This window comes from Actinoallomurus vinaceus (genome assembly GCF_039542055.1).
In the GTDB taxonomy this organism is placed as follows: Bacteria; Actinomycetota; Actinomycetes; order Streptosporangiales; family Streptosporangiaceae; genus Actinoallomurus; species Actinoallomurus vinaceus.
The window spans coordinates 566,834-621,953 of record NZ_BAABHK010000001.1; the positions used below are offsets into that span (position 1 = coordinate 566,834).

The window sequence follows — 55,120 nt, forward strand, 5'->3', positions numbered from 1 at the left end:
TCGGGGACATAGCATTTCTGCGCTACCTCCCCAAGGAGAAGGTCACGTAGTTGCGCCTCGTACCATCTAGCCGCTCGGAAGACTACGGATGGCTCTCCTGCGCCGTCGACCTGGCCAAGCAGTGCCCACCCAGTGACACCGCGTTCTCGGTCGGATGCGTGATCGTCGATGGGCGGGGAAGCGAGATCTCCCAGGGTTTCTCGCGGGAGCGACCGCACTTGCACGCCGAAGAGTCCGCCCTGAGCAAGGTCGCGCCCGACGACGAGCGCCTGCGCGGTGCCACGCTCTACAGTTCCCTCGAACCCTGCACTCGGCGCAGGTCCAGGCCCCGTACGTGCGCCGAGCTGATCATCGCCTCCGGGATCGGACGCGTGGTCATCGCGTGGCGCGAACCACCGGTCTTCGTCGCCGACGCCCACGGGATCAGAGCCTTGCGGGCCGCCGGGATCACCGTCGTCGAGGTGCCCGAGCTCGCCGACGCGGCAGCGGCGATGAACGCCCACATCCTCGACCCGGACGCCAACGCTCGATCGTTAGAAGGACTTGAGTACTACTGCTCATGCCGGCAGGCTCGGCCGAGCCGACGATGTGGGCATGAGCACAACGGTCAAATCAAGCACCACGGCCGCGTTCTTCGTTCAGGCGGCCGTCTCGTTCGGGGTGTCATTGGCGGCCTGCGGGATCGGCATCGCCTATCTGCCGGTCGGCGGCTGGATCAGGGCGTTCCTCGGGCTCGCGCTGCTGTACGCGGTGACCTCTACGTTCACGCTGGCCAAGTGCGTGCGGGACCATCAGGAGACGGCCACGATCGTCGGACGGGTGGACCAGGCACGGCTGGACAAGCTGCTGGCCGAACATGATCCTTTCAAGGTCGAAGCCTGAACCGACGGATATATCGACGACACCAGCCCTAAGCGGTTGCGGCTGTCGAACGAGGCGGGAGTTGACCTTCCTCGGTTGCGGCGCGGGTTCTGGTGCCGTTGATGATGAGGTCGGCGGCGGACTTCACCCACCGGTCGCGGGCGGCGGCGGAGTCGTCGGCGCGGAAGGCCGCCAGCGCGCCGGCGATGATCATGCCGTTGATGGCGCGCGCGGTGACCGGGACGTCCAGGTCAGCGCGGAGGAAGCCCTTCTCCACGCCGTTACGCAGGTACGGTTCGGTCAGTGAGCCGAACAGCTCCGTCGTCTCCAGCATGCGTTCGGTGAGTTCCTGGTCGACGCCGCCGGACTCGAAGAAGAAGATGCGGGCGAGCTGCGGGTCATCGATGAACAGGTCGTACAGTCCTCGCCCGATCCGCTGAAGCTGCGCGTGGTACTCCTCGGCGGTGTCGGCGAGGTCCGGGCTTTCGGCGCCGACGGCTGCGACGATGCGCTGGATCGCGACCTCGATGACGTGGGTGACGATGTCGCGTTTGTTGGCGAAGTAGCGGTAGAAGGTGCCGTGCCCGAAGCCGAGTTCGCGGGCGATGTCGGCGATGCCGGTCGCGTGGTAGCCGCGTTCGGCGAACACCTTGAACGCGGCGGCGGTGATCTCCTGCCGGCGCCGCTCGGTCAGATCGCCGTCCGGCATGGCTCTCCCCTCGAGACGACCGGTATCCACTGATCAGCAGGATACGGCCCCGATCAGTTGAACTCGCCATCCAATAGGGCTTGTCGCTCGCGCGGCACAGGAGCAGAATGACACATCATTCCGCGACCGCCGGGAGGCGAGCGAGACGATGGTCCAGGTCGATGTCTTCTGGTCCTACGGGATCGGCGCGAGCTTCGCGCTCGCGGCAGCCCATCAGCTCAGAGCGCGGGCCGAGACCGGCGCTGAGCGGCGGCCGCTGCCCGAGTCCGGGGAGCCGGGCGGCGTGGTGACCGACCCCTTTCTCACCGGGGCGATGCTGTACTGCGCCGCGTTGTTCGCGCCGAGCGGCGCCTGGCTGCTGTGGGGCTTTCCGAACTGGGAGACCATGCAGGTGGGGAGCCACTCGATGCCCGCCTGGCTGGTCGCGGCGTTCGCGATGACCAACACCACCCAGGGCGTGGCCGGATACCTCCTCACGCGGAAGCTGATCACCGCCGGCCGGATCCGCTGGGCGGTGCTGCAGGCGGTGGCCGGTTACTTCAGCATGTTCTTCATCCTTGTCCACGGCTGGGACGGCAACGGCTACAAGCGGTTCTTCTCCGTGGACAAGGCCGACTACCGGGACTGGGCGGCCAGGTCCGCGCTCTCGAACGTGGCCCAGTGGGCCACCTCGAGCGTCGCCCTGACGCTTTACGGGATGGGCGTCGTATTGGTCCCGCTGATGCTCGCGATGATGCACCGGTACCACCGGCAGGGACTGCGGGCGGCGGGCGTACGAGGCCCGGGCGGCCGTACCGCGCTCGCCATCACCCTCGGAACCATCTTCGTCGGCGCGCTCGGCGCCGCCATCGCCACCAGCCTCCTCATCCATCTGTTCACCGCGGTAACCGGCAGCATCGCGCCGGGCTGGGCGTTGGGAGCGATCGTCGCCGTCCCGTTGCTGTGGTCCACAATGATTCGCCGCAACGGGCTTGCCTCCGCAGTGGCCCGCTGGCTGGCACTGCCGGCCGAGGAACAGCCCGCCTCTTCGGCCGCGCCCCTACCGGCTGCGCCGTGACGGCTCCTCGCCCCGCGTCGGCGCTGCCGCGCAGGCACTCCTCGCCGGCCTGGCGCCAGGATGCGATCGCTCGGCCGTGACCATCGATCGGCCTCACCCAGCTGAGTCAGGCGCTGAGAAATCCCTCCACCGTCTCGGCGAACTCCTTCGGGGCGGTGACCCAGGGGAAGTGGGCTCCGGGCACGGAGGCGGTTCGCGCGTCGGGGAAGAGCGCGGCGTACGCGGCGGCCTGGTCGGCGGTGGGGGCCAGGTCGTCCTTCCCGGAGATGATCAGGACGGGCGCCGGCAGGTCCTTGATGGCCGTACGGGTGGCGTCCGGGTCGAGCGTGGCCTCGCCGTAGAACCCCTGGGCGGCGGCCCGTACGGGCGGGAAGGACCGGTCGTGCGCCTCGGCGACGTCGTTCCAGGGGCTGTAGTAGAAGGGGCGGGTGGCCCGGCGGGTCTCGTCCCGCTCGTCGCCGGCGTCCCAGGCGTCGAGTGCCGCGCGGGCGGTCGCGTACCACGGCTCCGCGGAGCGGCGTTCGACCGCGGCGAACCATTCCTCGTCAGTCGGTTCGGGGCCGAGGGCGCGCGGGCTCGGTGTCACGAGGACGAGCCGGCGGATCCGGTGCGGATGGCGTGCCGTGTAGAGGACGGCCGGATCGGCGCCCGCGGAATGGCCGAGCAGGTCCATCGTCTCGAGCCCGAGGTGCTCCCGGAGCGCCTCGACGTCGGCGACGAGCCTGTCGGCCCCGTACGTGCCCGGGTCCTCGGGCGCCGCCGAGTCACCGGTCCCACGGTTGTCCAGGAGGATCAACCGCCGGGTCGCCGCGAGGCCGCCGAGGTCGCCCAGGTATCCCGACGGCCGGCCCGGACCTCCCGGAACGCATACGAGCGGCTCGCCCCGGCCCGCGAGGTGAAAGGCCAGGAGCGTCCCGTCGTACGAAGAGAAGGTCTGCATGGGCTCAAGGCGACCACAGGGATGGTGACGGCGGCAATTCGGTGTCCCCGGCCGCGGTGACACGGTGGCCCTGGCGAGCGCGGTCTCGTCCGCCACCCGCCAGGCTCGATTACCAGCCGGGGAATTCGCTCCGCTGTGGATCAGGGGCCGGGTCGTTCGCGGCCGGGGGGACGAGGAGGGTGACCGAGTCGGAGCTGCGCATCCAGGCACCCGTAACGCGACGGCCGCCGTCGGGGCGCCAGCCGGGCGGCGGGACGTAGTCGTTTCCCGAGCCGTCCTTCTTGAACTCCCCGATGAGGTAGACGGCCGTCATCTTCCGCTCGCGCAGCCGGGCCAGGGCGTCGTTCACGGTACGCCCGGTCAGGTGCAGGCTCGCCGGGTTGTCGCCCGCGCCGGAGTGCTGGTCGTGGTAGACCTCGCCGGGGCGGGCGGCCCGGCCGATCAGGATCTTCGTCTCGCCGTCGTGCGCCCCTGCGCCGCGTAGTTCGACGGTCAGCGGACACGCGGTGCGCTTCCCGGACGGGCAGTCCAGCACGGTTCCGATCTGGTCGGCGGTCGACTGGAAGCCGATGATCTGGCGGTCGGATCGCGAGCTGACCGGCACGATCGACAGCGTCACGTTCAGGCCGAGCTTCGCGAACGCCTCATGGAACTCGCGCTGGTCCGCGTAGATGTTCTTGATGTGCACCCGGTAGGTGTCGTGCGTGCGCTGGATGTCCATGGCCGCGTTGGCGTAGCTGCGCAGCGGCGTGGGGCCGCGGGAGCCCAGCGCGACGACGGCGACGGCGGCCGCCGCGGTGGCCGCCACCACGCCGATCGCGAGCCGTCCGTGGCGACGGCGCGTGCGGGTGGTGGTCCGGCTCTCCGCCGTGACGGCGGTCAGCAGGGCCTGAGCGCCCGGCGTGGACGGTCCGGGGACCTCGTCGTCGCGGACGCCGGCCAGTCCGGTCACCAGCTCATCGATCCTCGAGGTGGTCACGGTCGGCTCCCTTGAAACGTGGGGTTGGCGGCGTGGACGGCCTGCGTCTGGTCGACGCCAGCGGCTCGCAGGGCGTGGGCGAAGCGCTTCCGGGCGCGGTGCAGGCGGATGCTCACGGCGTTGCGCGAGCAGCCGAGGACCTTGGCGATCTCGGCGTTGCCCAGGCCCTCCCAGGCGACCAGGGCGAGCAGCTCCCGGTCGCGGTCCGGCAGGTCCCGGAACACCTGGGCGACGGGCGTGCCGTCCGGCGCCTCGGATGACGCGGTCGGCTCCGTGGCCAGTTCGTCGCGGAGCATCGCCGTCTTGATCGCGTGTCTTCGCTCGCCGCGGCGATGGTTGGCGAGCACCCGGCGCGCCACCCCGTACAGCCAGAGGCGGGCCTCGTCACCGGGCGGCAGGTCGTCCGCCCGGCGCCACGCGGTGGCGAACGTCTCGGCCACCACGTCGGCGGCGTCGTCGGGGGAATGACAGCGCCGCAGGGCGTAGCCGAGCAGGGATCGGTAGTTCCGCTCGTAGACGGCGGCGAACTCGTCTTTGTCCAATGGGGGCTCGTCCTCCTCGGACGGTGTCGGTCGGCACCCCCACATGTCCGACCCCGCCGGAGTTCTTTCACCTGCCGCCGACGATGTCACACCCGGCGGCTCCCGGGCCCCTCCGTCTCGGTGAGGCGGCGGGTCAGGTAGCGCCGCTCCGCCTCGGTCGCCGCCAGGGCGAGCGCGTCGCGGTAGGCGCCGGCTGCCTCGTCGAGGCGGCCGAGGCGGCGGAGCAGATCGGCGCGAGTCGCGGGCAGCAGGCGGTAGCCGGTCGCGTCGCCCGACGCCTCCAGGGACTCCACGATCGCCAGCCCTGTCGCCGGGCCGTCGGCCATCGCCACCGCGACCGCCTGGTTCAGGCGTACGACCACGGACGGCACGATCCGTACCAGCTTCCCGTACAGCGCGGCGATCTGCGCCCAGTCGGTGCCGGCCGCGTCGGCCGCCGTGGCGTGGCAGGCCGCGATGGCGGCCTGGATCTGGAACGGCCCGGGCCGGCCCCGCCGCAGGGCACTCTCCAGGATGGCGGCCGCCTCGTCGATCGCGCCGCGATCCCAGCGCGTACGGTCCTGGTCCTCCAGGGTCACCAGCGCGCCGGTGTCGTCGACCCGGGCGGCGCGGCGGGCGTGGTGGAGGAGCATGAGCGCGAGCAGGCCGAGGGCCTCGGGTTCGTCCGGCATCAGCCGTACGAGGAGGCGGCCGAGCCGGATGGCCTCGGCGCACAGGTCGTGCCGCACGAGGTCCGCGCCCGCGCTCGCCGCGTACCCCTCGTTGAACAGCAGGTAGAGGACGGCGAGGACCCCGCCCGTTCGCTCCGGCAGCAGGTGGGCCGGCGGCACGCGGTAGGGGATGCCGGCGTTCCGGATCTTCTGCTTCGCCCGGACCAGACGCTTGGCCATCGTCGCCTCGGGGACCAGGAACGCCCGGGCGATCTCGGCGGTGGTCAGACCGGCCAGCGTCCGCAAGGTGAGGGCCACCCTCGCCTCGAGGGCCAAGGCGGGGTGGCAGCAGGTGAAGATCAGCCGCAGCCGGTCGTCCCGCACGCCGCTCTCGTCGGCGCCGTCATCACCGGGCTGAACCGCCGCCGCGACCTCCCGGAGCTTGGCGGCCTCGGTCGATCGCCGGCGGAGCCGGTCCACGGCGCGGTTGCGCGCCGCGGTGGTGAGCCAGGCGCCGGGACGACGCGGGAGGCCGTCGCGCGGCCAGCGTTCCAGCGCGAGCGCGAAGGCCTCCTGCGTGCATTCCTCGGCGAGGTCCCAGTCACCGGTCGCCCGGATCAGGGTGGCGATGACGCTCGCCCGCTCCTCACGGAATGCGGCGGCGATCGCCGCCTCGACCTCGGGTGTCACTCCTCCCACAGCGGCCTGAGCTCGATCGAGCCGAATTTGGCGACCGGATGCTTGGACGCGATCTCTATGGCCTCGTCGAGGTCCGCGCACTCGATGATGTCGAAGCCGCCCACCTGCTCCTTCGTCTCGGCGAACGGCCCGTCGGACAGCAGCACCTCATCGCCGTGGGCCCGAACGGTCGTGGCGTCGCTCACCGGTCGCAGCCGCGATCCCTGCAGGCGGACGCCGCGGCGCTCCATCTCCGTGACCCACGCCGTGGGGTCGGCGTCCTCCGGGCTCACCTCGACGTTCTCGTCACCGCAGATCAACATCATGTACCGCATCATGCCTCCCGGTCGGTCGGTGTGGTCCTGCGCCGGACGAGCACCCCGATGATGGAGATCCTGCCGCGCCGCCTCATTGAGGCGACGGGCGCGTCCGGCAGGGCGCACCGCACAGATCGGGCGGCGAACGCCTGCATGACGAGCACGCTGAGCGGATCGGCCATGGCGGTCCTCCTGTCCCGCGCCCCGGGCGGGGCGCTTCCGGATTCGTCCGACGCCACCACGACGAACGGGAGGACCCCGGGATGGACAGTGAACGCGAACTCTTTCCGCGCCGGGCGGCTCGCGGCAGTCAGGGGAGGCGCTTGACCCAGCGGCTCCATTCCGGCTGGGGATGGTAGCCCGCGGCGGTCCAGGCGGGGGCGGCCAGGTGGTTGTCGTCCAGCACCATCGCGTCGACCCGGAAGGCGCCGAACTCCCGCATCCGCTGCTCGGCGAAGCCGATCAGCGCGCGGGCGATGCCCTTGCGGCGGTGGTCCGGGTGCACGGCGAGGCGGTAGAGGTGCGCCCGCCAGCCGTCCCAGCCGGCGATGAGGGTGCCGACGAGTTCGCCGTCGAGCTCCGCGAGCAGCACGGCCTCCGGGTCGCGCGCGACCAGCGCGTGATACGCCGCGACCGAATCGTGCCGGTCGGTCCCCTCGGCGGCCGCCTTCCAGAAGGCCAGGACCGTCTCCGCCTCGTCGGCCCGCCCGTACCGGATCTTGACGTCGTTCACGCCTCGAACGTATCGGCACCCGGAGACCCGGAGACGTCCGGCCATCCCGCACCGGCCGCCGACGACGTCCGGCCATCCCGCACGGGTCGCCGATGGCGCGCCGCCGTTCCGCCGGAGGAGCGCCCTCCGGCGGAACGGCGACGGCTGCCAGGGTCAGCCGACGACCGTGCAGGTGGTGGTCGCCTTCTTGGCCGGGTCGCTCTCGGAGGTCGCGGTCAGTCTGACCTGACCGGCGTGGGATCCGTCCGCGGCGCGCTTGGCGTACACCTGCACCGCCGTGCCCTGTCCCGCCTTCGCCGTGGCGAGGGCGTTGGGGAGCCAGGCCGTCCAGCCCTTGCCCACCGCGGTCGCGGACAGGCGGTAGACGTCGGAGTCGCCGTACGGGGCGGTTCCGGCGGTGCCGGTGTTGCGCAGCGGCAGCGTGCAGCGGGCCCATCCGCGCTGCGGGGCGGCGACGCCGGCGCCCGGCGACAGCCGTACGCCCCGGCGCTGCGATCCGGCGCCGTCCAGCGACCGGATCGCGACCGTGTACGACAGGATGCCGGTCTTGTCGCGCTTGATGTTGAGCACGTAGAAGTGCAGCCGGTTGGCCTGGTCGACGTACTCGTACTCGCTGCCCGAGTCGGTGCCCGCGTGGAACAGGGCGTCCGACAACTGGCGGTAGTCGCCGATCGTCATCTTCTGCGGGGTGCCGTTGGGCAGGACGAAGTCGACCTTGTCGATGTTCTGCGGGTGGGCGTCGATGGTCCAGATGAACGGGGCGTTGTCCTGGTTCTTGGTCTTGGCGAGCAGGACGCCGCTGTCCGGGGTGAACGAGTCGAAGCCCATGCGGTCGACGACCTCGACCGTGTAGTTGTCGTAGCCGCCGCCGTCACAGAGCGGGTCGGTCGAGACGTTGCAGGCCGGGTCGTGGTCGCCGCCGTTCATTGCCAGGTTGATCCCGGAGAGCTCGCCGGACGCGGGCTGCGCCTCGCGGGCCTTCACCTTCGCCACCACGACGCCCGACCCGGCGATGCCGTCGCGGGACAGGTTCAGGACGTTCTTCGAGTCGACGATGCCGAGCTTCATCTTGTTGCGCAGCATGTGCTGGGCACCCATCGAGCTGCCGGCGGTGCCGGGGACCAGCCAGCGGCTGTGCGGGCCGCCGGGGCCGTTGAACGTCCCCCGGCTCAGCATCTCCCACGGCCCGGAGTAGTCGCGGCGCGGCGGGATCGAGTACGGGTTGTTGTAGTTGTCGCCGATCCCCAGGATGTGGCTGAACTCGTGGGCGTAGGTGCTCATGCCGGAGCTCTCGGCCTGGATGGAGCTTCCGTCGGCGGCGTTCGGCCAGATGTTGGCGGAGGCCTGCCAGGACGTCCAGTCGACGTAGCGGGTCTTGTTCCAGTTCGGCAGCGCGGGGTCCGGCGGCCCCCAGTCGTCGGTGACGTCCTCGCGGGTGTTGAACTTCATCTGCCCGAACTCCTGCCAGGTGGACGACTCGTCCTGCCCGGCGCTGAGGAAGAACACGAAGTCGTACTGCGACGCGACCTGCTCGCCGACGTCCGCGATCCACGCCGCACGCGCGTCCTTGCGGAAGTCGCGACCGCAGGTGTCACCCGCCGGGCAGCCCTGGCCGCCCTGCATGCTCGACTCGACGCCGTACTCGTGGCTCTTGGCGGGCATCCGGTACGGCCCGAACCCCTTCAGGTCGATGCCGTACCGGCCGCCGGAGTCCTCCATCCAGTACTCGTGGATGGTGTGGCCGCGGTTGAGCGTCCCGGGCTTGTTGAGGAAGTCCTGGTAGAACTGCGGGACCTGGTCCCGCGGCACGTCGCTGACCGACGTGGGGTTGCCGTAGATGGTGGAGTTCTTCGGCTGGGAGACGATGAACGACTGGTTCGGGTAGTCGACCAGGACGAGCGCGCCCTTGAAGTTCTTGATCGAGCCCTCACGGGCCGGGTCGTTCCAGTGGGTGTTCGGGATCGCCTTGTAGTCGTCCCAGGTCATCGTGTCCGGCAGCTCGTAGTTCTGCGGGTCGATCGGCCGGGGAGTGTTCTGGGCGTACGCTCGCAGCGGCTGCGACCGCTGCCAGGGCTGGGTCTGCGGCCAGTGCCGCATCTGCCAGGGATTCGGGGTCGGCTTCGGCGGTTTCGCGACCGCGGCGGTGGCGGGCGTGCCGGACAGCAGCAGCACCGCTGTCGAGAGCAGCGCGCACGCGGCGAACAATCTCCGAGGCCGCTTCGTACGCACGCCGGCGAACCGGGCGGGATCACCCATGACCTGTCCTCTTTCAGGGGAGGGAGCCACGTCACCGTCCGCTCCCGGGGTCGGGGCATCGGATGTCAGGAACGGATCGGAAGATTGATCATCTCCCGTGACTTCGGCCCGCGCCAGCGACGGGCCGAAGGGCACGGTGGCTGGGTCCGGCCATGCCTGACGCTTGATCCGTGCGGGGATGACGTCGTCGATCCAGGCGAACGGGCGTCCGGCGGCGTGCCGGAGGCCGTCGCCGTTCGCGGTGGGGTTCAGCACACCGTCGATGTCCACGTACAGCAGCGGCCTGGTCGCCGGTCGGCTACCAGGCCGCTGCACCCCGCCGATGCCCCACGCCACACGATCATGATCCACCTTGTACGGGCCCAACGCTTTCCCCACGTCCGGGACTCAGCGGCGGTCGGCCGAAGGGATCCGCCGGCGCGGAGTGGTGGGGCGCGATCAGTTCAGGTGGTCGACCTGGCCCTTCAGCGTCTGGATGTCGTGGTCGAAGTAGGCGCTGTACGACCGGCCGCCGGGCGGCCCACCGCGCTGGTAGCCGCCGATCACACCGATGACGTCACCACGCTTGGTGGTCCCGTTGTAGTGCGTGAGCCAGGGACTGCCGCTCGTGCCGTTCCCGAAGCCACTTCCCCGCAGATTTCCGCTGTCGTGATAGGTGCAGTCGAAGTAGCTCTGGAACGTCGAGCGCTTGTGCGTGTGCGTGTAGCAGTAGACGGGGCTGTCGTTGTAGGACTCCGTCTTCACTGGATGGCCGGCGATCATAACCGGGACGCCGCTGTGCGCCTGGTTGATGAGCAGCCGGTTGGCGCCGACGACGTTCTCGATCCACCGCCCCCGCGAATTGGCGGGATTGCTGGAGCCCCCCTTGTTGGTGGAGGCGAACCCGAAGTCGAGGTCGGGGTCCTCCTTCGACTTCCAGCGGCTGTCCACGACGATGTGGCGGAAGGTGAACATGCCGTACGGCCGCAGCTTGTTGTGGTACTTGGGGACGAACACGACATTCCGCGCCTGCCCGGTGCTCTTGTGGTAGAGGCAGTGCGCCGCCGTGAGGATCACGTTCCGCTTTGAGCCGGAGGTCTCTTCCGCTCATGGTCGAGGCCATGGGCCGACGGCACCGGGCGTGAACTCGAGCACCGTGGTGACGACACCGCCGCGAAGGAATACTCCCCTCCTGGTCCCTGATGGTAAAGCGCGGCTGCCGACCCGGCCAGAATCCAGCCTCAACGAGGACGGCACATTTCCGTGCCTCCGGTTGCCGATGGCGTGCAAAATGCTCAGCGAACGGCAGATTTTCCGATTGTTTTCAGTGCTTTGTCTGGTTTCTTGAGGCGATTGCCCGAGCATTCGGCGCGGCTTCAGTGGTGGCCATCCGGAGGGATCCCCTGGGCGAGGCGGCGTCGGCGGCCGCGTCGCGCTGGTCGGCGGGGGTGTGGAAGGCCGGGAGTGCGTCGTGGTCCATGCCTTGGAGACGGGTCTCAGACGCCGCCGGGCACCGGCGAGAGCGCCGCGGTCAGCCGGCGAGCAGTTTCCGGTAGACCGTGGCCGACTTGACGTAGTCCTCGTCGCCGTAGACGCCCTTCTCGGTCCACTGCCAGATCGTGTACGAGCTCCACGCCGACGGGACCGGGACCTTACGGGCGGTGGCCTTGTGGTCGTTGACCCACAGCCGGTCCGTGGCGGAGAACGCCTTCGCGTTGCCGGTGCAGTCGATCCACCAGTCCTTGAAGGTGTTGATGACCGCGCGGCGGCCCGTACGGGCGTGGTACTCCTTCAGGAAGGCGCTGATCCACGCGACCATCTTCGCGTGGCTCAGGCCATAGCACTTGTCCTTGCCGTAGGGGTTCTTCTCGATGTCGAGGACCCCGGGCAGGGTGTGGCCGTCGGCCTTGCCCGCGCCGCCGTGCGCGAGGAAGTAGTCGGCCTGGCGCTTGCCGCTCGCGGTGTTCGGGGTGGCGAAGTGGTACGCGCCGTGGGCCAGCCCGACCGTACGGGCGCCCGCGTACTGCGCCGCGAAGGTGGAGCTGACGTATCGCACCCCCTCGGTCGCCTTGACGTAGGCGAACCGGTTGCCCCGTGCCTTGACGGACGACCAGTTGATCTTCTTCTGGTAGGCGCTGACGTCGACGCCGGGGATGAGGCCCTTCGGCCGGGACGCCGGGCGTACGGTGCTGTCCTGCGGCTGGACCGCCGGACCGGCGGTGCTCTGGCTCGCGTCGGCCGCCCGAGGCGTCGGTGAGGAGCAGCCGGTCAGCGCCAGGCTCGTGGCCGCGGCGACGGTCAGGGAGACGAGAGCGGTCTTCCGCACGGATGAGGCTCCTTGGACAGTGATCTTGGCCCGAGGGACCCTATCGTCCGTTTCCAGGTAGAAGGTCGTCTTTGCCGAAGCTTGACCTCTACGCACGCCCGTCACCACGAAAAAGGGGCCCTCGGATCGAGGGCCCCTTTCCGTACGGCGTGTTACTTGACGACCTCGCTCTTGGCCGAGGTGGCCTTGGCGGTGGAGGCCGGCGGGGTCGGGTCACCGAGCTGCGAGACGTGCACGGTGTCCTGCTTCGGCAGCGTGCCGTTCAGGAAGTAGGCGTCGAAGTAGGAGTCGACGCCGCCCGGACGCAGGTCGCCGCGGTGCACGATGCAGTGCGTACGGTCGCCGTCCTGCACGACCAGGTGCGAGCCCTTGAGGGTCTTGTGCAGCTCAAGCGCGCCCGCGTACGGGGTGGCCGCGTCCTCGGTGGCCTGGAACATCAGGATGTTCTTCGGCAGGTCCTTGGTCTGGCCGACCTTGACGGGCGTGCCCGCCTTGGCGTTCCAGTACAGGCAGGGCGCGTTGAACCAGACGTTGCCCCAGGTCTCGAACGGCGCCGTCTTGTTGACCTTGACCGCGTCGGCGTGCCACTTGTTCCAGCTCAGCGGCCACTGGGTGTCGGTGCACTGGACGGCGTTGTACACGGCGAACTCGTTGTCGTCGCTGCCACCCGTGGTCTGGACGCCGAACGTGCCGACGAACTTCTCGACGTTGTTCGTCTTGTAGGCGGCGAGCGCGGCGGCGTAGCTGTTCCACACGGCCTGGCTGCGCCGGTACCCCGCGGTCTGGATGCCGTCGACGAGCTCGTCGGGGCCGACCGCGGAGACCGCGCCGCTGGAGTCCGTGAAGGTCGCGGCCTTCTTGGCCAGCGAGGCCTGGAGCCCGTAGAAGAACTTGTGGACCTTCGCCTGGGTGTTCCCCAGGTGGTACACGTTGTCGTACTTGGCGATCCAGCCGAAGTAGTACTCGATGTTCTTGTCGAACGCGTAGTCCTGGTCGAGCTGGGCCTCGTACCAGACGTGCTTGGGGCCGACGTTCCCGTCCAGGACCATGCGGCCGACGCGCTTCGGGAAGACCGTCGCGTACACCTGACCGAGGTAGGTGCCGTACGAGGCGCCGTAGTAGTCGAGCTTCTTGTGCCCGAGCGCCTTACGGATCGTGTTCATGTCACGAACCGAGTCGATGGTCTTGATGTGGTCGAGCAGGTCCAGCTTGGAACCCCGGCCGAACTTCTGGTAGCACGCCTGCGCGTAGGCCTTGGACTTCTTCAGCCAGGCCGCGTCGTCCGCCTTGCCGCCGGTGCCGTACTCCGGCCGTGGGGCGTTGCTGTAGTTCTCGTCGCAGGTGAGCTTCGGCGTGCTGAACCCGATGCCGCGCGGGTCGAAGCCGATGACGTTGTACGCCTTCTGCATCGCTGCGGAGTTCTGGGCGTACACGCGAGGGCCGAACAGCGCGCCTTCGCCGCCCGGGCCGCCCGGGTTGACCAGGATGTCGCCCTTGGCGGCGCCCGTGCCCTGGTGCGGCGTGCGGGTCAGCTCAAGAGTGATCTTCTGGCCGTTCGGGTGGGCGTAGTCCAGCGGCACCTGGAGTTCGGCGCACTGGATGATCTTGGAGACCTGGACCGGGCCCAGGCCGTCGTATGCCTTGGCTCCGGCGACGATGTCCGCCGAGCAGGCGTGCCAGCTGAGGCTCGCCGGGCGGAACGCGTCGGACGTGTCCGTGGCCGCGGACGCGCTTGTGGCGCCGGCAAGGCCCAGTCCGGTCATGCCGAGACCGGCCGTCGCGGCAACGACGACAAGCTTCTTCACGAGACCCCTTTCGGGCCGGGCGTCGACAGGCCCGGCCGGTGGTGAACAAGGGGAGATTGTCGTTCCGGACAATCCGCGACATAAGACCAGATGTAAGAAGTTTGCCAAAATGTGACGCATAACGGTAGATGTACACAGCGTATGCAGCCGATGGCACATCGAGATGGTCGGCGGCGCCTCGGAGGTGTCTACGTGAGTGGGGCAGGGACCGTCTTGTCGGTCGTCGTCGGCGCGTTGTTCGTCGTGACGGGCGGGGTGAAGGTGATCGGTCTTCGCCAGAGCCTGGCCGTGCGTGACCACTTCGGCATGGCATCCGGGGTCTGGCGTGCGATCGGACTGCTGGAATCCGCCGGCGGCGTCGGTGTGCTTCTCGGAGCCGAGGTGGACCTCCTCGGCCTCCTCGCATCGAGCGGCCTGGCCCTGTTGATGCTCGGCGCCGTCGCATCCCGGCTCAGGGTGCGCGACCCTGCCCGCATGCTTCTCGTCGACCTGGCCGTACTGGCGCTCGTCGTCGCGACAGCGGCCGCTCACCTCGCGGAATAGACCGCGGGATCCGCGCTATGCGCGGTTCATTCGATTTCGGGGGTCGATCGCCGGGCGGGCGGTTGATCGATCGCGGTCTTCCTTCCCGTGATCCGAGAAGGAAGACCGCGAAGTGGCGGTGTCCCGGGCGGTGGAATGGCGCCCGGTTCCCGTGGTCACCAGGTGATCAGTGGGAGTCGCTCGGTGGCGATGAACAGCCACGTGACCACAACCACCAGGGTGACTAGACGGAAGGTGTGGCCCCACGTGCGCAGTGCGAGCCGCACCGTCCTCCCTACTTCCTGGGCGGTGGTTGACTTCATGGGGTCCTCCCTAAAAAGTAGAAAAGACGCCCATTCGGGCGTCCCATGACCAGCCTGAAAATGGCAGTTTACGGTGGTGTTCTCGTGTATCTCCGCTACTGCCTCCCGGTGACAGATCTGGTCTCTGTACTGTCGGTGATCTTGCCGGAAGGTGTCAAGCCGCGCTTGGTAAAGAATCGGCCCGTTGAGGGTGGCCGTACAGAATGCCCTTTTCGGGATAGTTGCCGAAATGGGGAATAGTGCATTTTCCCCCGATGGTCGGGCGGCGCCGGGCTCGGATGCCTTAGATGCTCGATGATCGGGTCGGGCTTTCACCGGCACCGCAGGCGAGCCCGTCGAAGATGATCCTGAGCGCACGGGTGCGGACCGGCTCGCTGAGGTGGAGGTGGGCGCCGGCACGGGAGATGCCGACGAGGAGCGCGTAGACCTCGTCGAGGCGGACGTCCGCGCGGACCGCTCCGGCTTCCTGGGCGCGCCTGAGCAGGACACCGACGGCCGCACGCAGGTCGCGCGGCCCCTGGGCCGCCTTGCCGTCGGCGTCGCCGCCGGCGTCGGTGAACGCCTCAATGATGGCGAGCTTGCCTGCGGCGTCGCCCACGAGGTGGCCGAAGAAATCGAAGAACGCCCGGCCCGGATCGGACGATTCGACGAGGCTTCGCGCTCGCCGGCACAGGCGGTCGAAATGTTTCACCAGTACCGCCTCCACCAGTGCCCGCTTGGTGGGGAAGTGGCGAAAGACGGTGGCGATGCCGACCCCGGCGAGCCGTGCGACCTCCTCGGTGGAGGCCGCTGAGCCGCCCTTGCCGAAGACCTCCTCCGCCACCTCCAGGATCCGGGCTCGGTTATCGCGGGCATCGGCGCGCGTGGGTTCCGTTGACATCCGAAGTCTCCACTCCGTATATTCGGAGTCATCACTTCGGATATATTACCGTGTCATCAGGAGGCATCATGGCGCCCACTCCTCGCGAGGTGTTCCTCAAACTCGTGTGGGGCGTCTCGGAAGGCCGCTGGGACGAGCTGCCCGAGCTGTACGCGGACCAGACCCACGTCGAGCATCCGTTCTCACCGTTCGGCGACGAACCACTGCGCACCCGTGAGGACCTGCGCGAGCACTTTTCGGCCGGCAAGCGCATGCCGCTTCTTCCCCAGGAGCCGGCCAACATCACCGTGCATGAGACCGCGGACCCGGAGGTGATCGTCGCCGAGTTCGAATACCGAGGGACGACCGAGAGCGGTGAACCGTTCCGGGTCCCCTGCATCTTCGTACTCCGCGTACGGGACGGGAAGATCGTCGCCTCTCGTGACTACATCGATCACATTTCCTCGGCCCGCCGCCGCGGCCTCCTCGACGACCTCATCGGCACCATCCGACCGTGATCGACCCTCGCCAGGCCGGCGTGGCCGGCACCCGGACTGCGGCGGAAAACGCCTCCGTAGCTGCCTAGATCAGGTCCCAGGGCACCGACTCGTACGCCTCGGTGAGCGTCTTGACGAGTCCGGGGTCGACGGGGAGCGTCAGGTCATCGACCCGGCCGACCGGCGCGACGCCGCCGGAATTGCCGACGAACGCCGTGTCGAACGAGGCCAGGTCGCCCACCCGGACCGTACGCCGCCGCGAGGGGAGGCCACGCTCGGCCAGCGTCCGCTCCAGCAGCTGCATCGTGATCCCCTCCAGCAGAGGGGCGTCCGGCCAGACGACCGACGCGCCGTCGAAGAATCCGATGTTGGCGATCGACGTCTCGGAGATGACGCCGTCGGGCCCGGTCAGCAGCGCGTCGTCGAAGCCCGCACGCCCGGCCGCCCGCCCGAAGTGGATCTGCCCGAACGCCCCGACGTGCTTGATGTGCGCGACCGGCCGCTGATAGCCCACCGTCCGCAGGGTCTGCGGGGCGGCGGGCATGCCGCCCGGCGGGCGGACGATCACCAGGACCGAGACGTCGTCCGCGTCCCACGGCTGGAACACCACGAGCCTGATGGTCGCGTCCTCGATGTCGTCGCCGAGCGCGTGGCGGATGCGCTCGCGGACCAGCTCCCCGTCCAGGCCGGTGCCGAACAGCTCGCGATTGGCCGCGTCCAGCCGCGCGACGTGGAGTTCCAGGCCCCGGGTGCGCCGGCTGCGGACCTGCATGACCGTGAGGTGGCCGTAGTTCACCAGCGCGAGGTGGCGCAGCCCGTCGGCGGTCGCCGGGCCGCCGTCGATCTCGAGGCGGAGGGGAGCCGGAGGTGCCATGATCACAACATAGCGAGCCCGGCCGCGCCCTCCTCGTCCAGCCCGATGCCGAAGACGCGGGCGGCGGCGCGCTGACGGAGAGGGCTGAGCGACGCGGCGTCGCGGGACGCTGAGAGAATCGCGTCCGATGTATCGACTCGTGTTCTCGCTGATTCTGCGCCGCCTTCCGGCGGAGACCGTTCACCGGATGAGCTTCGCGGGGCTGCGCCTGTTCGGCGCGGTTCCCGGGGCGCTGCCGTTGCTGCGCCGTGCCCTCGGCCCCCGCGACCCGGCGCTGCGGGTCCGCGCCCTCGGCCTGGAGTTCCCCGGGCCGCTCGGGCTCGCCGCCGGGTTCGACAAGGACGCCGAGGCGTACGACGCGCTGGGCGCGTTCGGCTTCGGGTTCGTCGAGATCGGTACGGTCACGGCCCGCCCGCAGCCCGGCAACCCGAAGCCGCGGCTGTTCCGCCTCGTACGCGACCGGGCGATCGTCAACCGGATGGGCTTCAACAACCACGGCGCGCGGGCGGCCGCCACCCGCCTCCGCCGCCACCGGAACGTCATCGTCGGGGTCAACATCGGCAAGACCAAGGTGGTCCCGGAGGCCGAGGCCGTCGCGGACTACGTCGAGAGCGCCGAGGCGCTCGCCGCGCTCGCCGACTACCTCGTCGTCAACGTCAGCTCCCCGAACACCCCCGGCCTGCGGAACCTCCAGGCCGTCGAGCACCTGCGGCCGCTCCTCACCGCCGTACGGGAGGCCGCCGACCGGGTGTCCGACCGCAGGGTGCCGCTGCTCGTGAAGATCGCCCCGGACCTCGCCGACGCCGACGTCGACGCGGTCGCGGACCTGGCGCTCGAACTGGGACTCGACGGCATCATCGCGACCAACACCACGATCTCCCGCGACGGGCTGGCCACCGACCCGGCCGAGGTCGAGGCGGCGGGCGCGGGCGGCCTGTCCGGGGCGCCGCTCAAGCGGCGGTCGCTCGAGGTGCTCGAGCGGCTCCGGGACCGGACCGGCGACCGCCTCGTGCTGATCTCCGTCGGCGGCATCGAGACCGCCGACGACGCCTGGCAGCGGCTCCGCGCCGGGGCTACGCTCGTCCAGGCGTACACGGGCCTGATCTACGGCGGCCCGCTGTGGCCCCGCGCGATCAACCGCCGCCTCGCGCGCCGCCTCCGCGGCACGGCGGCGACCGGCCGCTGACCAGGCCGACGCCGGTCGACGTCGCGGACACGTCAAGATTCGCGTCGACGCGTGGATCCCGGTTGGTCTCGGCGCCACGGCGGCAGATGATGTCACCAGGCGCGGCGAGAGGAGCCACTGCTGATGTCCAGGGCCGCACAACCGGACTCCGAAGAGGTGGTTCGCGTCCTGAGGGCGGTACCACCGAGTGTCGAGGGCGCGAAGACCTCGGCGGAATTAGCCGAACTCGCGGGACTGGGCCCTGACGGCGCCGGACGCGTCGACGCCGTGCTGGCCGTGCTGAAGGCCTTCGGCGTCCTGGCCGTCCGGCCCGGTCCGGACGGCGGGGCCCGCTTCAAGGCGGCGACCCCCCTCGCGACCAGCTTCATCAGGAGCGTCGCCGAGTACCTCGCCAACGATTCGAGCATTCTGCGCAACTGGGGCCGGACCGGAGTCAGCGATGCGCCGTATTCGGACTCACTGGTCCTGTCCGGACCGCAGTTCCTCTTCGCGATGGAGCAGAACCGTCTGTCCGGAAGAGGGGACTCCGCCGTCCCTCTGGACCGGGTGGAGATCGCGCAGGCCGTCATCAAGGCGGCATCGGGCCCTGGCCGCGACGCCCGCTATCTGGTCCAGTACGACGGCCGGGCACGTCAGTACCAGCTGATCGGCGGACACCGCCGCCACGACGACCTCACGATCGAGCACACGGTGATCCGAGAACTCGAGGAGGAGCTCACCGACTTCACGTTCGATCACCGCACCGACAGCCTCGTCGAACTCCAGCGAATCGCCAGCAAGCGGGTCTCTCGCACGTACGCCGTGCTCACCCACTACGACATCACGATCTATCTGCTGCGCGGCCGCCGCGAACGTCTCACGCTCGGTCCGATGGACCGCTGGGTCACCGAGCGAGAGCTGCTGGACGGGCGGACCACGGACGGGACGCCCATCATCTTCGGGCTCGTCGGCCTGCCCGACGGTCTGTCCGGACTCGAACCCACCCTGCCGGCCGTCCGGCGCGCCACCACTCTGGACGTGATCCGCCGGCATCCCTGGGAGGCGGCAGGAATCGTCCTGGCCGTCCTGGGACTGATCGCCTCGATCATCCCGCTGTTCTGAGCGGGCCAGGTCGTCACCGCTCAGTAGTCGACCGCCGCACGCGCGTTTTTCAGGTCATCGGTCGCGATCACGACCTTCACCCCGCCGAAGGTGGTGTAGACGAGATCCACGTTGACGTTCGCGTCGGCGAGGCGTCTGGCCAGCTCACCGAGCGCGCCGGGCCGGTCCTCGATGTCGACGACGAGGACCTCGCGCTCGTCGGCGACCGCGATGGTGGCGGCTTCGAGAGCCTCACCGCACCTGGCCGCGTCGTCATCGTCGACGAGCACATGAATGACGCCCTTACCTTCACCTGTGAACGCGGCGAGACCGTGAATGTTCACTCCGGCCTCGCCGGTGATCTCTCCCAGCCGGGCCAACTCGCCCGGCCGATCTTCGAGGATGACCGTCAGATCCCTGGGCATGGCAGACACCTTTCCCACCAGAGACCGAACAATCCCCATTGCCGACGACGCTGAGGACGATGTCGGCATCGACCGGCATGCGCCGCTCAACGTGGGCGTCGGTGCGCCCGGCGGCCCCGGAGGTTCGCGAGCCCGAGGGCTGAGCGGCGGTCCGCCGAGGATTCTCGGGATCCTGACCCCGAGAATCCTCGGCGGACCTGGCGGTCCTGGCGGTCCTGGCGGACCCGGTGGTCCCGGTGGTTCCGGCGGTTCCGGTTCCGGCGGTCCCGGGCGGCTCAGCGGGGGCGGCGGTGCCAGAAGGGCCTGCGGTCCTTCTCGCCCTCCTCCTCGTACGAGGCGAGCTCGCGGAGCGTACGGTCCCACAGCTCGTCCAGGTCCCGGCCGCGGGGACCCGCCGGGTCGTCACAGCTCCGGAGCGCGGCGACGAGGTCGGTGAGCGCGCCCGGGACGAGGACCTCGAGGCGGCTGCCCAGGTCGGCGAGGATCTGTCGGCGTTCGAGCTCCGAGGCCGGCCGGGCCGCGCGCAGCCGCCGCAGCTCCTCGGCGACCTGAGCGCGGGCGTCCACGGCGGCCGCCGTCGGGGAGCTCTGCCGGGGCATGCGCGTTCGGGCCGGGGCGAAGCCCCGCGTGGGCCCGCCCGGTGCGGCGCCGGGGACGGGGCCGCCCGGCGGTTGCGGGGCGGCGGCGGGCACGGGCGCGCCACCGTACGCGCCTGGTGCGGCCGGTACGCCGTACCCGGCTGGGGCCGGTGGGGCTCCGTAGCCGCCCGGCGCGGACCGGACGCTGCGGGTGCTCGCCGTGGAGAGGGCGTCGGCGGGTGTCGCCTCCCAGCCGGACGGCGGCTCGACGGGCTGAATCACCTTGTGCGCCGGTGCCCCGTCGGCCGCGACGCGGGTGTCGACGGCGACGAACGCGGTGAACCGGCACAGCACGCCGTATCGCAGGGACGCGTCGACGATCCGCTCGGTCTCGCGCTGCGGGTCGCCGTCGCCCGCGAGATAGCGATCCTCCAGCTCCCGCAGGTGGGCGCGGGCCCAGATGGCGGTGGCCGCCGGGTCGTCGGTCGTCACGGGCTCCAGACGCTGCTCCCACGGGGAACCGTCGGCGGCGACACCGCGCAGCGTGACGGGCCCGGGCCCGGTGCACCGGCCGCGGACGACCAGAGGCACGCCTGGGAACAGGTCGCCCGGCCGCGCCGGCGCGAGCGTGCCCGGGACCGCCGAGGGCATGTCGAGGGACACACCGGTCACCGCGGGCGAGGCGATGCGCCGGTGGACGTGGTCCATGACCTCGTCCAGCCGGTCCTCCGACTCGACCAGCTCGCACCGGCCGGCGCCCGCGGCGGCCAGGCGGCCCAGGAAGCCGGCGTTGACCGCCCGGTCGATGCCGATCGTGTGCACGCGGAGGCCGTCCAGGGACAGCCGCCCGAGAATCTGGTCCTCGTTGCCGACCTGGCCATCGGTGACCAGGACGATGATCCGGTCGCGTTCGGCGCTGCCGGACAGCAACGCCACCGCCTCTTCCAGCGGTCGCAGGAGCTCCGTGCCGCCGCGTGCGTCGAGCCGGGCCAGGTGCTCGACGGTGCGGTACCGGTTGCGGTCCGTCGCGGCGGAAAGGCCGCCGGGGAGCGCCCGCTCGATCGCGTGGTCGAAGGACAGCACGGCGAACCGGTCTCCGCCGTTCTGCCCGCTGCGCAGAGTGTCGACGATGCGGGCGGCGGCGCGGCGCGCGGCCACCATCTTCCAGCCCATCATGCTGCCGGAGCGGTCGAGCAGGATGACGACGTCGCGGGGACGCGGCGCGGCCGGACCGGGCGGCGGCAGCACGGTCACGGTGAACGTCTCACCGGCCACCGCGCACGAGGCCCCCGCGTCGTACCGCAGCCGCAGGACGAAGTCCCGGTCGAGCCGCTCGCCCGGCTCCAGCCGGAAGGTGCGGCCGTCCGTGGTCACGGTGTGCAGGCTCGACCGTACGCCGTCGAGGGGCAGCCCGGCCGGGTCGACGTCGACCGACAGGGTGAGCCGCACCGGGTTCGGGAAGCCGGGCAGCAACACGGGCGGGCTGATGCGGGACGCGTCGGGCACGGCGTCGGTGTCGGCTCCGGTGCCCGCGCCGACGGACGGGCCGTCCAGCGGCGTGCCGGGGATGTAGCGCGGCGCGACGACGAGGGGGAACCGCAGCGTCGCCTCATCGTCCTCGTACGGCAGGGGCTGGCTCAAGGTGAGGCGTACGGTCACACGCTCGCCGGGCAGGATGTTGCCGACGCTCATGGTGAACACGTCGGGCCGGTCCTCCTCGGCCAGCGCCGCCCGCTGCCCGGCCGCCAGCGCGGCCTCGTAGTCCTCGCGGGCCTGCCCGCGCTCCTTCAACACGCCCTCGACGACGCGGTCGGCGGCCTCCATGCGCATCCCGGTGACGGCGGCGCGGTCGGGCAGCGGGAAGACGTACGTCGCCTCCAGCGGGACGTCGAACGGGTTCTGGAACCCCTGCGTCATCGTGATGCGGGCGGACAGGCCGGTGACCGCCGCCTGGACATCGACCGAGTCGAGGGGCAGGTTGCCGCGCTCGGTACGCAGAGCACCCAGCCCGGCCTCCGGGACGGATGCCACCTCGCCGGTCAGCGTTTCGATCTTCATAGGAGTCCCCTTTCGGTGAGGAGGTCGAGCAGGGGAGCCGCGGCGGCCACGATGGCCGCGGCATCGTCGGGCGACGGGGACGAGTCGAGGAGCAGCGTCACGCCTGGGGCCAGCCGGACCCCCCGGACCAGGGCGCCGGCAGCTGGCGCGCTGATCGTGCCGAATGCGTCGTCGGTGCCGTTCGCCGTGGCATCACGGGTACCGGCGGTGGCGGGCGTGTCCGGGGCGGGCTCGGCTCCGCGCGGTGTCGTTCCTCGCGCTGGCGGGGGCGCTGGGCGGTCGGCCCAGAACCGGCGGGCGACGCGCGCCGACGCGGGCCCGTCGGTGAACCTCTCCGGCCCGCTTTCACCGATGACCCGTTCCGGCCTGGTTGCGTCGGCGGCGGACTCCGGCGCGGCTTCACCAGGGGGCGGCGCACCGGGTGCGGGGGAGTCTCCGGCGGGGTGCGGAGCCGGTGGGCGGGCCGGGGCGGCGGTCGTCTCGCCCGGACCTGCTGCCGGGAGGTCGAGAGGGTCGAGTCCGGCGATCCGCTGGAGTGTGGCGTCCGTGGCGCCGGTGAGCTCGGCCTGGATGTCGGCGAGGGAGCGGCCTTCGGCCTGGCGGCGCTTGACGGCCACGAGCTGCAGCAGGTGGCGCGGACCGTACACGGCGATCCGGCCGCGTCGGCTCAGTGGGGGATCGACCAGGCCGATCGTGACGTACCACCGGATCATGCGCTCATTGGGGAGGTCCCGGACCCGGCCGCTCGGCCGCGGCGAACGCCCGTCGGACAGGACGGAGGCGGCCTTGGTCGTGAGCTCGGCGAGCGTCCATGGTCCGTCCATGTCTCAACAATGACACTGTAACTATTACACTGTCAACGATGCGTTGGTCGGCACTTCGTCAAGGCGCTTGAACAGGCCGTTCAAGTGCCTTGATCGGCCGCGGTCTCGACAGCACTCTTTCCGGTGAGGAGGAGTGCCGTGTCCGGACGTGCGTCCATGGCCGGCGCGTCGGCGCAGGCCAGGTACCGGGCCCTGCGGGCGGAACAGCGACAGGAGCGGGCCGTCGCCCGGCTCGTGATCTCCGGTGTCGCCGGGTCCATGGCCGCTGGGCTGTTCGGCTGGCTGCCCGGGCTGGCGGCCGGCCTCGCGCTGCTGCTCGTGCAGACCCTCTACTTCCGCGTCCGGCCGGGCACGGTGACGAGCTGGCGGCGTGGCGCCGCGGCGGAGCGACGAACGGGGCGTCGTCTGTCCCGGCTCGATCCGGCGTACTTCCATGTGCTGCACGACCGGGCGCTCCCCGGTGGCCTCCGGGGCAACCTCGATCATCTGGTCGTCGGCCACACGGGCGTGTACGCGATCTCTTCGCGGCGATGGCCGCCGCTGACGCGCCTGCGACGGGCCGACGGTCGGTTGTGGGCCGGGCGTCGCCCCCTGAGCCGCCTGCCGGTCCGGGCCCACCGGGCCGCGGACGTGATCGCGGGTCGCATCGCCGCCGAGACGGGCCAGGGCGTCGAGGTGTCCCCGGTGATCGCCGTGCACGGCGGCCGGCTGCCGCGCGGCGGGATCCTGTTCGACGGCGTGCTGCTGCACCGGGCCGAGCGCGTGAACCGGCTCATCGAGCGGCAACCGGTGCTCTACACCACGGTCGAGGTGGCGGCGATCGCCGCTGCGGCAGAACGCGCCCTGCCTCCGATGATCGACATATGACGAAAAACCAGCACGCTTCGTGACGGATTAGTACGCTCAGCGCGACAGCTGAAGATTTTTCGCAGCCGGGGTGATCGTATGGAAGGTCGCATCGTGGTCTTCGGCGCGACCGGCTTCACCGGCACGCTGGCCGCGCGCGCTCTGGTCACCCAAGGCGTACGGCCGGTCCTCGCCGGGCGGAACGCCGAAGCCCTCGCCGTGCTGGCCGACGAACTGGGCGGGCTGGAGACGGTGTACGCGGACGCCGCCGAGCCGCGGACCGTCCGCGCCATCGTCGAGCGGGACGACGTCCTCGTGACCACGGTCGGCCCCTTCCTCCAGTACGGGCACGCGGCCCTCGAGGCGGCGGTCGACGCGGGAGCGCACTACCTGGACACGGCGGGGGAGTCGCTGTTCGTCCGGGAGATCTTCGAGGGGTACGGCGTGAAGGCGAGCTCCGCCCTGCTCCCCGCCTTCGGCTACGACTATGTGCCCGGCAACCTGGCCGGGGCCCTCGCCCTCGACCGGGTCGGTGAGGACGCCGTACGGGTCGACGTCGGCTACTTCGTCGGCGGCGGCTCTCTCGTGCGCGGGCTGTCCGGCGGAACCCTCGACTCGGCCCCCGGCCTGCTCGCCACGCGGATGTACACCTACCAGGACGGCGTCGTGGAGGAACGGCGGTCGCGGGTGCGGGACTTCGAGATGGCCGGCCGGTCGCGGATGGGCGTGTCCATCGGGGCGTCGGAGCACTTCACCCTGCCGGCGTCGCATCCAGGATTGCGCGAGGTCAACGTCTACCTCGGCTGGTTCGGCGCGGCGACGCAGGTCGCCGCCCGGTTGCCGCGCGGCCGCGCCACGGCGGCCGTGATCCGCGTGTTCGGCGGCGGCCTGGCGCGTCTCGCCCGCCGCCGGGCCGGCAAGGGCACGCTGACGTCTCGGATCGTCGCGGCCGCCTATGACGCGGACGGCGCTCTGCTGACCGAGATCCACCTGTCCGGCGGTGATCCGTACGATTTCACGGCCGGAATCCTCGCCTGGGGCGCCCGCCAAGCCGCCTGTGGAATGACGGAAACAGGGGCACTCGGGCCGGTTGCGGCTTTTGGTCTGTCCGAGTTGGAGGCGGGCTGTGCCATGGCCGGAATATCGCGCGTGACCGGCTGAGACCATGAGGGTGCGTCCGCACGGGACGACCTGCGCGAAGGTGCCGTACGAGCCTCCTTCCCGGCCAATGGCGATAAACGGCCCTAAAAGGCTATTTTACGCCTATTAAAACCCCTGCTGGAGATCGTTTATCCGCGAGCCGCTAATTATCTACGCAAGGCTCGCGGGAAATAGTTGAATGCGAAGCGGAAAAGGCTTTACCTTCGCGCCATGGAAGACCGCCTATTGGTCAGTGGCCTGCGGTCGGGCGACCCCGGCGCGATCGGCGCGGTGTACGACGCCTACGCCGACCGCCTGTACGACTACTGCTGGTTCCAGCTGCGCAACCGCGAGGCGGCACGGCTCGCGCTCCGCGACGCGCTGCTCGGCGCGCAGGCGCACATCGGCGAGCTGCGAGCCCCCGAGCGGTTCGGGCCCTGGCTGTACGCGCTGGCGCGGATCGAGTGCCGCCGCAGACGGCCTCCGGGCGCGCTCCACCCCGACATCGCCGTCGCCCGCCACGACCAGGACGACGTCGATCTGCGCGTGATCGCGTGGCAGGCCCTCACCGGCCTGCCGGCGCTCAGCCAGGAGCTCCTCGACCTCCGGCACCGCCACGCCCTCGAACCGGGCGACATCGCCGGCGTCGTCGGGCTTCCCACCCGGGAGGTCGCCGACCTTCTCGGCCAGGCGAGCGCCCTGCTGGAGGCCTCCGTCATCGCGGAGATCCTCGCCCACGAGAGCCCCTTCGAGTGCGAGGGCCGGGCCGCGATCCTGCGCCACCGGCGCGGCGAGCTCGGCGACGACCTGCGAGAGGCCCTGGTCTGCCACGGGATGGAGTGCGACGTCTGCGCCGCCCACCTCCCGCGTACGATCTCGACCGCGAAGGTCTGCGCCCTGCTGCCGCACGCCACGCCGCCCGACGCGCTGCGGCAGGAGGTCACCGGCTGCTTCACCGACCCGCGGCTGGCCGGCTACCGGCTGTTCGCCGCGGCCCGGCTGCGCGGGTTCGGAGCCCGCGGATTCCCCCGGCAGACAGGAGCCGGGAGCCTGCGCACGCCCGCCCGTGACCCGCGCTGGCCACGCGGGCTGATCGCGGTGACGGGCGCGGTGTTCACCACGGTCGCCGCCGTGACGGTGAGCCAGTGGCTCGGGCAGGACACCCACCGCACCCACGCGGCCGGGGGCGGAGTGCCCGCGCCCCGCGCCCGCGTGCCCAGCCCCGGCCCCGTCGAGCCGCCGGCGGTCGGGCGGCCGGTGTCGGCGACGTTCCCGCTCGGCCCCCGGGCCACGGCCGGACCGCCGAGCCCGCTGAACGTCGGCCGGCCGAAGGTTCTCGAGCCGGCGCCCGGCGACGGACGGCTCGACGTCACGCCCGGCCGGCTCACCCTCGGCCCCGGCGGCAGCGGCACCCTCACCCTCCGCGCGGTCGGTGGCCCGGTCCGGTGGCAGGCGTCGGTGACGGGAGCGGCCGTCGTCAGCCCTGCCGGCGGAATGCTCGCCCCCGGCGAGACGGCCACGGTCTCCGTCCGCGCCCCCGACGACGGCCCCGGCGACGCGGTGATCGTCATCTGGCCGTCGGGGGCACGCGTCGCGGTCGCCTGGGGCGGCCCCACGTCCCCGCCGTCCCGCCCCCCGGAGACCTCCCCACCACCCACCACCACGCCTCCGGCGTCCCCGCCTCCGTCCACTCCGGCGCCGCCACCCACCACCCCGCCGCCCCCCACCACGCAGCCGCCGCCGTCCGGAGAGCCGCCGGCGCCCTCCTCCGGCGCCAGGCCGACCTCCCATTCCGCCCAGCCTGAGCGACGTCCGGCTCCCGAGCGCCACTCCGGCCCGGTGCCGTCTGAGCAACAACCGGTCCCCGAGCAACGTTCGACTCCCGAGCGCCACTCCGGCCCGGCACCGTCTGAGCAACGTTCGGTCCCCGAGCGCCGCTCCGACCCGGCGCCGCGCCCGGGTCCCTCCACGGAAGCGGCACCACACGATCGAAGCGCCGGCCCACCGCGAGCCGAGGCCACGTGACCGCGCCTCAGCCGCGCGAAGCCCCCGCTGTCACGAGTGGAAAGGACGTCAAGTCGGCCTACACCGTGCGGGCCGGCGACGTACGCGGCGACCTCATCGCCCCACTGGCGGTCTCTCCTCACCTCGTCGACGTCGTGGAGCGGATCCAGCGGGCCCCGTGGCCGCAGTGGCTGGAACCCGGCGTCCGGATGCGCCGCGAGGTGGCCGAGCTCTGCCGGCTTCAGGCCGCACGCGGTATGACGGTGCTGGCCTGGCTCGCGGAGGGCGACGCCCCGGCCGACATCGACTGGCTGCTGCAGACCCACCGGCTGACCGGTCGCCGGCAGGAACGGATGTACGACGCCGCCGAGCGGCTCGCCGACCCGGTGCGCGAGCTCGTCGTCGCGAACTGGACCTGGGCGATGTCCAACCCGCACGGCGGCCGGGTGACCGCGCCGTTCTTCGCCAGCCGCGCCTACCCCGACGACGGGTACGCCGCGGCGCACGCCACCGTGACCTTGCTCCAACTGTGGGACCGCGTGCCCGAGGTACGCCAGGCGCTCGCCGTGGCCTGGGCCGCGACGCGCACCCCGGCCGACTGGTGCAAGGCGGCCGAGCTGCGGGCCGGCCACGGCGCCGAGGTCCCGGTCTTCACGTATCCCCGCGGCCCGGTGCCGCCGAAGTCGGCGGTACGGCCGTGGATCAGCCGCCTCCTGAGGTGCGGCTGACCCTGCTCCTGAGCTTCGGTCGGCTGCGACTGTTGGCTGTGACTGGTGTTTCTCTTGTGACTCCTGGGGCTACCTGAGTGACAGATCACTCGTGAGTCACTCGCGATGGCCGGCCCGAGGGGGGCACTTTGTCAGCTGCGATGCGGCGGGGGCGTCGGCTCGGCGCCATGGGGTTCACGACGCTCGCGATCGCCGGTCTGTCGGCCGGTCCGGTCGCCGCCCGGCCGTACGCCGGTCTGCGGCCCGGCCTGCCCGGCGACCGGCTCGCCGCGGACACCGGCTCCGGCCCCAGCGCCCGCGACGTCGCGCAAAGCCGGGAACGGGTCCAGGAGGAGTCCGCGCACGTGGGGCGGATCGGCGCCGCTCTCGCCCAGGCCAACGGCCGGCTCGACGACCTCTCCGCCCAGGCCGAGCTGGCCGTCGAACGCTACAACGGCGAGCGCGCCAGGCTGACCGAGGCCGGCACGGCGTACGAGGCGGCGACGCAGCGGACCGCGGAGGCGCGCCGCCGGTTCGCCGAGGTCCGGGACGACGTGGCGGCCCTGGCGGCGAGCGCCTACCGGAGCGGCGGCGGCCTGCTGTCCGGCGCGGCGGTGCTGGGCGGGCCGGGAGGACCCGCCGGGTTCCTGGAGCGGGCGACGACGATGCAGGTGCTCGCCAACCGTCGGCGCGCCCTGCTGCAACGGGAGACCGCCGCCAAGACCGTCGCGGACGTCTTCGAGCGTCAGGCGCACGACGCCCTCGCGGCCCGGCAGGCGGCGACCAGCGGCGCCGCCGTGGCCCAGCAGGCGGCGGTCGCGGCGGTGACGCGGCAGCAGGAGGCCGTGGGGCGGATCCAGCAGCAGAAGACCGCCCTCATCGCCGAACTCAACGCGGCCCGGACGCATGCCGCGACCCTCGAACAGGCCCGCGCCGCCGCCCTGGAACGGGCCCGCGCCGCCCGTCTCGGGAACGAACGGACCGTCTCCCACCAGGTGGTGCTGGCCGGCATCCGGCTCGGCGCCGGCGACAGGACGCTCGCCCGCAGCCTCGCGCGGGACTCCGACCTGGGCTCCGTCGCCGCGTCCGCCGCGTTGAAGTGGCTCGGCACGCCGTACTCGTGGGGCGGCGGCAACGAGAGCGGGCCGACCCGGGGCATCGCGCAGGGGGCGGGGACCGTGGGCTTCGACTGCTCGGGCCTGGTGACGTACGCCTGGGGGCGGGCGGGGGTCCGCCTCATCCACTACGCCACCTCGCAGTACAACGCCGGACCGCACCCGGCGAAGAACGAGCTGCGCCCGGGCGACCTGGTCTTCTTCGCGCACGACCCCGCCGACCCGGGCACGATTCATCACGTCGGGATCTACATCGGCAACGGCCAGATGGTGGAGGCGCCGTTCACCGGCGCACGGGTACGGATCTCTCCGGCGTTCCGCCCGGATTACGCCGGAGCCACCCGCCCCGCGGCCTCTCAGTGACCGTGCTGGGTCGCCCGCTTGAGCGAACGCTCGATCTCGGCCTCGGCCTCCGTACGGCCGGTCCAGCTCGCGCCCTCGACGGACTTGCCGGGCTCGAGGTCCTTGTAGACCTCGAAGAAGTGCTGGATCTCCAGGCGGTCGAACTCGGGCACGTGGTGAATGTCGCGCAGGTGCTCCATGCGCGGGTCCGTGGCGGGCACGCACAGCACCTTGTCGTCGCCGCCGGCCTCGTCGGTCATCCGGAACATTCCGACCGTTCGGCACCGGATCAGGCAACCCGGGAAAGTCGGCTCCTGCAGCAGGACCAAGGCGTCGAGGGGGTCGCCGTCTTCGCCCAGCGTGTTGTCGATGAACCCGTAATCGGCGGGATACTGCGTCGAGGTGAACAACATCCGGTCCAGCCGGATACGGCCGGTCTCGTGGTCCATCTCGTACTTGTTGCGCTGACCTTTCGGAATCTCGATAGTTACGTCGAATTCCACAATGTCCTCCGCTCCCCGGGGCGGGCCGAGGTAGTTCTGGTTGGATGTTGGCTCGTACAAGGATGTCGCACGTCATGAGTGCACGGCGATGGGGGAGGGGCGTCACGTGCCGAGGCCTGAGCGCGTCGTGGCCATGCTCACACTGGCGCTCCTGAACGTTTTCCTCGTCGCCGCCGCGCTCGCAGTGGTCAAGCTCACACCAGACCGTTCCCTGGCGGTACGCCCCCCAACCGTGGCAGACCGGGCGATCGTGACCGGGGCGGCGCCCGCGCTGGCCCCCACGGCCGCGACCGCGCCGCTGCCGGCGGCGGGCAGCCTCACCTCGCGGCTGGATGGTCTGATGCGCGCGGCCGGGATGGGCTCGGACCTGACGGGCACCGTGATCGACGTGTCCACCGGCCGCGCCCTGTACACCAGCAACTCCGACAAGCCCGCCGTTCCCGCCTCGACCACCAAGCTGACCACCTCCACGGCGGTCCTCGCGGCGGTCGGGCCCGACCACCGGATCACCACCAAGGTGGTGAAGGGCGGCGGCGGCGTCATCCTCGTCGGCGGCGGCGACCCCACCCTGACCCGTACGGCGGCCAAGAACGCCTACCCCCGGCCGGCCTCGCTCGCCGACCTGGCCAAGCAGACCGCCGCCGCGCTGAAGGCGGCCGGCACCCGGCGCGTCCGGGTGGACTACGACCTGTCGCTCTACGAGGGGGCGCAGATGGGCCCCGGCTGGAAGTCCAACTACGTCTCCGAGGGCGACGTCTCCCCCGTGTACGCGCTCGAGGTCGACGAGGGCCGGGTCGCCCCCGCCTCGCACCAGCGCGTCGCGAACCCGCCCCGCATCGCCGTCGACGCGTTCGTGAAGCTGCTGAAGAAGCAGGGAGTCTCCGCGACGGTCGGCGGATCCACCACCGCCCCCCAGGGCGCCCAGCAGCTCGGCGCCGTGCAGTCCCCACCGATCTCGGCTCTGGTGGAGGAGCTGCTGACCCGCAGCGACAACGACATCGCCGAGGCGATGGCCCGGCAGGTGGCCCTCGCCCGCCACCGGCCGGCGTCGTTCTCCGGGGGAGCGGCGGCCGTACGCGAGACGCTGACCCGGCTCGGCGTCGGCACCGGCGTGGCCACCGTCGACGGCAGCGGTCTGTCCCCCAACAACCGGATCACCCCGAACGGCCTGGCCAGGATCCTCGTGGCCGCCGCCTCGCCCTCCCACCCGGAGCTGGCCTCGGTGATGTCCGGGATGCCGATCGGCGGTTTCTCCGGCACCCTCGCGAACCGCTACCGCACCGGCCCGTCCGCCACCGGAATGGGCCTCGTCCGCGGCAAGACCGGCACGCTCAACGGCGTCAACACCCTCGCCGGAGTGGTCTACGACGCCGACGGGCGGCTCCTGGCGTTCGCCTTCATGGCCAACAACGTCAAGGACGTGACCGCCGCGCTGGCCTCGCTCGACCGCCTCGCGGGCAGCCTCGCGACCTGCGGCTGCCACTGACCCCCGCGACCATTCCGGGGGACCGGCCGATCTTCGCGAGCGATCGTTTCGGGAATCGGCCGTCGCCGACCTCCGCGATCGTTCCGGGAGGCGACCGGCCGACCGCCGCGGGAGCCGGCCGCGGCCGACCTCCGCGGGCCTTCCGGGAGTCGTAGGCGCCCGTTCACGCGTTGGGCGGGTATGGGCATGCCCCGGATAAGAGCGGGGCACGTACGGTAGAGGTGCCCGGCCGGAGAGGTTTGTGATGCCAGCATCCATGATCGACTGGAACGTCGCCGTACAGACGGGGACCCGCCTCGTCCGCTCGGGACCCCAAGTGAGCCCCACCGAAGCCCGCCAGGTCGTCGTCGAGCTCAGAGACCTGTCGCGGATCGCGCAGGACCATGTCCGTGAGTTCACCGGGATGGACGGCGGGCTCGACCCGTCCCCGGCCAAGGTCGTCGACCGGCCCGGGTGGATCAAGGCGAACGTCGACGGTTTCCGTGTCGTCCTCGAACCCCTGATGGAACAGCTCCAGGAGCGCCGGGGCGCAGGGATGCTCGGCGGCCTCGGAGGGCTGGGCGGAGCCGCCGGCGGCGCGGTCGTCCAGGCCGTGGGCTCGCGGGTGACCGGCGCCCAGGTGGGGGCGATCCTCGCGTACATGGCCAGCCGGGTGCTCGGCCAGTACGAGCTGTTCCTTCCGCCGGACCCGACCGGCCGCGCGCCGACGGGGCGGCTGACGCTCGTCGCGCCCAACATCGTCAGCGCCGAGCAGGAGCTCGACGTCGACACCCATGACTTCCGGCTGTGGGTGTGCCTGCACGAGGAGACGCACCGGGCGCAGTTCGCCTCGGTGTCATGGCTGCGCGCGTACGTCCAGGACCAGATGACGGCGTTCCTGCTGGCCGCCGACCTCGACCCGGGGGCGCTGCTCGATCGGCTGCGCGACGTGGGCGAGGCGGTCGCGGACGCGGTACGCGGCGGCGAGGGCAACCTCATCGACGCCATTCAGACACCGGAGCAGCGGGAGATCCTCGACCGCCTGACCGCCGTGATGACCCTCGCCGAGGGGCACGGCGACTACGTGATGGACGCCGTCGGCCCCGAGGTGGTGCCGAGCGTCGCGGAGATCCGCGCCAGGTTCCAGCACCGCCGCGAGGGCGGGTCCCAGGTCGACCGGGCCATCCGCCGGCTGCTCGGCCTGGACCTGAAGATGAAGCAGTACGCCGAGGGCTCCCGGTTCGTCAGGCAGGTCATCGACCAGGTCGGCATGGACGGGTTCAACCGCGTCTGGACCTCGCCGAACACCCTGCCGACCCACGCGGAGATCCAGGACCCCGCGCTGTGGGTAGGCCGGGTCATCGGCAAACCGGAGCTGCCACCCGCCGACGAGTAACCGCCGGACGGGCACTCGGGCCGTCCGGCGCGGAGCTGTTCTCGCGAACCGCTTCGGCGACGCTTGGCGGCCGGGTACTCGGGCTGTCCGGTGTGGCGCTGTGCGCGCGTACCGCTTCGGGACACCCGGCGGGCGGGAACTCGGGCTGCCCGGTGTGGCGCTGTGCGCGCATGCGGCCTCGGGACGCCCGGTCGGCGGGTACTCGGGCCGTCCAGTGTGGCGCTGCGCTCGGGTACGGCCTCGGGAGGCCGGGCGGAGGCGGCCCGCGTTCTGCGCCGTCCACTGAGCCGAGAATTTTCTACGGAGGCGGGACGCCGGAGAAAGAGAGGGGCCGGTCCGTGACGCGCGTCGGCGTGGAGACGGCCGTCGCCGGGCTCCGGTAGGGCCGTATTCGGCGGGGGTCGCCCATCCGCCGGCCGCCGCGCTGGAGAATGGGGGCGTGGGACCTGATCCGGCGGTCGCGGCGGTACGCCTGGCGGTTCGCGGCACGCTCCGCGAGATCGAGCCGGGCGATCTGGTGCTCGTCGCGTGCAGTGGCGGCGCCGACTCGCTCGCGCTGGCCGGAGCGCTGGCCTTCGAGGCGGCCAGATCCGGCCATCGAGCCGGCGGGATCACCGTCGACCACGGCCTGCAGGAGGGCTCGGCCGAGCGTGCCGCCGACGTCGTACGGACGATGGCGGGGCTTGGCCTCGACCCGGTCGAGGCCGTCCGCGTCGTCGTCGGGGAGTCCGGCGGCCCTGAGGCGGCCGCCCGCGAGGCGCGGTACGCCGCGCTCGCCGACGCAGCCGTGCGCCACCGCGCCACCGCCGTGCTGCTCGGGCACACGCTGGACGACCAGGCCGAGACCGTGCTGCTCGGCCTGGCGCGCGGCTCGGGCGCGCGCTCCCTCGCCGGGATGGCGAAGGCGGCGGGCCGCTACCGGCGTCCGCTGCTCGACCTCGACCGCGACCTGGTCCGCCGGGCCTGTCTGGCGATGGGCCTGACGCCGTGGGACGACCCGCACAACGGCGACCCGGCCTTCGCCCGAGCGCGGATCCGCCGGGACCTGCTGCCGGAGCTGGAGAAGCAGCTCGGGCCGGGGGTGGCGGCCGCGCTGGCCCGTACGGCGCGGATGCTGCGTGACGACGCCGACGCCCTCGACGCCTGGGCCGAGCGTGCACTCCGGGAGACCGCCGTACCGGCCGACCAGCCCGTCTCCGCAACGGACTCGTCCGCGACGGACCGGCCTTCGGCGGGGTCACCTGGTACGGGCTCGCCGCCTGGGGAGTCGTCGGCGACGGGCCCGCTGGCCGGGGGCGGCCGGAGCTCGCCGCGTCCCGACGCGTCGGCCGGGCCACCCGGGGACGGGCCGAGTGCGTTGCGGGTCGATGTGCTGGCCGGGTTGCCGCGTGCGGTGCGGTCCCGTGTTCTGCGGCGTGCGGCGATCGCCGCGGGCAGCCCGCCGGGCACCCTGGCGGCCGTTCACGTCGACGCGGTGGACGCCCTCGTCACGGCGTGGCGGGGGCAGTCTCACGTGGACCTACCCGGCCACGTCCGGGCGTGGCGCAGGTATGAAAAGCTGCTCTTCGGGCCGTCCGAAACAAGCCAGGCGACCCGGACTGTTCGGGCGGGCAGGGAGTGACGCGGCCGGTGGCCGCATGATCGCGAAAGGCTCTGCGGTGGACGAAACGGACATGCGAGCAGATCTGGAGAAGGTGCTCATTCCAGAGGAGGAGCTCCAGCGGAAGATCCGGGAGCTCGCCGCCCAGATCGACGCCGACTACGCGGGCCGGGAGATCCTGCTCGTCGGAGTACTGAAGGGCGCGGTCATGGTCATGGCGGACCTGGCCCGCGCGCTGCACGCGCCGATCTCCATGGACTGGATGGCCGTCTCCTCGTACGGCTCCGGCACGCAGTCCTCCGGCGTGGTGCGCATCCTCAAGGACCTGGACGCGGACATCATGGACCGGCACGTCCTGATCGTCGAGGACATCATCGACTCCGGGCTCACCCTCCACTGGCTGATGAGCAACCTCGAGTCGCGCGGCCCGGCCTCCCTGGCGGTGTGCGCGCTGCTGCGCAAGCCGGACGCTGCCAAGATCGAGGTCGACGTGAAGTACGTCGGATTCGACATCCCCAACGAGTTCGTGATCGGTTACGGCCTCGATTACGCCGAGAGGTATCGCAACCTTCCCTTCGTGGGCACACTTGCGCCACACGTCTACGGTGGAAGTGGGGAACAAGAGGGTTAGCTTAGTACGTTGCACGTTGCGAAGTAGGGCACCGGTCGTCGTGCTGCGGTCTTCCGTGAGACCGGTGTACCTTCGGTATCCCGGCTGCAAGGCGGGGAGCCACACTCGGGAAGGCCGCCTCGACGCCTTACGCGGCGAGGTCTTGAAGACGCTGGTCAGGAGGGACGGGCCCCATCGCGGGGCACCGCATAAATGGATCTGAAGCGCTACTTTCGCGGGCCGTTGCTATGGATTCTGGCCTTCGGGGCGCTGGTGCTCCTCGTCATGTACGGGATCAATCCCGGTGGCTCATACGAGAAGGCCGACACCTCGAGGGTCGTACAGGCCATCCAGAACAACGAGGTGACCTCCGCCCAGATCATCGACAAGGATCAGCGGATCGAGGTCAAGCTCAAGAACGGCAAGCAGCTGCAGGCCTCGTGGGTCAGCGGCCAGGGCAACGACCTGGCCAAGCTGCTGCAGGGCAAGGCCGATGCCGGCCAGCTGAAGAGCTACAACACCTCGGTGCCGAAGCAGAACGTCTTTTTGAGCCTGCTGTTCAGCTTCCTGCCGATCGTGGTCGTCGTGCTGATCTTCTTGTTCATCATGAACCAGATGCAGGGCGGCGGCTCGCGGGTGATGAACTTCGGCAAGTCGCGGGCCAAGCTGGTCACCAAGGACACCCCCAAGACGACCTTCGCGGACGTCGCCGGAGCGGACGAGGCGATCGAGGAGCTGCAGGAGATCAAGGAGTTCCTGCAGAACCCGGCCAAGTTCCAGGCGATCGGGGCGAAGATTCCCAAGGGCGTGCTGCTATACGGCTCGCCCGGTACCGGTAAGACGCTGCTGGCCCGCGCGGTCGCGGGCGAGGCGGGCGTGCCGTTCTACTCGATCTCCGGTTCGGACTTCGTCGAGATGTTCGTCGGTGTCGGCGCCTCGCGAGTCCGTGACCTGTTCGAGCAGGCCAAGGCGAACGCCCCGTCGATCATCTTCGTCGACGAGATCGACGCGGTCGGCCGGCACCGTGGCGCGGGCCTCGGCGGCGGCCACGACGAGCGCGAGCAGACGCTGAACCAGCTGCTCGTCGAGATGGACGGCTTCGACGTCAAGGGCGGCGTCATCCTGATCGCCGCGACGAACCGGCCGGACATCCTCGACCCGGCGCTGCTGCGTCCGGGCCGCTTCGACCGCCAGATCGTCATCGACCGGCCTGATCTTGAGGGCCGGAAGGGCATCCTGCGGGTGCACGGCCGTGGCAAGCCGTTCGCGCCGGACGTCGAGCTGGACACGATCGCGCGCCGGACGCCGGGCTTCACCGGTGCCGACCTCGCCAACGTGATCAACGAGGCGGCGCTGCTGACGGCGCGGCAGGACCGCAAGCAGATCGACATGAACACCCTTGAGGAGTCGATCGACCGGGTCATGGCGGGGCCGGAGCGCAAGAGCCGGGTCATGTCCGACACCGAGAAGAAGACGATCGCCTACCACGAGGGCGGTCACGCGCTCGTGGCGCACGCGCTGCCGAACGCCGACCCCGTGCACAAGATCACGATCTTGTCGCGTGGCCAGGCGCTGGGCTACACGATGACGCTGCCGATGGAGGACAAGTTCCTCGCCAGCCGTTCGGAGATGCTCGACCAGCTCGCCATGCTGCTCGGCGGCCGTACGGCGGAGGAGCTGGTGTTCCACGAGCCGACGACCGGCGCGGCCAACGACATCGAGAAGGCGACCTCGATCGCCCGCAAGATGGTCACCGAGTACGGCATGTCCGAGCGCCTCGGCGCCCGGAAGTTCGGCGACAACAACGCCGAGCCGTTCCTGGGCCGGGAGATGTCGCACAGCCGTGACTACTCCGAGGAGATCGCCTCGGCGATCGACGACGAGGTCCGCCGCCTGATCGAGTCGGCGCACGACATCGCGTGGGAGGTTCTCGTCGAGTACCGCGACGTGCTCGACAACCTGGTGCTCGAGCTCATGGACAAGGAGACCCTCTCCAAGAACCAGGTGCTGGAGATCTTCGCGCCGATTCAGAAGCGGCCGGCGAACCCGTCGTACAGCGGCTACGGCAAGCGGCTCCCGTCGGACCGCCCGCCGGTGCTGACGCCGAAGGAGCTCGCGCTGCTCGGTCCGAAGGACGTCCAGGACCTCACCCGGGGCAACGGCAGCGGCGCGTCCCGCCCGGCGCTCGGCGAGCCGCAGGACAGCGATTCCGAAGGCAAGGCGTGAGCGAGGAGTTCGTACCTCACGGACCGCCGATCGACCACGCGCGGGTCGAGAAGGCGGTCCGTGAGATCCTGATCGCGGTCGGGGAGGACCCCGACCGCGACGGGTTGCTCGACACCCCGGCGCGGGTCGCCCGCGCGTACGCCGAGCAGTTCGCCGGGCTGCGGCAGCGGCCCGAGGACGTCCTCACCACGGTGTTCGACGCGGACCACGACGAGATGGTGCTCGTCAAGGACATCGAGGTGTACAGCACCTGCGAGCACCACCTCGTGCCGTTCCACGGCGTCGCGCACGTCGGCTACACGCCGAACGAACGCGGGCAGATCACCGGGCTGTCCAAGCTCGCCCGGCTCGTCGACGTGTACGCCCGGCGCCCCCAGGTGCAGGAGCGCATGACGTCGCAGATCGCCGACGCGCTCATGGAGGTCCTGAAGCCGCGCGGCGTGATCGTCGTCATCGAGGCCGAGCACCTGTGCATGACCATGCGCGGGGTCCGCAAGCCGGGCGCGAAGACGGTGACCTCGGCGGTGCGCGGCGACTTCCGCGACTCGCCCAGCACCCGCGCCGAGGCGATGAGCCTCATCCTGGGCCGCTGACATCTGTCCGCGCAGTGACGGCTTACTGACCCATCAGGTCGCCCGCGAACTCTTGGCGCTGACCGATCGTCAAAGGTCTCTAGGAGCCGATGTCGGTGTTGCCGGCACGCCGGGGAGACCCGGTTGACGACGCTGTGGGGTCGTTGATGGAGGAGACGAAGCGCGACGCATCGCGCCGTGCCGAGCCGGACGAACGCGCCGGGACGCCGGACGGTCGTAGCCGGCGGCGCTGGGTTCCGGCCACCGCCGGATGGATGTCGTTGCTGATCGGCCTGCACGACGTCATCGGCGCTCTGCTGCCCGAGTGGCACCGCCGGATGGTGCGGCTCGACGAGTACGTCCCAGGCTCCCTGAACAACGCGGCCCGTACGGCCACGCTGGTCGCCGGGCTGCTCCTGCTCCTGCTGTCCCACGGCCTGCGCCGCCGGAAGCGCCGGGCGTGGCGGGCGGTCGCCGCCCTGCTCGCCTTCACGATCGTCTCCCACGTCGTCAAGGACTTCGCGCTGTCGGCCATCGTCGCCGCCGCGATGTTCGGGGCGCTGATCTACTTCCGCGACGAGTTCTACGCCACCGGCGATCCGCGGACCCGGTGGCGGGCCCTGTGGGTCGGGTCGTTCCTCGCCGCGGCCAGCGTCGGGCTCGGCCTGCTGTTCATCGCGCTGAACCACCACGGGCTCGTCCGCGACTACTCCTTCGCCGAGCGCCTGCGGCATGTGGTCGGCGGCCTGTTCGGCGCGTCCGGGCCGGTGACGTTCGTCTCCGACGGCAGGAACGACCTGTTCAGCCTGATGCTGGGCAGCCTCGGCCTGTTCACCGCCGGGACGACGGGCTACCTGTTCCTGCGGCCGGCCGAGCCCGCGCCGTCGCTGTCCGGCGGGGACGACGAGCGGATCCGGGACCTGCTCGTACGCCAGGGCGCCCGTGACTCGCTCGGCTACTTCTCCCTCCGGCGGGACAAGAGCGTCATCTGGTCCCCGACCGGGAAGGCGTGCGTCACCTACCGCGTGGTGTCCGGCGTGATGCTGGCCGGGGGCGACCCGATCGGCGACCCGGAGGCGTGGCCCGGCGCCATCGAGGCGTTCCTGGAGGAGGCGGCCCGGCACGCGTGGGTGCCCGCGGTGATGGGCTGCAGCGAGCTGGGCGCGGAGATCTGGTGCCGCGACACGGGCCTGTCGGCGCTCGAACTCGGCGACGAGGCGATCGTCGACGTCGCGGACTTCTCCCTCGAGGGCCGGACGATGCGCAACGTCCGTCAGATGGTCAACCGGGTGGCCCGCCAGGGGTACACCGCCGAGGTCCGCCGCGAGAAGGACTACGCGCCTGACGAGCTCAGGGCGCTGTGGGACCAGGCCGACGCGTGGCGTGGCACCGACACCGAGCGCGGGTTCTCGATGGCGCTGGGCCGCGTGGGCGAGCCCGGCGACGAGGAGTGCGTGATCGCCACCGCCACCAAGGACGGCGAACTGCACGCGATCCTGCACTTCGTCCCCTGGGGCACCGACGGGCTGTCCCTCGACCTGATGCGCCGGGACCGCGCCGCCCAGCCCGGTCTCAACGACTACCTCATCGTCGAGGCGATCAAGGCGGCGCCCGACCTGGGCGTCAAGCGGATCTCGCTGAACTTCGCGGTCTTCCGCGCGGCGCTGGCCCGCGGCGAGCGGATCGGCGCCGGTCCCGTTCTCAAGGCCTGGCGCGGCCTGCTGATCTTCCTGTCGCGCTGGTTCCAGATCGAGTCGCTGTACAAGTTCAACGCGAAGTTCCAGCCGGTCTGGCAGCCGAGGTTCTTCGTCTACTCGAGCCTGGGCGACGCACCTCGTATCGCCCTGGCCGCCCTGGAGGCGGAGGCGTTCATCGTCTGGCCGCGCGTGCGCATCCCCGGCCTCAAGCGTCCCTCGAAGCGCACCTGACCCGGCAGTCCGCGCCGCGCGGCGAGCCCATAGGCTGAGTCCATGACCATGAGCGTCGCCGGCCTGCCCGACCCCGGGCGCTGCCTCGTCATGGGCGTCATCAATGTCACGCCCGACTCTTTTTCCGACGGTGGCGCCTGGTTCGACCACGACGCCGCGATCCGGCGGGGCCTCGACCTCGTCGCCGAGGGCGCCGACGTCGTCGACGTCGGGGGCGAGTCGACCCGGCCCGGCGCGCAGCGGGTCTCGCTGCGCGAGGAGCTACGCCGCGTGATCCCGGTGATCGAGACCCTCTCCGCCGAGGGCGTGCCGGTCAGCGTCGACACGATGCGGGCGGAGGTCGCCGAGGCCGCCATCGCCGCCGGGGCCCGGCTGGTCAACGACGTGAGCGGCGGGCTCGCCGACCCCGCCATGCCCCGGGTGGTGGCCAAGGCCGCCGTCCCGTACGTGGTGATGCACTGGCGCGGGCACAGCCACGACATGGACAAGCGCGCGGTGTACGCCGACGTGGTGCGGGAGGTGCGCGACGAGCTGCGGGCCCGCATCGAAGCGGTCATCGACGAGGGCGTCGACCCGTCGCTGCTGATCGTCGATCCCGGCCTCGGCTTCGCCAAGCGGCCCGAGGACAACCACAACTGGACCCTCCTGGCCCACCTCGACGCCCTGCTGGCCCTGGGCCACCCCGTTCTCGTGGCCGCGTCCCGCAAACGGTTCCTCGGCCGGCTGCTCGCCGCCCCCGACGGCACGCCACGCCCGTTCGCCGAGTCCGACGACGCGACCGTGGCGATCACCGCGCTGGCCGCCCGCGCGGGGGCCTGGTGCGTACGCGTGCACGACGTCCGCCCCAACGCCGACGCCGTACGCGTCGCGGCGGCATGGGGAGCCGCCCGGTGACCGAGCTGGACGTACGGGATGTGGAGGTGGCGCACGCCGAGTTCTACGCCGCCTTCGAATCGGCCGACCTCGATCGGATGGGGGCGGTCTGGGCCGACGGCACGTACGCCGACGAGGTGGTGTGCGTGCATCCGGGCTGGCCGCTGATCCGCGGCCGCGGTGCCGTCCTCCGCTCCTGGGCGCTGATCATGGCCAACACCCCGTACATCCAGTTCGTGCTCACCGACACCCAGATCAGGATCTCCGGTGACCAGGCCGTCGTCAGCTGCGCGGAGAACATCATCACCGCCGCGGAGGAGACCGAGATCGGGCTCACGTCCGGGGGAAGCGTCGTGACCACCAACGTGTTCGTACGTACGGAGACCGGCTGGCGGCTGTGGCTCCACCATGGCTCACCCGTGCTGGGCAGGGAAGAAGAAGTGGCCGAGTGAGAAGGCGAGCGCGGCAGTGAGAACAGACCGGATCGTGCTGCGGGGGTTGCGGGCATGGGGTCGGCACGGCGTGCTGCCCGCCGAGCGGGAGCTCGGCCAGGAGTTCGTCATCGACGTCAGTCTGGGTCTTGACATCCGCCCCGCCGCCGCCGGAGATGATCTATTGCGTACCGTCGACTACGGCGCGCTGGCCGACCGGCTGGTGTCCGTGGTCGAAGGCGAACCCGTCAACCTGATCGAGACACTGGCCGAGCGCCTGGCGGCCCGCTGCCTCGACGTGGCACAGGTGGAGAGTGTGGAGATCACCGTGCACAAGCCGAACGCCCCCGTGCCGCACCCGTTCACCGACGTGGCCGTGACGATCCACCGGAGCCGCTCATGACGACTTCCGAGCAGAAGAGCCGGACCGTGCTGTCGCTGGGCAGCAACCTCGGCGACCGTCTCGACAACCTGCAGGAGGGGATCGACGCGCTGTTCGACGCGCCCGGCCTCGACTTCGTGGCGATCTCCCCGGTCTACGAGACCAAGCCGGTCGGGGGTCCCGAGCAGGACGACTTCCTCAACGTGGTGATCGTGGCCGACAGCAGTGTCGCGCCGCAGTCGCTCCTCGAACGCGTGCTGAACATCGAGGAGTCGATGGACCGTATCCGCGAGGTCCGCTGGGGGCCGCGGACGCTCGACATCGACATCGTCACCGTGAATGACGTGACGTCGGACGCGCCGGAGCTGACCCTGCCGCACCCGCGCGCCCACGAGCGGGCGTTCGTGCTGGTGCCCTGGTGCGACATCGATCCGGACGCCTCGCTGCCGGGGCGCGGCCGGATCGCGGATCTCCTGCCCTCGGTCGCGGGTCAGGAGCTCCGGCGCCGCGACGACCTCTCTCTACAGCCGCCCGCGTGAAGCCGACACGGATCGCGGTCCTGGCCGCCGTACTGATCGGCGTCGCCGTCGTGGTGTGGGCGGTGGTGCGCTTCTGGTACACCTCACTGCCGCTGCTGCCCTGGACGATGGTGCCGTCGCTGCTGCTGCTCGCCCTGGGCGAGCTGTACACCGCCTTCTTCACCCGCGCCCGGATCCAGCACAAACCCGGCACGAAGCCGATCGAGCCGCTGGTCGCCGCGCGGCTGGCCGCCCTCGCGAAGGCGAGCTCCCACGCGGCGGCCGTGCTGGCCGGCGGCTTCGCCGGCATGGCCGTCTTCCTGGCCTCGTCGCTGGACAAGCCGTCGCCCCGGCGTGACTTCTTCGTCAGCGGCGGCACGGCCCTGGCCGGTCTCGCGCTCATCGGCGCGGCGCTGTTCCTGGAGTACGCCTGCCGGGTCCCGAAGGGCCCGGAGGACGAGGACGACCACCGGCACGCCTCCCGCGCCTGAATGTCGGTGCCGGCTGCGATTCTGGGGAGGCGCAGCGGCCACCGAGACAGGAGGAGCGGATGTCGTCCGCAGAGGAGTTCCGCGGGTTCGCACTCGTGCTGCCCGAGGCCGAGGAGCGGGAGACCTGGGGCCGGGCGACCTTCCGGGTCCGCGACAAGATCTTCGCGATGCTGTCGGAGGACGGCGCGTCGGCGAGCGTGAAGGCCACGAAGGACGAGCAGACGGCGCTGCTCGCCGAGGACCCGGAGATCTTCTCCTTCCCTGCGTACGTCGGGCGGCACGGCTGGATCGGCGTCGACGTGGCGCGGATCGACGGTGAGCACCTCCGCGAGCTCCTCACCGACGCGTGGCGGCTGACCGCTCCGAAACGGCTCGTGCGGAGTCACGAGGTGGGTCGTTAGGCCGAGGTCCGCCAGGCGCGCTGCCGGTCGGTGATCTCCCGGAAGAGCCGCTTGGCGAACCGGCCGGGATGCTGGCCGATTTCCGTGCCGACCGCGAAAGGCGGTGAACTGCTAGGAATTTGAGTGTGCGGAAATATGCATGATGTGTCTGTGAGTGACGCTATGGTTGCGGTGTGAATTTGACGGGGTGGGCGCGGGGACAGGGGATCAGTCCCCACACCGCTTATCCTTGGTTTCGTCAGGGCGCTATGTCGGTCCCGGCTCAGCGCGTCGGGCCGTGCACGATCCTGGTGACCATCGACGTCAATGCCGTTCCGGACACGGTGGTCGGTCTCGGGTTGTATGCCGGTGTTTCATCCGCGTTGGAGGCGGTCCGGCATGGCTGACCTGCGTTCCATCGATGCACCGTTCGTTGCGTTGGGGCCGTCCGGGGTCGCGATCCGTGACCGGCTCAAAGGCCTCACGCTGCAGGATGAGAAAGTGCTGCGGCTCGTAGGTGATCACCTGGGCCCACTGGCCTCCTCAGATCTGAAGGTGCGGTGCGCGGCGGGGCTGGATCATGACACCGGCCAGTGGGCGGAGCGGAAACGGGCGTTAACCGGGAAGTCGTCCTCGCGGTGGGCCGGTTCGATCACCAAGGCCACACATGACCAGTGGGCGCTGGCCCGGCGCAACCAACTGGCTCACATTCGCAGCCTCGAGGCCGGGATCGCCACGATCACGCATCGGCTGTCCTTGCCGGTCGGTGAGAAGGGCTCGAAGAGGGTCCTGGGTGGTTACCGCAGCGCGCAGGAGTGGTTCGCTAAGACCCGGCGCCTGCACCTGCTCCGAGATCGGCTCGAACAAGAGCGGGCCGATTACCGGGCCGGGCGGGTTCGTATCGTCCGCAGCGGTAAAAGGCTGCTGCGCACGCGGCACAACCTGGATGCCGCTCAGCTCACCGCAGCCGAATGGCGTGAGCGGTGGCAGGCCGAGCGCCGGTTCCTGGTCGCTGATGGCGAGTCGGGCAAACGGTATGGAAACGAGACGATCCGCGTCGCCCCGGACGGTCAGGTCAGTATCAAGCTTCCGGTGCCGTTGGCGCATCTGGCCAACACTTCACACGGCCGGTACGTCCTGACCTCGAAGGTGTCGTTCCCGCACCGGGGCGAGCAATGGCGCGACCGCATCGAAGCGAACCGGGCCGTGGCCTACCGCATCCATGAGGACGTCCAGCGCGGACGGTGGTACCTGACCGCCTCCTGGACGATCTCTCCGGTCAAGACTGTTCCGCTGGACGCTGTCCGGGCGGGTGGTCTGATCGGTGTGGACACCAACGCCGACCACCTGGCCGCCTGGAAACTCGACACTCACGGCAACCCCATTGGCGAACCCCGCCGCTTCGACTACGACCTAACCGGCACCACCACCCACCGCGACGCCCAGGTCCGCCATGCCCTGATCCGCCTGCTGCACTGGGCCAAACGACATGACCTCGCCATGGCGATCGAAGACCTCGACTTCCAGACCGAGAAGACTCGCGAAAAACACGGGCGACGCAAGGCGTTCCGCAGGTTGATCTCCGGAATGCCCGTGGCCAGGCTACGCGCCAGGCTGGCGGCGATGGCGGCTGAACTCGGCATCACCGTCGTCGCCGTCGACCCTGGCTACACCTCCAAATGGGGTGCCCAGCACTGGCAGCGCCCTCTGACCACACCGCGACGCCCAGTCACCCGCCACCAGGCGGCGGCGGTGGCGATCGGACGACGCGCCCTGGGACACCCGATCCGGCGACGGACGGCACCGCCCCCTGCTCACCAGAGCGATGAGCAGGGGCATCGGACCGTCCAGGCCGGACCGGGTGCCCCAGGGCGTGAGGAACCCCGCCCCCGCATCCCCGGACCACGACCAGGAGCCGTGCCGCCCGGACGCGGAGCGAAAGCGGGGAACCAGGACGCCCAAAACCGTTCGGGGCGTCCGGCTGAGCACATCCACCTCATGCTCAGCTTGTAGGAACGGTTCCTGGACGCCCGGCTGTGCTCGAGAAATACTAGACATGGCTACTATAGCCATGTACTGTAACTGGCATGGCTAAGGCACCGGAGGGGCCGACGCCGGGCTACCTGGTCTGGCGGCTGGCGAACAAATGGCGGGTCGCGGTGGACCGTGCGCTCGCCCCGCTGGGACTTACACACGCCCAGTACGTGATGCTGTCGTCGCTGTTCGGGATGGAGCGGGCCGGGCTGCGGCCGAGCCAGCGTGAGCTGGCCGACCGTACGGGCCTGGAGCCGCTGTACGTCTCGAAGCTCGCCCGCTCGCTGGAGGCCGACGGCCTCATCGCGCGCGCCCGCGACCTCGCCGACACCCGGACGGTCCGCCTCACGCTCACCGAGAAGGGGCAAGAGGCGGTCCGGCCGGCCCTCGACCTGGTCCAGGAACTGCTGGACCAACTCCTGGCCCCGCTCGGCGGGCAGGACGACGCGCGGACCGCGGCGTTCGTCCGCGACCTGACGGCCCTCCTCGACGCCCCCCTCGATCGCTCGCGAAAGGACTCCTGACATGCCAGAGATCAACGTTCTCGACTCGACCCTCCACTACGAAGACTCCGGCGAGGGGACGACCTTCGTCTTCCTCCATGGCAACCCGGCCTCGTCCCATGTGTGGCGGAACGTCCTGCCCGGCGTCGGCGCGGGCCGCCTACTCGCCCCCGACCTCATCGGGATGGGCCGCTCCGGCAAGCCCGACATCTCCTACGACTTCGCCGACCACGCCCGCTACCTCGACGCCTGGTTCGACGCCCTCGGCCTTGAGCGGGTCGTCCTGGTGGGCCACGACTGGGGCGGGGCACTCGCCCTCGACTGGGCGGCCCGCCACCCCGACCGGGTCCTCGGGCTCGCGTTCTTCGAGAGCATCGTCAAGCCGATGGCCTGGGAGGAGCTGTCGCCGCAGGCGCGCAAGCGCTCCGAGGCCATCCGCACGCCGGGGATCGGCGAGGAGATGATCCGCGAGCAGAACGTCTTCGTCCACCAGGCGTTCACCGGCGGCGTGCTCACTCCGGCGACCGACGAGGACCTGCAGACCTACCTCGCCCCGTACCCGACCCCGGAGAGCCGCCGACCGATCCTCGCCTGGGCGCGCCAGATGCCGCTCGGTGGCGAGCCCGCCGAGCTCGTCGCCCGCATCGAGGCGTACGACGCGTGGCTGGCGAAGAGCCCGGACGTGCCGAAGCTCCTCATGACCTTCGAGGGCTCGCCCACGCTGCTCATCGGCGAGGAGATGGCCGCCTGGTGCCAGGCGAACATCGCCGCCCTGGAGACCGTCGACTGCGGCCAGGCCGGCCACCATGCGGCGGAGGACCGCCCAGAGGAGATCGCGGCCGCCGTCTCCGACTGGGCGGACCGCCACGGCCTGCGCTAGACGATCGACCGTCCCGGCCCGCCTCCGCGTGCGGCGGGCCGGGTCTCAGCGGCAGAAGGTGGCGGAGGCGATGCCGAAGATCTGCTGCGTGCTCGGGTTCTTCGTGTACGGGTTGACCGAGAGCGTCATCCGGCGGCCGTCGTCCGCGCGGAACGCGAAGGTCAGGCGGACCGCCGTGCCGACTGAGGAGATCCACAGGTTCGGCTATAGTCGGTTTCTGATATCAGGAGGCGACTATGGCGCGGAGTGCCGACAACCCGCTGGGGCTAGCGGTGATGGGGCTGCTGATGGAGCGGCCCATGCATCCGTACGAGATGGCGTCCGTGCTCCGCGAACGCGGCAAGGACACCAGCGTCCGGATCAACCGGGGATCGCTGTACGACGTGGTGGCCGCCCTCGAGCGAGAGGGCTGGATCACGCCCCGGGAGCGCGTCCAGGAGGGGAACCGACCGGCCCGGACGGTGTACGCGCTGACCGACACGGGACGCGCCGTCTTCGTCGAGCGGCTCGACGAGCAGATCCGCAACCCGCGCCGGGAGTTCCCCGTCTTCCTCACCGCCGTGGCGTACCTCGGGGCGCTCGGCCCGGACGGGGCCCGCGCCGCGCTGCGGGAGCGCGCCGACCGGCTCCGGGCCGCCATCGCTGACGACGGACGGGCCCTGGACGACGCGCTGCGGTCGGGGGAGGTGCCGCGCCTGTTCGTGATCGAGGCCGACTACGCGCTGCACATGGCGCGCAGCGAGCTCGCCTGGGTCGAGGCGACCGCCGAGCAGATCGCCACCGGGGCCCTGCCCTGGCCCGAGCACCGTGACGACGAAGGAGAACGACGATGAGCGACGGCCTGCTCTTCGGGATCTACCCCGGGGGAGCGACGGGCGACGACACTGGGGGCCTGGCCACCGGCCCGAAGGACGACCCCGAACGGATCCGGGCCGCCCTCGACCGGCTGCGGCCCGGCGGCCGCCCGTTCCTGGTCCGTGGATACATTTCGTTCGTCGACGCCGACGACACTCGCGAGGTGACGCAGAGCCCGGAACGCGTCGAGCAGTACGCCGGAGACGGGCTGGTCCTGGACCTGGTCGCCCAGTACCAGTCCCGCAGCGGGGACGTCGCCGGATACACCGGCTTCGTCCGCGACCTGGTCCGCCGTCACGGCCACCGGACCGCGACGCTGCAGGTCACCGAGGAGCCCAACATGGTCGGGAACCCTGGACCGGCTGCACGACGCCGTCACCGGCCTGCTCGGGATGCACCGCGCCGAGCGCCTCACGCCCGCCGGCATCGCCCCCGGGGTCCCGCTGCACATCACCGAGAACGGCTGGCCCACCGGCCCGGACCGGTCGCCCGAGCGGCAGGCCGAGGTCCTGGAGACGACGGTCCGGGCGATCGCCGAGTGCCGGGATACGGTCGGCATCGGCGCGTACACGCACTTCACCCTGCGCGACGCCGACAGCGGCGCCTCGGGGATTTTCCACCACTTCGGCCTCCTCACCGACGACTACGAGCCGAAGCCGGCCTTCGCCGCGTACCGGGAGCTCATCGCGCGGTTCGGCGGGTAGACCCTGCGGTTTTCCGCACCCGTCTCGGCGGCCGCCCGCATTACGCCGCGCGGCCGCGCTGCCTAGCGTCACAGACATGATCGAAATGAGTACGGCGGCGGAGCCGGCGGGTGGGATCGCCGGGTGGGCCGCAGACGTCATGCAGTCCCTCGGCGCGCCCGGGGCCGGGCTGGCCAACGCGGTCGACACGGTGTTCCCGTTCGTCCCAAGCGAGTTGATCCTGCCCCTCGCCGGGTTCACGGCGGGGCAGGGGCGGATGGGCCTGGCCGCCACGATCTTCTGGGCCACGGTCGGCTCGATCGTCGGCTCGCTGGTCGTGTACGCCGCCGGCGCGCTGCTCGGCCGCGAGCGTACGCGCGCGCTCGTCGGGCGGATCCCGCTCGTGAAGGCGCACGAGATCGACCGGGCGGAGGCGTGGTTCGCGCGGCACGGGGCCAAGGCCGTGTTCTTCGCTCGGATGGTCCCGGTGCTGCGGAGCCTGATCTCCGTCCCGGCGGGGATCGAGCGGATGCCGGTGGTGACGTTCACGGTGTTCACCGCACTCGGGAGCCTGATCTGGAACACCGCCTTCGTCCTGGCCGGATACTGGCTCGGTGACAACTGGGTGCTCGTCGAGAAGTACGGCGGGCTGGTCTCGAAGGCGGTGGTGATCGTGGCGGTGGCCGGTCTCGCGTACGTCCTCGTCTCCCGGGCGACGCGGTCCCGGGCCCGGCACCGGGCATGAGGATCCGGTGGGCGCGGGCGGGCGTCCGGCTCCTCGGCGGTACGGCGCTGGGCGCGCTCACCGCAGTGGCCGACCTCGCCTTCGTCCTCGTCGCCGCGCCCCTGCTCCCGCTGCGCTCGCCGCGATTCGTCACCGCCGGGGCCCGCTGGCTGACCGGGGTGGAACGCCGTCGCCTCGGCCTGGAGGACGTCGGTGAGTACGGCGACCGGCGGGCACTCGCCTACCTCGCGGTCCGCTGGCCCGTGGGCCTGCTGGGCGGCGGTGCGCTGTTCCTGCTGGCGTACGGGGCGGTCACCGCGACCGGCGCGGTGGCGGACTGGCTCTCCGGCGGACGGCCCGACGGCATGGCGCCGACGGTACCGATCGTCGCGTACCTCACCACCGTCGGCGTCGTGCTGCTCTTCCTCGACCTCGCCGGGCTGGCGGCGGTCGTCACGCTGGAACGCCGCCTCGGCCGCCGCCTCCTCGGCCCGGACGACCGGGAGCTCATGCGCCGCCGGATCGCCGAGCTCGCCACCAGCCGCGCCGGCATCGTCGAGGCCGTCGACGCCGAACGCCGGCGCATCGAGCGCGACCTGCACGACGGCCTCCAGCAGCGCCTGGTCGCCCTGGCCATGCTCCTCGGCCGGGCCCGCCGGAACGGCTCGGACGACCTGTACCGGCAGGCCCACGACGAGGCGCAGCGGGCCGTGGAGGAGCTGCGCGAGGTGGCGTGGCGCGTCTACCCGGCCGCGCTGGACGAACTGGGCCTGGCCGAGGCCCTCGCCACCGTCGCCGAACGCTCGCCCGTGCCCGTACGGCTCCGCTGTGACCTGCCCGTACGGCCCGCGCCGCAGGTCGAGACGGCGGCGTACTTCACCGTACGGGAGGCCGTCACGAACGCCGCCAAGCACGCCGGCGCCACCCTGGTCGACGTGGCGGTCACCGCGCCCGACACCATGGTGATCGTGCGGATCACCGATGACGGGACGGGCGGCGCGGACCCGGGCGGGAGCGGGCTGACCGGCCTGGCCCGCCGGATCGCCGCGCTCGACGGGCGGTTCACGGTCACCAGCCCGCCCGGCGGGCCGACCGTCGTCGAGGCGGTGCTGCCGTGCGCGTGATCCTGGCCGAGGACTCCACCCTGCTGCGCGAGGGCCTCGTACGGCTGCTGGCGGAGGAAGGACACGAGGTCGTCGCCGCGACCGCCGACGCGGACGCCCTGCTCGCCGCGGTCGATGCCGACCCGCCGGACGTCACCGTCGTGGACGTACGGATGCCGCCGACCCACACGGACGAGGGGCTGCGGGCGGCGCTCGAGATCCGGCGGCGCCACCCGGGCGTCGGCGTGCTCGTGCTGTCGCAGTACGTCGAGAAGCGCTACGCGACCGAGCTGCTGTCCTCCGACACCCAGGGCGTCGGTTACCTGCTCAAGGACCGGGTCGCCCAGGTGCAGGAGTTCCTCGACGCGCTGGAACGGGTGGGCGCGGGCGGCGCGGCGTTCGACCCCGAGGTGGTCCGGCAGCTCCTCGCCCGTACGACGCACGTCGACCCGCTGAGCCATCTCACCGCCCGCGAACGCGACGTGCTCTCCCACATGGCCCAAGGCCACACCAACGCGTCGATCGCCGCCCAGCTGTACATCTCCCAGAGCGCGGTCGAGAAGCACATCAACGCGATCTTCGACAAGCTCCGCCTGCCCAGTGACGGCGGCTACAGCCGCCGCGTCCTGGCGATCCTCCGCTACCTCGGCTCGTGATGGAACGGCGGGCGGCAGGGAAAGTGGGGTGGCCACGATGACGCTCGGGCTGATACTGTCCACGACGCCGTGACACCGCGCGAGGAGGTGAGACCCATGAACGCTGTATCGATGTGGGTGCTCCCCCTCGCTATCACGGTCGGGCGATTGACGTAGCTGTCGCCGGGAGCGCCCGAACAAAGGCACTCCCGAAAGGCAACAGCTATGCGATCTCTACACTTCACTGCTGAGACGTCGTCGAACGGCGTCCTCGAACGCGACTTCACCATGGGTGAGATCCCCGGCGTGCTCTGGTCGCCCGTATCCGGCTCCGATCACGCCCCGCTGGTGCTGATGGGTCACGGTGGCGGCCTGCACAAGAAGACTCCGGGACTCATGGCCCGCGCCCACGAACTCGTGATCACCCGGGGTTTCACCGTGGTCGCCATCGATGCGCCCGGACACGGCGACCGCCCGCGCGCGGCAGAGGACGAGCAGGCCCGCGCCGACCTCCGGGAGGCGATGGTGGCGGGCGACACCGAGCGCGTCGCGTCGGTCAGCGTCCGCTACGGCGCCTCGCTGGCGGAGCGTGCCGTGCCGGAATGGCAGGCGACCCTGGACGCCCTCCAGCAACTGCCGGAGATCGGCGCCGAGGCGCCGATCGGCTACGGCGGCGGCATCACGTTGGGAACCGCGATCGGGATACCGCTGACGGCGATCGAACCCAGGATCACCGCCGCGATCTTCGGCGGCGGGTTCGTCGTGCACGAGGCGCTGATCGAGGCGGCGAGACGGATCACCGTTCCGGTCCAGTTCCTGCTCCCGTGGGACGACGAGCACGTCGACCGCCAATCCGCTCTCGCGTTGTTCGACGCCTTCGCCTCGAAGGAAAAGACGCTGCACGCCAACCCGGGCGACCATCGCACCATCCGCTGGTTCGGGATCGACGACGAGTTCCTGGTCCGGCATCTCGGCCGGGTCGCCACGTCACCGGCCTGACCTGACCGGTATCGGCGTCCGGCCCACCCGCCGGGCGCCGATGCCGCCGTCACCGTTCCCCGCTACCGCATCAGAGCGCTCAGCTCTGCCGCCGTCAACTCCGCCCCCGCGGCCGGGACGACGACGTGGACGGTCTTGCTCTCGGCGTCGTACGTCGTCCAGCGCGCCGCCGAGAGCACGTCGACGATCCCTAATCCCCAGCCGTTGTTCGGGACCGCCTGCGGATCGATCGGCCGGGGGTCGGGGTCGGTGATGGAAAGACGCATCCACCGCGTGGTCGCGAGGACCCCGATCCGTACCGGCCGTTCCAGGTGCGTCCAGGCCGGAACCAGCCCGTCGTCGACGAGCCTCCGAGCGGCGCGCAGGGCGTTCGTCACCAGCTCACTGGTGACCAGGCCGATCGTGTCGCGGTCCGCATCGTGCTCGATCGCGATCCCCTCGGCGAACCGCCGGGCGATCGGCGCGGAGGCGTCGTGGACATGGAGCGCGAGCCAGTCGGGCCGCCCGAGCGGGCCGACGGGCGTGGCCACGTCCGCCGCGGCGGCCGGGTCGGGTGTCATGTGATCAGCCCCCGATCAGGGGTGGGCGGTCAGGAGAACCCCGACCGGGATATGAGTTGCCTGCTGTGGTCATAGTGAAGTGACGTCATCATTGATCACAACCTGTAGCAGTAGATTCACTGAAAGTGGCCAAACGCCTGACGTGACCTCATCGGGCGAGGCAGACTCTCGCCATGGCTCCCCGACACAGCCTCTCCGTCCGTGCTCGCCGACTCGCGACCGAGCTGAGGGCGCTCCGAGAGGACAGCGGCCTGAGCGTCGAGCAGGCCGCCGCGCAGCTCGGCTGGTCGTACAGCAAGCTCAACCGGTTCGAGAACGGCCGGGCCATCCCGTCACCGAAGACGGTCGCCCACATCCTCGACCTGTACGGCCTCCCCGACGGCAAGCGAGACAGCCTGATCCGGCTCGCCCGCGACGCCGGCGAACGCGGCTGGTGGGAGGACCTCGGCGTCTTCACCGGCTCCTATGTCGGCCTGGAAGACGCCGCCTCCATCATTCGCATGTGGCAGCCGCTGCTCATTCCCGGCCTGCTGCAGACCGAGGACTACTCTCGCGCCCTGATCGAAGTCGGAATACCCCAGCTCAATCCCACCGAGGTCGAGAAGCGCGTCAAGGCTCGGATCGCGCGGCAGACGCTGCTGAGCAGGCCGGACGCACCTGAGCTCCACGCAATCATCGGCGAGGCGGCGTTGCGGCATGAAGTCGGCGGCGAGGTCGTCATGCGTGAGCAGCTCCGAAAGCTCGAGGCGGTGAGCAGCAAGCGATCGAACGTGACCGTCCGGGTCCTGCCATTCAGTGCGGGTGCGCACGTCGGTCTCGATGGCGCGTTCGCGCACTTGGAGTTCCGCGAAGCGATTGATCCGGCTGTCTCATACGTCGAGGACATCTCTGGCGAGAAGTACATAGAAAGTGCAGAAGGCAATCGGCGGCTTAGGCTGACTTATGACCGCATCAGCGATGCGGCCCTTACCCCCGAGGAGTCGGCGGCCCTGATCGTCGACATGGCCAAGGAGTAGTCGCCTATGTCCCAACCCCTCGACTGGCGTAAGAGCACCTGGAGCGGCACTCAGAACGAGTGCGTGGAGGTTGCCGAGGTCGGCCGCGACTCGGCTGAGTAGCTCAAGGCGCAGCGATGCCCCCGGCGTGATCGACCGTCGGGGGCATCGTCATTAGGAAGGGGCGTCTGCGACGCCGGTGATCATTTGCCTGCGGTCACGGCTTTGAGCTCGTCGAATGACTCTCGGATGAGTTGCGGCAGGTCTTTCTCGTCGGGTTCGTTGACCCAGTGCTCGAATGCGACCTTGAAGGCGGCGATTCCCGCCTCGGCGGTCAGCTGTGCGGCCAGATCGGTGACGCCGCGGCGGCGCAACGCTTCGGCGAGCGCCGAGGCGAGTGATGCCAGTTTGACCAGCTCGCGCTCTCGTAGCTCCGCGTTCGCGACGATGACGGTGTGACGCTTCCGAGCGCGTTCGTGGTAGAGCGCGGCGCCGCCGGCCTCCAGGGCCGCGGCCACCGCGTCGATCGGTGCCGTGGAATCGGGCGCCTCGATGACGGTGCGTACGAGTAGGTCCTCCAACTGGCCGGAGGCCGCGAACAGGACCTCGCGTTTGTCGGCGAAGTGCCGGAAGAACGTCCGCTCCGTGAGCCCCGCTCGCTTGGCGATCTCCGCGACCGTGGTCTGTTCGAACCCGCGCTCGCCGTAGAGCTCCAGCGCCGCCTGCTCGAGTCGGCCGCGTGCGTTCGGCTCCCATCGCCCCATGCTCTGATCGTAGCCTGATGACAGCCACTGACATGGTCGCCTATGCTGATGACAGCCACTGACATCGTGCCGTCCTCGCACAAGTCCTGTGCGGAGAACGGCGGACGTACCTGGAGGTCTTCTCATGCGCGTTTTCGTCACCGGCGCGTCCGGCTGGATCGGCTCCACCGTGGTTCCCGAGCTCATCGGTGCGGGTCATCAGGTCATCGGGCTGGCGCGTTCCGAAAAGTCGGCCGCCGCCCTCACCGCGGCCGGGGCAGAGGTGCGTCGCGGCACCCTCGACGATCTCGACGTCCTGCGGAGCGCGGCCGCCGAGTCGGACGGCGTGATCCACCTCGCTTTCAAGCACGACATCGCCTTCTCGGGAGACTTCCAGGGCGCCGCCGACGCGGATCGCCGTGCGGTCGAGACGATCGGCGAGGCGCTGGCGGGTTCTGATCGGCCCTTCGTCCTCGCCTCTGGGCTGCTCGGGCTCGCACCGGGGCAGGTGGCGACCGAACGGGACGGGAGTGATCCCGACTGGTCTGCGGCGCATCTGGGCGACGGTCCGCGGACGCGGTACGGCACGGCGCAGCTGACGCTCTCCCTCGCTTCGCGCGGCGTCCGCTCGTCCGTTCTGCGTCTCCCCCCGACCGTGCACGGCGAAGGGGACTACGGCTTCATGGCGGCCCTGGTTGGAATCGCCCGTGAGAAGGGCGTCTCCGGCTACATCGGTGACGGGTCCCACCGCTGGCCCACCGTCCACCGGCTCGATGCCGCCCACCTGTTCCGCCTGGCGCTGGAGGACGCCCCGGCGGGGTCGGTGCTGCACGCGGTCGCCGACGAGGGAGTGCCGATCCGGGCCATCGCCGAAGTGATCGGCCGGCATCTCGACCTACCGGTGGTCTCCGTCTCTCCCGAAGACGCGGGCGAGCATTTCACTTGGCTGGCCGGCTTCATCGGGCTCGACAGCCCGGTTTCGAGCGCGCTGACCCGCGAGCTACTGGGATGGCAGCCGACCGGCCCCGGCCTCATCGACGACCTCGACAAGGGCCACTACTTCGCGTAGCCGCCGTTGGACTCTGGCCGCCGGCGATGTGCCCGGCGGTCCAGGGCCCAACGCCGATCGACCTGATCGCCGTCGGTCTCACCCGCCGAGTGGACCCGTGCGACGGTCTGACAGGTGACCGGACGCGTGGCCGCTCCGTGTGGGCGGGAGCGGCCACGCGGAGCGCTCAGCGTTTCTGCGCGAGCAGTTTCTTGTACGTGTCGGTGTTGAGGACGTCCTGGTCACCGGGGAACACGCCGTTGTCGGCCCATTGCCAGATGGCTTGTCTGCTCCAGCCGGTCGGCAGCGGGCCGGGCGTGTCGCCGTGGTTGTTGATCCACAGCGGGTGGTCGGCGGCGAACTCGGTGGAGCCGCCGGTGCAGTCGTTCCACCATTCGGTGAAGGTGTTGATGACCGCGTTCCAACCGGTGCGCGCGTGGTATTCGTTCAGGAAGTCGCGGATCCAGCTCACCGTCTGGTCCGGTGTAAGACCAAAGCACTTGTTCGTGCCGTCGGTGTCCACGTAAGGGTCGTCCTCGATGTCGAGTACGCCGGGCAGGGTCAGGCCGTCGCCGGTCTGCCCGCCGCCATTGTCGACGAAATAGTCGGCCTGGGCGGCACCGCTCGCCTTGTTGGGGATGGCGTAGTGGTAAGCGCCCCGCACGATGCCCACGTCGTGGGCTCCGTTGAACTGCTGTGGGAAGAAAGAACTGTGGTACGTCGTGCTCTCGGTCGCCTTCACGTACGCGAACTCCGCGCCGTTGGCCTTGA

Annotated in this window: 59 protein-coding genes and 1 pseudogene (2 of these 60 cut by a window edge); 38 read left to right on the forward strand and 22 right to left on the reverse strand. The window is 70.8% G+C overall.

Annotation, left to right across the window (positions count from 1 at the left end; all coding sequences use genetic code 11):
• The 3 genes and pseudogenes from ABEA24_RS02350 to ABEA24_RS02360 all read left to right on the forward strand — a co-directional run.
• On the forward strand, nt 1-50 hold the final stretch of the coding sequence (locus tag ABEA24_RS02350; RefSeq protein WP_345428852.1) for a RibD family protein. Its footprint begins 688 nt before the window's first position; 50 of the gene's 738 nt are visible here — the last part of the coding sequence; the start codon falls outside the window, past its left edge; its stop codon occupies nt 48-50.
• Nucleotides 51-422: pseudogene (locus ABEA24_RS02355) on the forward strand (cytidine/deoxycytidylate deaminase family protein); the annotation flags it as partial.
• A gap of 172 nt (nt 423-594) precedes the next feature.
• The gene (locus ABEA24_RS02360) at nt 595-882 is read left to right on the forward strand and encodes a YiaA/YiaB family inner membrane protein (protein ID WP_345428854.1); all 288 of its coding nucleotides are present in this window, start codon (nt 595-597) and stop codon (nt 880-882) included.
• Between the two features lie 28 nt (nt 883-910).
• Here the strand turns inward: ABEA24_RS02360 and ABEA24_RS02365 are convergent, their stop codons facing one another.
• Nucleotides 911-1,570 (reverse strand): TetR/AcrR family transcriptional regulator, encoded by a 660-nt coding sequence (locus tag ABEA24_RS02365; protein WP_345428856.1) that lies wholly within the window; start codon nt 1,568-1,570, stop codon nt 911-913.
• A gap of 148 nt (nt 1,571-1,718) precedes the next feature.
• On the opposite strand from ABEA24_RS02365, the gene ABEA24_RS02370 reads away from it, so the two are divergent.
• Complete coding sequence (locus ABEA24_RS02370) at nt 1,719-2,627, forward strand: hypothetical protein (protein ID WP_345428858.1); 909 nt, start codon at nt 1,719-1,721, stop codon at nt 2,625-2,627.
• Nucleotides 2,628-2,733: 106 nt separating this feature from the next.
• Here ABEA24_RS02370 and ABEA24_RS02375 read toward each other — a convergent pair whose 3' ends face one another.
• The 11 genes from ABEA24_RS02375 to ABEA24_RS02425 all read right to left on the reverse strand — a co-directional run bounded on the left by ABEA24_RS02375 (nt 2,734) and on the right by ABEA24_RS02425 (nt 13,832).
• Nucleotides 2,734-3,567 carry an alpha/beta fold hydrolase gene (locus ABEA24_RS02375; protein ID WP_345428860.1) on the reverse strand — a complete coding sequence of 278 codons (834 nt, stop codon included), beginning with the start codon at nt 3,565-3,567 and terminating at the stop codon, nt 2,734-2,736.
• A 109-nt stretch (nt 3,568-3,676) separates the two neighbouring features.
• Nucleotides 3,677-4,546: a hypothetical protein gene (locus ABEA24_RS02380; protein ID WP_345428862.1), complete on the reverse strand. Its 870-nt coding sequence runs from the start codon at nt 4,544-4,546 to the stop codon at nt 3,677-3,679.
• Nucleotides 4,543-5,133: an RNA polymerase sigma factor gene (locus tag ABEA24_RS02385; RefSeq protein ID WP_425551127.1), complete on the reverse strand. Its 591-nt coding sequence runs from the start codon at nt 5,131-5,133 to the stop codon at nt 4,543-4,545. The genes ABEA24_RS02380 and ABEA24_RS02385 overlap by 4 nt, the downstream gene beginning before the upstream one ends.
• Nucleotides 5,134-5,174: 41 nt before the next feature.
• On the reverse strand, nt 5,175-6,428 hold the full coding sequence (locus ABEA24_RS02390) for an RNA polymerase sigma factor (protein ID WP_345428866.1): 1,254 nt from the start codon (nt 6,426-6,428) through the stop codon (nt 5,175-5,177).
• Entirely contained in the window at nt 6,425-6,742 is a 318-nt protein-coding gene (locus ABEA24_RS02395; protein ID WP_345428868.1) for a YciI family protein, read from the reverse strand. Before ABEA24_RS02395 ends, ABEA24_RS02390 begins: the two co-directional genes overlap by 4 nt.
• Nucleotides 6,743-6,750: 8 nt before the next feature.
• Complete coding sequence (locus ABEA24_RS02400) at nt 6,751-6,915, reverse strand: hypothetical protein (RefSeq protein WP_345428870.1); 165 nt, start codon at nt 6,913-6,915, stop codon at nt 6,751-6,753.
• Nucleotides 6,916-7,043: 128 nt separating this feature from the next.
• Nucleotides 7,044-7,466 (reverse strand): GNAT family N-acetyltransferase, encoded by a 423-nt coding sequence (locus tag ABEA24_RS02405; RefSeq protein ID WP_345428871.1) that lies wholly within the window; start codon nt 7,464-7,466, stop codon nt 7,044-7,046.
• A gap of 153 nt (nt 7,467-7,619) precedes the next feature.
• Nucleotides 7,620-10,058, reverse strand: a complete 2,439-nt coding sequence (locus tag ABEA24_RS02410) for a M6 family metalloprotease domain-containing protein (protein ID WP_345428875.1) — start codon at nt 10,056-10,058, stop codon at nt 7,620-7,622.
• 102 nt (nt 10,059-10,160) lie between these two features.
• On the reverse strand, nt 10,161-10,778 hold the full coding sequence (locus ABEA24_RS02415) for a trypsin-like serine peptidase (protein ID WP_345428877.1): 618 nt from the start codon (nt 10,776-10,778) through the stop codon (nt 10,161-10,163).
• Nucleotides 10,779-11,232: 454 nt separating this feature from the next.
• Nucleotides 11,233-12,027, reverse strand: coding sequence for a GH25 family lysozyme (locus tag ABEA24_RS02420; protein ID WP_345428879.1), 795 nt, complete (start codon nt 12,025-12,027; stop codon nt 11,233-11,235).
• 152 nt (nt 12,028-12,179) lie between these two features.
• Nucleotides 12,180-13,832, reverse strand: coding sequence for an alpha/beta hydrolase (locus ABEA24_RS02425; RefSeq protein WP_345428881.1), 1,653 nt, complete (start codon nt 13,830-13,832; stop codon nt 12,180-12,182).
• A 213-nt stretch (nt 13,833-14,045) separates the two neighbouring features.
• On the opposite strand from ABEA24_RS02425, the gene ABEA24_RS02430 reads away from it, so the two are divergent.
• The gene (locus ABEA24_RS02430; protein ID WP_345428883.1) at nt 14,046-14,375 is read left to right on the forward strand and encodes a DoxX family protein; all 330 of its coding nucleotides are present in this window, start codon (nt 14,046-14,048) and stop codon (nt 14,373-14,375) included.
• A 155-nt stretch (nt 14,376-14,530) separates the two neighbouring features.
• On the opposite strand, the gene ABEA24_RS02435 is transcribed toward ABEA24_RS02430, so the two are convergent.
• Together ABEA24_RS02435 and ABEA24_RS02440 are read right to left on the reverse strand one after the other, a co-directional pair.
• Nucleotides 14,531-14,677 carry a hypothetical protein gene (locus ABEA24_RS02435; protein ID WP_345428885.1) on the reverse strand — a complete coding sequence of 49 codons (147 nt, stop codon included), beginning with the start codon at nt 14,675-14,677 and terminating at the stop codon, nt 14,531-14,533.
• Between the two features lie 283 nt (nt 14,678-14,960).
• Nucleotides 14,961-15,557: a TetR/AcrR family transcriptional regulator gene (locus ABEA24_RS02440; RefSeq protein ID WP_345428887.1), complete on the reverse strand. Its 597-nt coding sequence runs from the start codon at nt 15,555-15,557 to the stop codon at nt 14,961-14,963.
• A 68-nt stretch (nt 15,558-15,625) separates the two neighbouring features.
• Between ABEA24_RS02440 and ABEA24_RS02445 the strand changes: the two genes are divergently transcribed.
• Entirely contained in the window at nt 15,626-16,054 is a 429-nt protein-coding gene (locus tag ABEA24_RS02445; protein WP_345428889.1) for a nuclear transport factor 2 family protein, read from the forward strand.
• A gap of 64 nt (nt 16,055-16,118) precedes the next feature.
• On the opposite strand, the gene ABEA24_RS02450 is transcribed toward ABEA24_RS02445, so the two are convergent.
• Nucleotides 16,119-16,907: an aminotransferase class IV family protein gene (locus tag ABEA24_RS02450; protein ID WP_345428891.1), complete on the reverse strand. Its 789-nt coding sequence runs from the start codon at nt 16,905-16,907 to the stop codon at nt 16,119-16,121.
• Nucleotides 16,908-17,034: 127 nt separating this feature from the next.
• Between ABEA24_RS02450 and ABEA24_RS02455 the strand changes: the two genes are divergently transcribed.
• Nucleotides 17,035-18,093: a quinone-dependent dihydroorotate dehydrogenase gene (locus ABEA24_RS02455; RefSeq protein WP_345428893.1), complete on the forward strand. Its 1,059-nt coding sequence runs from the start codon at nt 17,035-17,037 to the stop codon at nt 18,091-18,093.
• Nucleotides 18,094-18,216: 123 nt separating this feature from the next.
• A complete protein-coding gene (locus ABEA24_RS02460; RefSeq protein WP_345428895.1) occupies nt 18,217-19,194 on the forward strand; it encodes a hypothetical protein in 978 nt (325 codons plus the stop codon).
• Between the two features lie 20 nt (nt 19,195-19,214).
• Here the strand turns inward: ABEA24_RS02460 and ABEA24_RS02465 are convergent, their stop codons facing one another.
• The 3 genes from ABEA24_RS02465 to ABEA24_RS02475 all read right to left on the reverse strand — a co-directional run bounded on the left by ABEA24_RS02465 (nt 19,215) and on the right by ABEA24_RS02475 (nt 23,058).
• The gene (locus ABEA24_RS02465) at nt 19,215-19,667 is read right to left on the reverse strand and encodes an ACT domain-containing protein (protein ID WP_345428897.1); all 453 of its coding nucleotides are present in this window, start codon (nt 19,665-19,667) and stop codon (nt 19,215-19,217) included.
• A gap of 206 nt (nt 19,668-19,873) precedes the next feature.
• Nucleotides 19,874-22,234: a VIT domain-containing protein gene (locus tag ABEA24_RS02470; RefSeq protein ID WP_345428899.1), complete on the reverse strand. Its 2,361-nt coding sequence runs from the start codon at nt 22,232-22,234 to the stop codon at nt 19,874-19,876.
• Nucleotides 22,231-23,058, reverse strand: coding sequence for a helix-turn-helix domain-containing protein (locus tag ABEA24_RS02475; RefSeq protein ID WP_345428901.1), 828 nt, complete (start codon nt 23,056-23,058; stop codon nt 22,231-22,233). Before ABEA24_RS02475 ends, ABEA24_RS02470 begins: the two co-directional genes overlap by 4 nt.
• A 138-nt stretch (nt 23,059-23,196) precedes the next feature.
• Here ABEA24_RS02475 and ABEA24_RS02480 point away from each other — a divergent pair, with 138 nt between their 5' ends.
• The 5 genes from ABEA24_RS02480 (at nt 23,197) to ABEA24_RS02500 (ending at nt 29,233) form a co-directional block, all read left to right on the forward strand.
• Nucleotides 23,197-23,925 carry a nuclease-related domain-containing protein gene (locus ABEA24_RS02480; protein WP_345428903.1) on the forward strand — a complete coding sequence of 243 codons (729 nt, stop codon included), beginning with the start codon at nt 23,197-23,199 and terminating at the stop codon, nt 23,923-23,925.
• A gap of 78 nt (nt 23,926-24,003) precedes the next feature.
• Nucleotides 24,004-25,065, forward strand: a complete 1,062-nt coding sequence (locus tag ABEA24_RS02485; protein ID WP_345428905.1) for a saccharopine dehydrogenase family protein — start codon at nt 24,004-24,006, stop codon at nt 25,063-25,065.
• Between the two features lie 210 nt (nt 25,066-25,275).
• Nucleotides 25,276-27,069 carry an RNA polymerase sigma factor gene (locus ABEA24_RS02490; protein WP_345428907.1) on the forward strand — a complete coding sequence of 598 codons (1,794 nt, stop codon included), beginning with the start codon at nt 25,276-25,278 and terminating at the stop codon, nt 27,067-27,069.
• On the forward strand, nt 27,066-27,776 hold the full coding sequence (locus ABEA24_RS02495) for a hypothetical protein (RefSeq protein ID WP_345428908.1): 711 nt from the start codon (nt 27,066-27,068) through the stop codon (nt 27,774-27,776). Before ABEA24_RS02490 ends, ABEA24_RS02495 begins: the two co-directional genes overlap by 4 nt.
• A gap of 167 nt (nt 27,777-27,943) precedes the next feature.
• Nucleotides 27,944-29,233 (forward strand): NlpC/P60 family protein, encoded by a 1,290-nt coding sequence (locus tag ABEA24_RS02500; RefSeq protein WP_345428910.1) that lies wholly within the window; start codon nt 27,944-27,946, stop codon nt 29,231-29,233.
• Here the strand turns inward: ABEA24_RS02500 and ABEA24_RS02505 are convergent.
• On the reverse strand, nt 29,227-29,715 hold the full coding sequence (locus tag ABEA24_RS02505) for an inorganic diphosphatase (RefSeq protein WP_345428912.1): 489 nt from the start codon (nt 29,713-29,715) through the stop codon (nt 29,227-29,229). The two genes, ABEA24_RS02500 and ABEA24_RS02505, sit on opposite strands and share 7 nt — an antisense overlap.
• Nucleotides 29,716-29,821: 106 nt before the next feature.
• Here ABEA24_RS02505 and dacB point away from each other — a divergent pair, with 106 nt between their 5' ends.
• From dacB to ABEA24_RS02615, 22 genes are all read left to right on the forward strand, one after another.
• Nucleotides 29,822-31,201 carry a D-alanyl-D-alanine carboxypeptidase/D-alanyl-D-alanine endopeptidase gene (gene dacB / locus ABEA24_RS02510; RefSeq protein ID WP_345428914.1) on the forward strand — a complete coding sequence of 460 codons (1,380 nt, stop codon included), beginning with the start codon at nt 29,822-29,824 and terminating at the stop codon, nt 31,199-31,201.
• Nucleotides 31,202-31,445: 244 nt separating this feature from the next.
• A complete protein-coding gene (locus ABEA24_RS02515; protein ID WP_425551128.1) occupies nt 31,446-32,576 on the forward strand; it encodes a zinc-dependent metalloprotease in 1,131 nt (376 codons plus the stop codon).
• Between the two features lie 439 nt (nt 32,577-33,015).
• Complete coding sequence (tilS, locus tag ABEA24_RS02520; RefSeq protein ID WP_345428915.1) at nt 33,016-34,197, forward strand: tRNA lysidine(34) synthetase TilS; 1,182 nt, start codon at nt 33,016-33,018, stop codon at nt 34,195-34,197.
• Between the two features lie 37 nt (nt 34,198-34,234).
• Nucleotides 34,235-34,807 carry a hypoxanthine phosphoribosyltransferase gene (gene hpt / locus ABEA24_RS02525; RefSeq protein ID WP_345428917.1) on the forward strand — a complete coding sequence of 191 codons (573 nt, stop codon included), beginning with the start codon at nt 34,235-34,237 and terminating at the stop codon, nt 34,805-34,807.
• A gap of 192 nt (nt 34,808-34,999) precedes the next feature.
• Entirely contained in the window at nt 35,000-37,012 is a 2,013-nt protein-coding gene (ftsH, locus tag ABEA24_RS02530) for an ATP-dependent zinc metalloprotease FtsH (protein ID WP_345428920.1), read from the forward strand.
• Entirely contained in the window at nt 37,009-37,605 is a 597-nt protein-coding gene (folE, locus tag ABEA24_RS02535) for a GTP cyclohydrolase I FolE (RefSeq protein WP_345428922.1), read from the forward strand. The genes ftsH and folE overlap by 4 nt, the downstream gene beginning before the upstream one ends.
• A 146-nt stretch (nt 37,606-37,751) precedes the next feature.
• Nucleotides 37,752-39,512: a GNAT family N-acetyltransferase gene (locus ABEA24_RS02540; RefSeq protein WP_345428924.1), complete on the forward strand. Its 1,761-nt coding sequence runs from the start codon at nt 37,752-37,754 to the stop codon at nt 39,510-39,512.
• 42 nt (nt 39,513-39,554) lie between these two features.
• Nucleotides 39,555-40,406, forward strand: coding sequence for a dihydropteroate synthase (gene folP, locus ABEA24_RS02545; RefSeq protein WP_486303918.1), 852 nt, complete (start codon nt 39,555-39,557; stop codon nt 40,404-40,406).
• Nucleotides 40,403-40,837, forward strand: coding sequence for a nuclear transport factor 2 family protein (locus ABEA24_RS02550; protein WP_425551129.1), 435 nt, complete (start codon nt 40,403-40,405; stop codon nt 40,835-40,837). Before folP ends, ABEA24_RS02550 begins: the two co-directional genes overlap by 4 nt.
• Nucleotides 40,838-40,853: 16 nt before the next feature.
• Nucleotides 40,854-41,219, forward strand: a complete 366-nt coding sequence (gene folB / locus ABEA24_RS02555; RefSeq protein WP_345428929.1) for a dihydroneopterin aldolase — start codon at nt 40,854-40,856, stop codon at nt 41,217-41,219.
• The gene (folK, locus tag ABEA24_RS02560; protein WP_345428931.1) at nt 41,216-41,737 is read left to right on the forward strand and encodes a 2-amino-4-hydroxy-6-hydroxymethyldihydropteridine diphosphokinase; all 522 of its coding nucleotides are present in this window, start codon (nt 41,216-41,218) and stop codon (nt 41,735-41,737) included. Before folB ends, folK begins: the two co-directional genes overlap by 4 nt.
• A complete protein-coding gene (locus ABEA24_RS02565) occupies nt 41,734-42,207 on the forward strand; it encodes a DUF3180 domain-containing protein (RefSeq protein ID WP_345428933.1) in 474 nt (157 codons plus the stop codon). The genes folK and ABEA24_RS02565 overlap by 4 nt, the downstream gene beginning before the upstream one ends.
• 59 nt (nt 42,208-42,266) lie before the next feature.
• Nucleotides 42,267-42,608 (forward strand): MmcQ/YjbR family DNA-binding protein, encoded by a 342-nt coding sequence (locus ABEA24_RS02570; protein ID WP_345428935.1) that lies wholly within the window; start codon nt 42,267-42,269, stop codon nt 42,606-42,608.
• A 378-nt stretch (nt 42,609-42,986) separates the two neighbouring features.
• The gene (locus ABEA24_RS02575) at nt 42,987-44,600 is read left to right on the forward strand and encodes an IS200/IS605 family accessory protein TnpB-related protein (protein WP_345428937.1); all 1,614 of its coding nucleotides are present in this window, start codon (nt 42,987-42,989) and stop codon (nt 44,598-44,600) included.
• A gap of 74 nt (nt 44,601-44,674) precedes the next feature.
• Nucleotides 44,675-45,145: a MarR family winged helix-turn-helix transcriptional regulator gene (locus tag ABEA24_RS02580; RefSeq protein ID WP_345428939.1), complete on the forward strand. Its 471-nt coding sequence runs from the start codon at nt 44,675-44,677 to the stop codon at nt 45,143-45,145.
• Nucleotide 45,146: 1 nt separating this feature from the next.
• Entirely contained in the window at nt 45,147-46,004 is an 858-nt protein-coding gene (locus tag ABEA24_RS02585) for a haloalkane dehalogenase (RefSeq protein ID WP_345428941.1), read from the forward strand.
• Nucleotides 46,005-46,240: 236 nt separating this feature from the next.
• Nucleotides 46,241-46,837, forward strand: coding sequence for a PadR family transcriptional regulator (locus tag ABEA24_RS02590; RefSeq protein WP_345428943.1), 597 nt, complete (start codon nt 46,241-46,243; stop codon nt 46,835-46,837).
• A 414-nt stretch (nt 46,838-47,251) separates the two neighbouring features.
• A complete protein-coding gene (locus tag ABEA24_RS02595; RefSeq protein WP_345428945.1) occupies nt 47,252-47,563 on the forward strand; it encodes a glycoside hydrolase family protein in 312 nt (103 codons plus the stop codon).
• 76 nt (nt 47,564-47,639) lie between these two features.
• Nucleotides 47,640-48,287, forward strand: coding sequence for a DedA family protein (locus tag ABEA24_RS02600; RefSeq protein WP_345428947.1), 648 nt, complete (start codon nt 47,640-47,642; stop codon nt 48,285-48,287).
• A complete protein-coding gene (locus tag ABEA24_RS02605) occupies nt 48,284-49,390 on the forward strand; it encodes a sensor histidine kinase (RefSeq protein ID WP_345428949.1) in 1,107 nt (368 codons plus the stop codon). Before ABEA24_RS02600 ends, ABEA24_RS02605 begins: the two co-directional genes overlap by 4 nt.
• The gene (locus ABEA24_RS02610; RefSeq protein WP_345428951.1) at nt 49,381-50,025 is read left to right on the forward strand and encodes a response regulator transcription factor; all 645 of its coding nucleotides are present in this window, start codon (nt 49,381-49,383) and stop codon (nt 50,023-50,025) included. The genes ABEA24_RS02605 and ABEA24_RS02610 overlap by 10 nt, the downstream gene beginning before the upstream one ends.
• 204 nt (nt 50,026-50,229) lie before the next feature.
• Nucleotides 50,230-51,003, forward strand: coding sequence for a dienelactone hydrolase family protein (locus tag ABEA24_RS02615; protein WP_345428953.1), 774 nt, complete (start codon nt 50,230-50,232; stop codon nt 51,001-51,003).
• Between the two features lie 62 nt (nt 51,004-51,065).
• Here ABEA24_RS02615 and ABEA24_RS02620 read toward each other — a convergent pair whose 3' ends face one another.
• Complete coding sequence (locus ABEA24_RS02620) at nt 51,066-51,563, reverse strand: ATP-binding protein (protein WP_345428955.1); 498 nt, start codon at nt 51,561-51,563, stop codon at nt 51,066-51,068.
• Nucleotides 51,564-51,736: 173 nt separating this feature from the next.
• Here ABEA24_RS02620 and ABEA24_RS02625 point away from each other — a divergent pair, with 173 nt between their 5' ends.
• Nucleotides 51,737-52,579: a helix-turn-helix domain-containing protein gene (locus ABEA24_RS02625; protein ID WP_345428957.1), complete on the forward strand. Its 843-nt coding sequence runs from the start codon at nt 51,737-51,739 to the stop codon at nt 52,577-52,579.
• Between the two features lie 6 nt (nt 52,580-52,585).
• On the forward strand, nt 52,586-52,681 hold the full coding sequence (locus tag ABEA24_RS02630; RefSeq protein ID WP_345428959.1) for a DUF397 domain-containing protein: 96 nt from the start codon (nt 52,586-52,588) through the stop codon (nt 52,679-52,681).
• Nucleotides 52,682-52,761: 80 nt separating this feature from the next.
• Here ABEA24_RS02630 and ABEA24_RS02635 read toward each other — a convergent pair whose 3' ends face one another.
• On the reverse strand, nt 52,762-53,322 hold the full coding sequence (locus ABEA24_RS02635) for a TetR family transcriptional regulator (protein ID WP_345428961.1): 561 nt from the start codon (nt 53,320-53,322) through the stop codon (nt 52,762-52,764).
• 124 nt (nt 53,323-53,446) lie between these two features.
• On the opposite strand from ABEA24_RS02635, the gene ABEA24_RS02640 reads away from it, so the two are divergent.
• Complete coding sequence (locus tag ABEA24_RS02640) at nt 53,447-54,370, forward strand: SDR family oxidoreductase (RefSeq protein ID WP_345428963.1); 924 nt, start codon at nt 53,447-53,449, stop codon at nt 54,368-54,370.
• A gap of 166 nt (nt 54,371-54,536) precedes the next feature.
• On the opposite strand, the gene ABEA24_RS02645 is transcribed toward ABEA24_RS02640, so the two are convergent.
• Nucleotides 54,537-55,120, reverse strand: the 3' portion of a protein-coding gene (locus ABEA24_RS02645; protein ID WP_345428965.1) for a GH25 family lysozyme. It continues 253 nt past the right edge of the window; the window shows 584 of its 837 coding nt (coding positions 254-837); its start codon lies beyond the right edge, outside the window; it ends in the stop codon at nt 54,537-54,539.

Bases quoted from the DNA above. Each gene is read 5' to 3' on its own strand.
- ABEA24_RS02360 (WP_345428854.1), top strand. From the start codon at position 595: ATGAGCACAACGGTCAAATCAAGCACCACGGCCGCGTTCTTCGTTCAG.
- ABEA24_RS02365 (WP_345428856.1), bottom strand. From the start codon at position 1,570: ATGCCGGACGGCGATCTGACCGAGCGGCGCCGGCAGGAGATCACCGCC.
- ABEA24_RS02370 (WP_345428858.1), top strand. From the start codon at position 1,719: ATGGTCCAGGTCGATGTCTTCTGGTCCTACGGGATCGGCGCGAGCTTC.
- ABEA24_RS02375 (WP_345428860.1), bottom strand. From the start codon at position 3,567: ATGCAGACCTTCTCTTCGTACGACGGGACGCTCCTGGCCTTTCACCTC.
- ABEA24_RS02385 (WP_425551127.1), bottom strand. From the start codon at position 5,133: ATGTGGGGGTGCCGACCGACACCGTCCGAGGAGGACGAGCCCCCATTG.
- ABEA24_RS02395 (WP_345428868.1), bottom strand. From the start codon at position 6,742: ATGATGTTGATCTGCGGTGACGAGAACGTCGAGGTGAGCCCGGAGGAC.
- ABEA24_RS02400 (WP_345428870.1), bottom strand. From the start codon at position 6,915: ATGGCCGATCCGCTCAGCGTGCTCGTCATGCAGGCGTTCGCCGCCCGA.
- ABEA24_RS02435 (WP_345428885.1), bottom strand. From the start codon at position 14,677: ATGAAGTCAACCACCGCCCAGGAAGTAGGGAGGACGGTGCGGCTCGCA.
- ABEA24_RS02440 (WP_345428887.1), bottom strand. From the start codon at position 15,557: ATGTCAACGGAACCCACGCGCGCCGATGCCCGCGATAACCGAGCCCGG.
- ABEA24_RS02445 (WP_345428889.1), top strand. From the start codon at position 15,626: ATGGCGCCCACTCCTCGCGAGGTGTTCCTCAAACTCGTGTGGGGCGTC.
- ABEA24_RS02450 (WP_345428891.1), bottom strand. From the start codon at position 16,907: ATGGCACCTCCGGCTCCCCTCCGCCTCGAGATCGACGGCGGCCCGGCG.
- ABEA24_RS02455 (WP_345428893.1), top strand. From the start codon at position 17,035: ATGTATCGACTCGTGTTCTCGCTGATTCTGCGCCGCCTTCCGGCGGAG.
- ABEA24_RS02460 (WP_345428895.1), top strand. From the start codon at position 18,217: ATGTCCAGGGCCGCACAACCGGACTCCGAAGAGGTGGTTCGCGTCCTG.
- ABEA24_RS02465 (WP_345428897.1), bottom strand. From the start codon at position 19,667: ATGCCGACATCGTCCTCAGCGTCGTCGGCAATGGGGATTGTTCGGTCT.
- ABEA24_RS02470 (WP_345428899.1), bottom strand. From the start codon at position 22,234: ATGAAGATCGAAACGCTGACCGGCGAGGTGGCATCCGTCCCGGAGGCC.
- ABEA24_RS02475 (WP_345428901.1), bottom strand. From the start codon at position 23,058: ATGGACGGACCATGGACGCTCGCCGAGCTCACGACCAAGGCCGCCTCC.
- ABEA24_RS02485 (WP_345428905.1), top strand. From the start codon at position 24,004: ATGGAAGGTCGCATCGTGGTCTTCGGCGCGACCGGCTTCACCGGCACG.
- ABEA24_RS02490 (WP_345428907.1), top strand. From the start codon at position 25,276: ATGGAAGACCGCCTATTGGTCAGTGGCCTGCGGTCGGGCGACCCCGGC.
- ABEA24_RS02500 (WP_345428910.1), top strand. From the start codon at position 27,944: ATGGGGTTCACGACGCTCGCGATCGCCGGTCTGTCGGCCGGTCCGGTC.
- ABEA24_RS02515 (WP_425551128.1), top strand. From the start codon at position 31,446: ATGCCAGCATCCATGATCGACTGGAACGTCGCCGTACAGACGGGGACC.
- ftsH (WP_345428920.1), top strand. From the start codon at position 35,000: ATGGATCTGAAGCGCTACTTTCGCGGGCCGTTGCTATGGATTCTGGCC.
- ABEA24_RS02540 (WP_345428924.1), top strand. From the start codon at position 37,752: ATGGAGGAGACGAAGCGCGACGCATCGCGCCGTGCCGAGCCGGACGAA.
- folP (WP_486303918.1), top strand. From the start codon at position 39,555: ATGACCATGAGCGTCGCCGGCCTGCCCGACCCCGGGCGCTGCCTCGTC.
- folK (WP_345428931.1), top strand. From the start codon at position 41,216: ATGACGACTTCCGAGCAGAAGAGCCGGACCGTGCTGTCGCTGGGCAGC.
- ABEA24_RS02570 (WP_345428935.1), top strand. From the start codon at position 42,267: ATGTCGTCCGCAGAGGAGTTCCGCGGGTTCGCACTCGTGCTGCCCGAG.
- ABEA24_RS02575 (WP_345428937.1), top strand. From the start codon at position 42,987: ATGGCTGACCTGCGTTCCATCGATGCACCGTTCGTTGCGTTGGGGCCG.
- ABEA24_RS02580 (WP_345428939.1), top strand. From the start codon at position 44,675: ATGGCTAAGGCACCGGAGGGGCCGACGCCGGGCTACCTGGTCTGGCGG.
- ABEA24_RS02585 (WP_345428941.1), top strand. From the start codon at position 45,147: ATGCCAGAGATCAACGTTCTCGACTCGACCCTCCACTACGAAGACTCC.
- ABEA24_RS02590 (WP_345428943.1), top strand. From the start codon at position 46,241: ATGGCGCGGAGTGCCGACAACCCGCTGGGGCTAGCGGTGATGGGGCTG.
- ABEA24_RS02595 (WP_345428945.1), top strand. From the start codon at position 47,252: ATGCACCGCGCCGAGCGCCTCACGCCCGCCGGCATCGCCCCCGGGGTC.
- ABEA24_RS02600 (WP_345428947.1), top strand. From the start codon at position 47,640: ATGATCGAAATGAGTACGGCGGCGGAGCCGGCGGGTGGGATCGCCGGG.
- ABEA24_RS02605 (WP_345428949.1), top strand. From the start codon at position 48,284: ATGAGGATCCGGTGGGCGCGGGCGGGCGTCCGGCTCCTCGGCGGTACG.
- ABEA24_RS02615 (WP_345428953.1), top strand. From the start codon at position 50,230: ATGCGATCTCTACACTTCACTGCTGAGACGTCGTCGAACGGCGTCCTC.
- ABEA24_RS02620 (WP_345428955.1), bottom strand. From the start codon at position 51,563: ATGACACCCGACCCGGCCGCCGCGGCGGACGTGGCCACGCCCGTCGGC.
- ABEA24_RS02625 (WP_345428957.1), top strand. From the start codon at position 51,737: ATGGCTCCCCGACACAGCCTCTCCGTCCGTGCTCGCCGACTCGCGACC.
- ABEA24_RS02630 (WP_345428959.1), top strand. From the start codon at position 52,586: ATGTCCCAACCCCTCGACTGGCGTAAGAGCACCTGGAGCGGCACTCAG.
- ABEA24_RS02635 (WP_345428961.1), bottom strand. From the start codon at position 53,322: ATGGGGCGATGGGAGCCGAACGCACGCGGCCGACTCGAGCAGGCGGCG.
- ABEA24_RS02640 (WP_345428963.1), top strand. From the start codon at position 53,447: ATGCGCGTTTTCGTCACCGGCGCGTCCGGCTGGATCGGCTCCACCGTG.